Raw genomic sequence first — 57671 nt, 5'->3', positions numbered from 1 at the left:
TAAAGCGGAAGAAAAAGAGAGTGCGCTTCGTAAATATACCATTGATTTGATTGCATTAGCAGAGCAAAAGAACATTGATCCTTTGATTGGAAGAGCTGATGAGTTAAAACGAATGATGCAAATTTTATGCCGTAGAAAGAAAAACAATCCTCTGCTTGTGGGTGAGCCAGGTGTAGGCAAAACAGCTATCGTTGAGGGTTTAGCTTTGCATATTTATGAAAATAAAGTGCCTGAAATTCTCAAAAAAACGCCTGTGTATGCACTGGATATGGGTTCTTTAATGTCAGGGACAAAGTATCGGGGTGATTTTGAAAAACGCCTTAAAGAGATACTTTTAGAATTAGAAGCACAAAAAGGCTCTATTTTATTTATTGATGAGATTCATACCATTGTAGGAGCGGGTGCTACGGGCGGTGGTTCAATGGATTTATCGAACTTGCTTAAACCTGCCCTTGCTTCTGGAAAAATTCGCTGCATTGGTGCCACAACCTATGGAGAGTTTCGTAATTTTTTCGATAAAGACAAAGCTCTAAGCCGTCGTTTTGCTAAAATTGATGTTTTAGAGCCCAGTATGGAAGATGCCTTTTTGATTCTTAAGGGACTGAAGAGTCATTACGAAAAGCACCACGGTGTCAAATATCCCACAGAGGTGATTAAAGCTTCGGTTGAATTAGCAAAAAAATATATCAGCGATAAGTTTTTACCCGATTCTGCCATTGATTTGATTGATGAGGTGGGTGCGTCGTTTCATTTGGAGAAAAAACGTAAAAAAGTGGTTGACATTAGCGACATTGAAACAGTCCTTTCTAAAATTGCCAATATCCCAAATCGCAGTGTTACTCAAGATGAGGGTACACTTATGCAGCATCTTGAAGCACACTTGAAGTCGAAGATATTTGGGCAAGATGGTGCCATTGAAGCCTTGGTTAAGGCGATTAAACGAAGCCGTGCAGGCCTTGGAAATCCCACATCTCCCATTGGCGCTTTCTTATTTGCAGGGCCTACGGGTGTGGGCAAAACCGAAGTAGCAAAGCAATTAGCGTATGAGCTTGGTGTTCATTTTGAGCGATACGATATGAGCGAATATATGGAAAAACATACCGTAAGCCGTCTTATTGGTGCTCCTCCTGGCTATGTGGGCTATGATGAGGGTGGGCAACTCTCTGAAGCGATTAAAAAGCATCCTTATTGTGTGCTTTTGCTCGATGAAATTGAAAAAGCACATCCTGATATGCTCAATATTTTATTGCAGATTTTTGACAGTGCAACGCTGACGGATAACAATGGTACGAAAATTGATTTTCGCAACGTTATTATTATGACCTCCAATTTAGGAACAAAAGAAGCACCGACGATGGGCTTTACAAAAAGCGAAACCTCTCGAACCGATCATGCCATTAAAGAGTTTTTTTCTCCAGAATTTAGAAACCGTTTGGACGAAGTGATTCATTTCTCTGCATTAAGTGAATCTATTATGATTCATGTTGTAGAAAAACTTTTATTAGAGTTATCTGAACAACTTCAAGATAAAAAAGTTGAAATTACAGCCACCTTGGCTGCTAAAAAATACCTTGCACATGAGGGGTATAGCAAAGAGATGGGTGCACGAGTGATGCGTCGCGTGATACAAGAGCAAATTAAAACGCCACTTGCTGAGGAAGTGCTTTTTGGAAAGCTAAAACATGGTGGTGTATGCCACATCGATTTCAAGGCAAAAAAACTCGTTTTTAGTTACAGCGGTGGCAACTAAGATTCTTATTCCACAGCTTCATCCAAAGGATTATGAGTTTCCTAGTCCCTTGGATGCGAGTGATGAGGGGCTTTTGGCATGGGGCGGTGATTTAGCGCCTGAACGGTTATTGCGCGCTTATAGCGAAGGTATTTTCCCATGGTTTAATGAAGATGACCCTCTTCTTTGGTGGTCTCCTAACCCCCGTTTGATTCTCTTTCCCGATGCTATAAAACAAAGCAAAAGCCTTTTAAAAAGTATGAAACACTTTGACATACGCTACGACACATGCTTTGAGCGTGTGATGCGTTCGTGTTGGCAGACAAGGCTTGCAAAAGGGCAAAAGAGTTGGATTAATGAGGCATTGATTGAATCGTTTTGTGCTTTACATGTAAAAGGATTTGCTCATTCTGTGGAGACTTTTTTTGAAGGAAATTTAGTGGGTGGTTTGTATGGGCTTTATCTAGGAGGGATGTTTTGTGGTGAGTCGATGTTTTCCATAAAAACAGATGCCTCAAAAAGTGCTTTGGTTGGGCTGTGTCGCAAAGTAAAATCTCTGGGGGGTGATTTTATTGATTGCCAATTACCCACAGAGCACCTTAAATCCTTAGGGGCAATAGAAAGATCCCGTGAGGTCTTTTTGAAGATGACTCAAGAGACCTTAAACAAAAATGGCTTAAAGGAGGGCACATGGTAGAACAGATTACGCCCGTGTTTTTGTTCGTTTTTTTAGGGTATGCCTTTAAGCGTATTAAGCATGATATTTCAGAAGCCCTCACCGAGTTTGTGATTTATTTTTCACTTCCTGCATTGGCTTTGTCAAAAATTAGAAAGCTTGAATTTAATGATGAAATTTTTAATGTAATTTTAATTGCATACATAGCAATGGGCATTGCATCTGTTTTGGCATACGGTGCTGGGCGGGTTATGAAACTCAATAAAAGAGACCTCGCTACGGTTATGATCGTATCCATTTTTGGTAATACGGCATTTGTAGGCTTCTCGTATGTTGAGTCGTTGTACTCTTTGGACCATGTGGTGTATGCGTTGGTGTACGATCAAATGGCAAGTTTTATTGCACTCTTAACCTTTGGTGTTGTGATTATTGCGTGGGGTGGTGGACAGGAGCGAGGTGTCAAAGAGGTTGCAAAACAGATGTTTTTTTCACCGCCACTGTTAGCCATTGTTGCTGCTATTTATTTTCAAGGTACTGTTTTTCCCTCATTTATTGAGACGATGTTGGACAAATTTCAAGCGACATTAATTCCTCTGGTAACCACCATTGTGGGGATGAAACTTGATTTTAGGGCAATGCCTTTGTATTTTAAAGAAAATCTTGTGGCATTGAGTATAAAAATGCTTATTACGCCCTTGTTGATGCTCTTTTATTTTGTATATTTTGCAGATTTGAAAACAGATGCCATGCAAATTACCTTTTTAGAAGTGGCTATGCCTCCTATGACGATGGCGGTGGTGCTTGCAATTCGTGGTGGATTAAATAAGGATTTGGCGATTAACGCTTTGGCTTTGGGGATTTTATTTTCGTTTTTGAGTATAACGCTTTGGCATAAGCTCATTTTATGAAAGAAAAGACTACGATAACATTTCTCAAAATATGGTGAGTCTCCAAAGACTCTGGTTCAAACTTTTAACTTTTAATTTACGGTTTTTTCTTCAACCCTAAATGGAAAACAAAAGGATGGAAAACAAGTTTACAAACGTTATGCTTTCCTCGAAAGTATAAAAGCTTTTAAAAAACGAGAGTTTTTTAAAACGTGTTTGGAACAGGAAAACAAAGAAATGGAAAACAAAACATGGAAATACAATCACACTACCTTTTTACCTCAGAAGTTGTAAGTCCAGGGCATCCTGACAAATGTGCGGATATTATTGCTGATAGCATTGTCGATGCACTCTTGATTTCAGATAAAAATTCACGGGTTGCCAGTGAGGTTTTTGTTGCAGGTAAGCACATTATTATTGGTGGCGAAGTCAATACCAAGCAGATTCTCTCTTTTTCAGATTATGAAAAGATTGTCAAAGATGCATTAGCAAAAATTGGTTACGATGGCAAATCGGCGTTTACTAAAGAGCAATGTTTGCATCCTGATGAGGTAAAAGTACAGGTTTTACTCAATCAACAAAGCAGTGATATTAATCAAGGTGTGGATCAAGTAAGCGGTGAAATTGGTGCAGGCGATCAGGGCATTATGTTTGGATTTGCCTCCTGCGAAACCGCTGATTTTATGCCAGCTGCCATTACGTATGCAAGAATGCTTTGCGATAAAGTCTATAATTATGCACTAAAACATAACCACAAACTCGGTGTTGATATTAAAACTCAAGTGACCATTGATTATGGAACGAAGCAAAATTTTGAAGAGTGTAAACCTCAAAAGATTCACACTATTGTTGTCTCAGCTCCTTCAAATGAAGCCATGAGCATTGAAGAGGTACGAACACTCATTAAGGGTTTAATTGACGATACAGGGCTTCCAACGGAGTTGTATGATCCTAACAATACAATTATTCATATTAACCCAACAGGTCGTTATGTTAACCACAGCTCTTTGCATGATTCAGGATTAACAGGTCGTAAACTTATCGTGGATAGTTTTGGTGGCTATGCACCTATTGGTGGTGGAGCACAATCAAGTAAAGATTACACCAAAGTGGATAGAAGTGGGCTTTACGCAGGACGTTGGATTGCTAAAAACATTGTTGCTGCAGGTCTTGCTAAAAAATGCTCTGTTCAGCTCTCCTATGCCATTGGTGTGGCAAAACCTGTTTCTATTTCAGTCGATACTTTTGGGACGTATACCAGTGTGAGTGATGATGAACTCTCTGAATTTGTGATTCATACGTTTAGTTTAACACCTCGCTGGATTACAGAAAAATTTGGCTTGGATAAACCCAGTGAAGACACCTTTTTGTATGCCGATGTTGCTGCACGTGGACAAGTAGGACAGAGTGATTATCCGTGGGAAAAACTTGACGCAGTAGAGCTTTTTAAAACCCTCAAAAAATAGATATTTTTGTTTTACATGTAAAGATGAGTAGCGCTCATCTTTACGGTAAAATAATCCCGCTTTTGCCACTGTTGGCACTGTGATAAATCACCGTTTGATATTTTTTTGCATAGTAGCGAAGCAGTAAATGTTGTAAGGTTTGTTCAATAGATGGGCTAAACCATGCATTGTTACTGATGGCTATCATCTGCTTAGGATTTCCCTCAAAAAGTGTATCTGTGGTTGCTTCAAAACAAATGGCACTTCTAAAAGGCATCTCTTTAATCATAAAATCATGAGGTACTTTTGCTTTTTGATAATCTTGAGCCCCATCAAAAAAGAGTTGATTTACCAGTTTGACAATGAATGCAGGAAAAGGTACCTCTTCGCCAAAGGGAACAAGAACAATTTTATGGGCAATATGCATTTCCCCTTTATCAAAAAAATAGGATGAATTAAAAAAGCCTTGATTCTCTTCATAGGTTAAAGCGCCTGTGACAATAGCAATAGAGTGAGAATAAGATTTGAGTGCTTCAATCAGTTTTGGAGCACGATTGAGGTAGAGTGGAAAGGCAGTTTCAGGCAAAATAATTAGCTCTTTATTGTGTGCAATGGCTTCTTTAATCAAAGCAAAATTCACATCAATTGCCTCTTGTTGATAGGCACTGTCCCAACGCTGAGATTGAGGAATGTGGATGCTAGGGAGTGCAACATCAAGCAGTGGTGGTGTGATTGGAGCAGGGGTTTGCCACGCTATAGCAAGGCATAATGGAGCAAGTGCGATGGCTTTATAGGCTTTTGGAAATGCTTTGAAGAGACTAAGTGCGATTAAGAATGATGCAAACGCAAGAGGGGTGGTTGAAAAATAGGTATCAAGTAAAATAAGAGGCAGTTTAAGCCAATTAAAGCCAAAAGGGTCTATAAAACTTAGACCAAAAAGTAAGGGTGTTTGAATGTAAAGAGAAGCACTCATTTTTGCAATAAGCCAAAAAAGAACTCCGTAAACGAGGGCAATGCCTAAGATAATAAGGGGAATCAAAAAGGCTAAATCATAATAGACAAAACTAAAACTAATCCAGTAAAACCATAAAAGTCCTGTAAAAAAACCACACCAAAACCACACCACACGATTTTCCCCTAAAAGGAAATAAAAGCCAAGAAGTGCAAAGAGTGTATTTAGGGCTAAAGAGTGTATTTCAAAATAAGAGAGGTAGATAAAGGCACAAAGGAAGAGGGCGATAACAAAGGCTTTTATTATATAAATACGGGTAAAATAAATATCAAAAATTTTTTTTACAAAGGATTTCCATGCAAGGTTCTGCAAGTTTAATTTCGTCTTTACTTCCACTCGTTGTTCTTTTCGCAATTTTTTATTTTCTTGTGATTAGGCCGCAACAAAAACAGGTTAAAAAACACAAAGAGATGATTGATGCCCTTAAAAAAGGTGATAAAGTCATTACCAATGGTGGATTAATCTGCGAAGTTGTAAAACCTGAGGAGGATTCTATCAAAGTTAAGCTTAATGATGATGGGGTTATTGTTAAAGTTTCACGCGATTATATTTCAAAGAAAATTGATGAATAGTGGTCGATTTAATTACCGTTTAGTGATCTTTTTTATTGCGATTATTTTTGGAGTGGGTATGTCAATGCCTACTCTCTTGCAAACGCAAAAAGGCGCTAAAGTATCACTCGGTCTTGATCTTCAAGGCGGTCTTCATATGCTCTTAGGTGTTAAAACCGAAGAAGCCATTCAGTCGAAAATCAAATCTATTGCCTCTAGTATTAAATTTTTTGCCCAAAGAGGTGATATTATCATTGATGATCTTCGTATTGCAGAAGAGAAAATCACCCTCACCCTTTTGGACAAAGATGAAGAGAAAAAACTCGATGCCATGCTCAAAGAAATTAGCGGTTTACATGTAAACAAAGAAGCGCTTTTCTATACGCTTACGTTAGATGAAAATGAGAAAGTTTTAATTAAAGAGTACGCCATTTCACAAGCGGTAGAAACCATCCGTAATCGTTTGGATCAGTTTGGGTTAGCAGAACCCAATGTTGCTAAACAAGGTGAAGATAAAATCTTAGTAGAGCTTCCTGGTATTAAAACGGCTGAAGATGAGCAAAGAGCGCGCGAATTAATTGCAAAAGCAGCGCATTTACAACTCATGGCAGTGGATGAAAAAAAACAAGACCGTGCGAATACAATGAGCCCAAGTGAAGCAGCACAATACGGGGATGTGATTTTAAGCGATGCTAAAAGTGACACCATTCGCTATGTATTAAAAGAGATTCCTGTGCTTGATGGAAGTATGTTAAGCGATGCAAAAGTAGCTTTTAGTGAAACCCATCAGCCTGTCATTAACTTTACCCTTAATTCTGAGGGTGCAAAAATTTTTGGTGATTTTACAGCCAATAATATTGGCAATCGTCTTGCCATTGTTTTGGATAATAAAGTCTATTCAGCGCCTAATATTCGTGAGCGTATTGGAGGAGGAAGTGGGCAAATCAGTGGTGCTTTTAGCGTAAAAGAAGCGCACGATGTTGCAATTGCACTTCGAAGTGGCGCATTATTAGCCCCTGTTACCTTGCTTGAAAAACGAAGTATTGGACCCTCGTTAGGGGCAGATAGTATTCAAGCCAGTTTAATTGCTCTGATTTCTGGTTTTAGTCTGGTTGTTGGCTTTATGGTGTTTTACTACCGTATGGCAGGAATTATTGCGAATATTGCGCTTGTGGTTAATCTCTTTTTATTGATTGCCATCATGGCACTTTTTGGTGCGACACTCACCTTACCTGGTATGGCAGGTATTGTTTTGATTATTGGTATTGCTGTGGATGCCAATGTTATTATTTGTGAGCGTATTCGTGAATTGTTGCGTTCAGGTGTTGGGGTTAAACAAGCCATTGAAAAAGGCTATGATAACGCCATGAGTGCCATCGTGGATAGTAACTTAACCTCGCTGATTACGGCTATTATTTTGTATATGTATGGAACAGGTCCTGTGAAGGGATTTGCGGTGAGTTTAAGTATTGGTATTTTGGTTTCGATGCTGACTGCGATTTTAGGAACACATGGAATTTACCAATACATTATGCCTTACATTGAAAAAAGTAAAAATTTGATGTTTTGGTTTGGCATGAAAAGGAGTCATTAATGGAGTTTTTCTCAAAGAATAGAGTTTATAATTTAATGGCGAAGAGTAAGTTTTTTATCATTGTCTCATTGTGTTTTATTGTTGCCTCATATGGACTTTTGGCGACAAAAGGCTTAAGTTATGGTATTGACTTTGCAGGTGGAACTTTAGTGCAAGTCAAGTATGATCAAAAAGCACCTCTTGATAAAATCAGGGAGCAAATCTCAAGCGATAAAATGTTTGCGAATGCTTTGATTACGGAATTTGGCTCACCCGAGGAAATTGTTATTCGTTTTGCCAGTACTGCGGAGAGTGTGAGTCATGATGTGGGTGATAAAGTACGTGAATTGCTTCAAGGAACAGGGAACTTTGATATTCGAAAAGTGGACATGGTAGGGCCAAAAGTGGGAAGCGAGCTTCGTGAAAAAGGTCTCATGGCAACGCTTATGTGTATTTTAGCCATTTTGATTTACATCGCTTTTCGTTTTGAATGGCGTTTTGCCATTGCATCTATTCTTGCGTTAGTTCACGATGTCAGTATTACATTGGGAGCTATTATTCTTTTTAAAATTGAGATAAGCTTAGATGTTTTGGCTGCAATGCTTACGCTGATAGGGTATTCCATTAACGATACCATTATTGTTTTTGATCGTATTCGAGAAGACATTCGAAGTTCAAAACAATTGAACCTTTTTGAAACTATTAATCATGCAGTTTCTCAAACCCTTTCACGAACGACATTGACCTCATTGACGGTTTTATTTGTTGTTTTAACGCTCTTCTTGTTTGGTGGAGAGATTATTCATGGCTTTAGTTTTACCCTTTTGTTTGGTGTTTTTGTTGGAACGTACAGCTCTGTTTTTATAGCAGCACCCCTGTTAAGATGGTTAGGTTTTGATATTGCGGAGTATAAAAATAAAGAAGCTTTAAAAGAGAAAAACAGAATTGAAAAAGAGAAAATGCGTGCGATGTATGAAAAAGGCACGGTTTAATTAGATGGAGAGACGATGCAATACAATCCTTTAGAAATTGAAAGCAAATGGCAAAAACAGTGGGATGAAACGCAGGCATTTGAGCCCTCAAGTGATTTTATACAAGCTAAAAAATATATTTTAAGTATGTTCCCGTATCCTAGTGGGCGAATTCATATGGGGCACGTGCGTAACTACACCATTGGGGATGCCATTGCTAGACATCATCGCAAACATGGTTTTAATGTGCTTCATCCCATTGGGTGGGATAGTTTTGGTATGCCTGCTGAAAATGCAGCGATTAAGCATGGGGTACATCCTAAAAAATGGACGTATGAAAACATTGACTATATGCGCAAAGAACTTGCCTCTTTGGGGCTCTCTTTTTCTAAAAAAAGAGAGTTTGCTGCTAGCGATGTGCTCTATACCAAACATGAACAACGTATTTTTATTGAGATGTTTAACAAGGGATTAGTGTATCAAAAAAGTGCAACCCTTAACTGGTGTAATACGTGTCAAACCGTTCTTGCCAATGAACAAGTCGAAGAGGGGTGTTGTTGGAGGTGTGATAATCCTGTTGAACAACGCCTTTTACCTGGTTACTACCTCAAAATTACGCAGTATGCACAAGAATTACTGGATGATTGTGAAAAGCTCAAAGCGGGTTGGCCAAATCAAGTGCTTACCATGCAGGAGAATTGGATTGGACGCAGTGAAGGCTTAGAGTTTTCATTTAGCTTAAGTGCAGAATCCAAAGCAAAACTTGCTCATCAATTTGAGAGTTATAAGGTTTTTACCACACGTCCTGATACCATTTATGGCGTGAGTTATTCTGCTTTAGCGCCTGAACATGCGATTGTTAAGTATTTAATTGAGCATAAGCTTTTAAGTGAAGAAAAGATTGCGCAGATTAAAAAGATGCAAAGTGTGGGAGCAAGGGAGCGCGCACAAGCCCCTAAAGAGGGTGTGAGCTTGGAAATCAATGTGATTCACCCACTGACAGGTAAGAATGTGCCTGTGTGGGTGGCAAACTTTGTCTTAATCGAATACGGTGGGGGTGCTGTTATGGCGGTTCCTGCACACGATGAGAGAGATTTTGAATTTGCAAACAAATATAATTTACCCATTATTCAAAGCATTGAGAGTAGCACGCCTTTTGATGGTACGTGCGCAACGACTGAATACGGTAAACTTGTTAACTCTGCTTACTTTAGTGGTCTTGCATCTAAAGAGGCACAAAAAGCAATTATTGCTCATTTTGAAGCACAGAAAATGGGTACAAAAGTCATTAACTATAAATTACGAGATTGGGGAATTAGTCGTCAGCGTTATTGGGGTGCACCTATTCCTATGATACATTGTCCTAAATGTGGATTAGTACCTGAGAAGTTTGAAAATCTTCCTGTGGCATTGCCTGAAGATGTTGAAATTAAGGGGGAAGGAAATCCTTTAGATAAACATCTTACATGGAAATATACCACGTGTCCGTGTTGTGGAGACAATGCCATTCGTGAAACCGATACGATGGACACGTTCTTTCAATCCAGTTGGTATTTTTTACGGTATACCACAGATCCATCGTTATGGCATGACGTGCCGTTTGATAAAGCGAGTGCTAATTATTGGATGAACGTGGATCAATACATTGGTGGCATTGAACATGCGATTTTACACCTTTTGTACGCACGCTTTTTCACCAAAGTGCTTCGTGATTTAGGCTATGTTAATACCGATGAGCCGTTTGCCAATCTTTTAACACAAGGTATGGTCTTAAAAGATGGCTCTAAAATGAGTAAAAGTAAAGGCAACACCGTTGATCCTGATGCGATTATTAAAACCTATGGAGCGGATACGGCACGTCTGTTTATTTTATTTGCAGCACCTCCGCAAAAAGAGTTGGAGTGGAATGACAGTGCGGTTGAAGGAGCATTTCGTTTCTTAAAACGCTTTGCACAAAAAGCTGAAAATGCCTTTACATGTAAAGAAATTCCTAACATTAACCATGCAACACTTTCTAAAGAGTCAAAATATGCTCGTAAAAAAGTCTATGAAGCGTTGAAAAAATCGAATGAAATTTTTGAGGGTGGATATACTTTTAATACACTGATTGCGGCGTGTATGGAAGCCCTAAATGCTCTAAGCGATCAAAATGATGCGACTGTGTGGAGTGAAGGCTATTTTGTGCTTCTGAATATTTTAGAACCTATTGTTCCTCATGTATGTTGGGAAATGAGTGAAACACTGTTTGGGTGTGCGAATTTTTCACCCATTGCAATCAAAGAAGAAGTTTTTGTAGAAGAGAGTATGATACTCGCTGTAACGGTGAATGGTAAGAAACGCACAGAAATTGAGGTAGAAACGTCTATTTCAAAAGAAGAAGCACTGAGGCTGGGTAAAGAGAGTGTTGCAAAGTGGTTAGAGGGAAGTGAACTTATTAAAGAAATTTATGTCCCTAATAAATTGATTAATTTGGTGGTAAAGTAAAATGAAACAACTATTTCTTGGATTCTTGATAGCTCTTTTTATCAGTGGATGTGGGTATAAACCCTCATCGTATTACGCAAAAAGGGCATTAGGAGATAAAATTTACGCAGATGTGAGTATCTCTAGGAAAGATCCAAGAAACAGTGTGTTGATTAAAGATGCTGTTAATGAAGCCGTGGTGAGTCGTTTTAGTGCAAAATTGGTAAGTAAAGAAGAAGCGGATAGTATTTTACATGTAAAGATAGGTTCCATCTCCTTTTCACCGATTGTGTATGATATTTATGGGTATGTTATTGCTTATAAAACAACGGTTGTCTTAGCCATTGAGTATGAAGATGCGAATAAAAAAGTTGAAAAACTAAATGTTTCTGGGGAGTATGACTTCTCTATTGAATCCAACAGTGTTATTTCTGATTCGAACCGCTTTGAAGCGATTCGCTCAGCTGCTGCAGATTCTTTAGATGAATTCGTCTCTAAAATTGCTATTAAAGGACTCCGTAATGGCAACAACCATCAATGAAATTATTAAAGAGGCATTAGAACGGGTTAAAGCAGAACACCTTAATTTAACTCCGGATAATTATTCAGCTGTTTTTTGTAAAGTTGCAAAGCAAAAAGGGGTGATTGTTGAGGATTGTCAAAAGGTTGATAAATACACAAAAAAATTAGAGGCAAGTGTACTTGCGGATATGAAACGCTTTAGTATTGCTTCGTTAGATGATTTACTTTCCTTTTTGGTAGCACGGGTGAATCGTGTGAATGAGGGAGATGCCACGAAAATGATCAATGCCCTCAATCTTCTTGCAAAACGTCTTTTACAAGCCATCACTCTTTTACACGATGCTAAAGCTACCAGCTTGGCAAATGCTTCGCTAGAGCGTATTGATTTTCATCAAAACCTTCAGTCTATTGAGTTAGTGAAAGAGAAATGGTTCGATTTTATCTCCCATTATAATGATGCGTATCTTAAAAAGTTAGATATGTACGGGCATGTGAGTAAAGATGATCTTGAAAACATGGTTAAAGATATTTTAAAAATTTTAGATAAAGACACCAGTGGGGAGCTTTACAAAGGGTTGGTTCCCTTAATTATTGCTTCACTAGCACCCTCTATCGCATCTGGTATGAATGATGAGTTGGCAAGTATTAGCTCTGAACTTCGTCAATCTCCCGATGCACTAGGAACACCTGCGCTTCAAAAAGAGATTCGTGGATTGATTGGTAAACGCATTGAACTTGATAAAGCAGAGGTGCAACAAAAGGTCTCCGTTTTAGACAAAATATTGGATGAAATTAACAAAAAAATTGTTGAATTGATTGAAAGCAGTCAGGTAAGTCACGAGCAAGGCAAAGTGATTAAAGCGGATTTACAAAAAATTAATTTTTCGCATGATAGTTTTGAAACAGTGCATGCAAAACTCTTACATATTGCATTATCTTTGGAAAATGAGACAAAAAGCTTAAACGATAAGATGTTGAGTAATCAAGAGACCATTGTTAAGTTACAAAATCGTGTGAATAAACTCGAATCTGCGTTGGTGGCTGCAAAACAAGAAGTTCGAGTCGATTTTTTAACACATGTGGCAACAAAACGTGCTTTAAGTACGGAGCTTGGACGTGTGGATGATGCCTTTATGCGGTACAAAATTGATTATACCCTCTGTTTTATTGATATAGACCATTTTAAAATGGTCAATGACACGTATGGGCATGAAGCGGGTGATGTGATTCTCTCTACGGTTGGCAAAATTTTACGCAAGTATATTCGTCAGGTTGATTTTGTGGGACGTTTTGGAGGCGAAGAGTTTTTAGTGATTTTGCCAAGCACCGATTTAGGGCATGGTATTCATTTCGCCGATAAAATTCGTACCATTGTAGAACAGTTTAAGTTTCTTTATAAAAATGAGCGTATTAATGTTACGGTGAGTTGTGGGGTGTCTCAACGCTCTATGCATGCAACCAAAGAAGAGACCTTAAGTGCGGCTGATGCCTTTTTGTATAAAGCAAAAGAGGCGGGTAGAAATAGAGTGATGCCTATACTTTGATGTTAGTAGAAGCTTTTTTAGACACAAAACCTCTTTATTATGACGTGATTGATTATGAGCGCATGCCAAAAGCGTATGAGAGCATACGTTCTTTTTTAAATCTTCCTAAAATTATTCACATTGTTGGAACAAATGGTAAGGGAACAACAGGGCGTTTTTTAGCAACAATGTTGCACGAAAATGGATTACATGTAGGGCATTATACTTCTCCTCATATTTTGAAATTTAATGAACGTATTTGGCTTGATGGGCATGATGTTAAAGATCATGTTCTTGAGGCAGCACACCAAACCCTTTTATCATACCTCGCCCCTGATGTGGCGGCAGCACTTTCTTATTTTGAGTACACCACCTTTTTAGCAATGGTCATTTTTTCAAAGCAGTGTGACTATGTTGTTCTAGAAGCAGGGCTTGGAGGAGAATACGATGCTACAAATGTTTTTCCAAAAGTGCTCTCTATTGTAACGCCTATTGGGCTAGACCATCAAGCTTTTTTGGGAGAGGATATTGAAGCGATTGCACAAACAAAAATTAACAGTGTGTGCAATGAAATGGTTTTGGCCAAACAATATGCACCAGAAGTTGCTTTGATTGCGCATAAAAGAAGCAAACTGTGTGGGTATTCAGTGTATGAGGTTGAAAAATTTTTTGATGAAAAGAGTCTCTTAGATAGAGAAAATGATGTGACTTTTGGTGCTTTGCCAGTGTTTTTAAAAGAAAATTTTAAAACTGCTTATTGTGCATTAAGAGTACTAGGCTATGATAGTATCTCAACTCTAAAGGTTGAAACGGTTTTAAAAGGGCGATGCCAAAAAATTCTTCCCAATGTGACCATTGATGTGGGGCATAATAGTATGGCAGCAGAAGCTTTAGTACAACGCTTTGCAGGGAAAAAGATTTGTTTGGTCTATAACAGTTATAAAGATAAGGATTTTGTGGCTATTTTAACACTGCTAAAACCCATTATAGACGTACTATTTCTTATTGATATTCAAAGCCCTAGAGCGGCATTGAAACAAGATATTGAAGTAGTTGCACATACGTTAGGGATTGATTGTGCTCCTTTTTATGGGATAGAAGAAGGAAAAGAGTATTTGGTTTTTGGCTCTTTTTCGGTTGTTGAAGCCTTTTTGAGAGGAATGAAGTGAAAGATAAATTTACCATTACTATTTCAGATGTACACGGTTCTCGCCATTTTTTATTGCACCAGTTGATTAAAAAGTTTTTACTCTATTTTACGCTTTTTGTGGCACTTGTTATTTTGGTGGGCAGTTTTGTGATTCTTTTTTTAACCAAAGAGCTGTCAAATTTGGAAGAAAAAAGAGAAAGTGCGGTCAAAGAGCGCAATGTTTTGGTGGCACAAAATGAGGAGCTTCAAGCAAAAATTTCTGAAAAAGCACAAGAATATGAAGAGATACGTGATAAAATTGGAACAATGGAAGAACTCATTGGTTTACGTACCAATGACGAGGAGAGCGTGGATATACGCTTAGAAGAGTTAGACCTTAATATTTTGCAACAAAAGACGTTTTTTGATAATATCCCTAGTGGTGAAGTGCTGGCACATAATGGAGTCTCTTCTAAGTTTGGATGGAGAGAAAATCCAATTCTAAAGCGTAAAGAGTTTCACACAGGGCTTGATTTTAGAGCTCCCAATGGTACCCCGATATTAGCACCTGCGGATGGTGTTGTTAAATTTATAAAATACCAACAAAACAGTGGGTATGGAAATGTCGTTTCATTGAGTCACAATTATGGTTTTGAAAGCTATTATGCGCATTTGCAAAATAAAGCCATTGTCAAAGAGGGGCAATTTGTTCGAAAAGGGGATGTGATTGCCTATTCTGGAAATACTGGAATGTCTACAGGTCCTCATTTACATTATGAAATAAGGTTTATTGGTAGAACGTTAGACCCTGAGCCATTTGTTAAGTGGAATGGCGCTAATTTTATGGAAATCTTTACAAAGGAGAAAAGAGTCACATGGGAATCTTTAATAAAGCTGATCAATGCACAATCCCCGCTTCTGAAACCACTATCATAGCCAGTGGTGCTAAGGTTGAGGGTGTTTTTAAGTGCCAGACACGTTTACATGTAGACGGTGAGATTATTGGAAAAGTACTCTCTGATAGTATTGTAACGATTGGAAAGCAAGGATGTATCTCAGGGGAGATTCATGCCAGTCGTTTGATTGTGAATGGTCTATTTGAAGGCAATGCCGATTGTGAAAATGTGGAAGTGCTTGAGGGGGGTAAGTTTTTGGGTAAAGTGTTCTCAAAAGAGCTGGTGATTGAAGCCAAAGCAATTTTTGAGGGTGAGAGTAAAATTAAAACTGAGAGCATGCAAACATTAACCTATGAAGAGCAAAGGGATTAATTGTTACAAGCTGCCTTTTATGAATTTTTACAAACAAAAAATGATTTTCAGCTTTTAGGTGTCAAAGGGGATAAGGAGGCATTTCTCGCCTCCGAGGTTGCCCTTTATTGTGGAAAAAAAAGTTATGTTTTACCTGATTTAAGAGCCAATGAAGGCGATGATTTACTCTCTTTTCATGAAGAAATGGTGGAGCTTTTACGTGTACTTCATGCTTTTTATCAGGATGCTTCTTCTAAAAAAATTCTTATCGCACCTCTTCGAACCTTGTTAACACCTTTACCCAAAGCTGAATTGTTTCATACGTTTACACTCGAATTTGGTATGCGTTTACATGTAGAGCGTTTTCGTGAAGAGATGTTTTATTGGGGTTATTTAGCCGTAGATGTGGTACAAGGAAAAGGTGAAATTTCTATTCGTGGGGATATTATCGATATTTTTCCACCTGATAGTGATAAAGCTTTAAGAATAAGTCTTTTTGATGATGAAGTAGAGAGTATCCGTTTTTTTGACTGTGAAAGTCAAAAAAGTGCGAAAGATGAAGTGGAGTCTTTTGCACTCTTCCCTGCACTGTTTGCTCTTGATGAAGAGCGTCATACCCAGATGCAAAGACGAATTGATACCTTAAAAAGTGATAGCTTTACCAAAGATATTCACTCTCTTGGTTTATGGGTCTTGGGGGAAAGTGGGGCGGTTTATACAGAGGTATTTAAAACATATTTGAGTATGGATGCTGTGGCAGAATGTGAGGAGATAGCGCTTTTTGATGAGGAAAGCGCACAAAAGCTTCGAACTCTTGTTCAGATTCCTGAGTCAAAACAGTACCGTGAAATTGCTCCAAGTAATATTAAAACCTTTATAGAACTGCATCAAAAAAAGAAGATAACGCTTTTAGCGAAGAATGAAGTTTTACTGCGTATGGTGGATGTGGATGCTTTACATGTAAAATGGATTCAGAGTGAACGCATTGTGAATATCATGAGTGCGGATGAGGTGATTCTCTCTTTAAACAAACCGACAACTAAAATCAAACGAAAAAGTGCACGCATTGTCTTAGATGAGTTAAAAAATGGCGATTATGTGGTGCATGAAAATTATGGCATTGGTATATTTAAAGGCTTAACGCAAGCCACTGTTTTAGGCGCAACAAAAGATTTTGTTCTTATTGAGTATTTAGGTGATGATAAACTCCTTTTGCCTGTTGAGAATTTACATGTAATAGACCGCTACATTGGTGAGAGTGGCGCTTTGGTAAGTGTGGATCGTTTGGGCAAAGGAAGTTTTCAAAAACTGAAAGCCAAAACCAAAGAGCGACTTTTAGAAATTGCCAGTGAAATTGTCGCAATTGCTGCGAAACGTGAAATGATTGATGGGTTGTGCCTAAATGTGGATGAAACGGAAATGGCACATTTTGAAGCCGATGCTGGTTTTGTTTACACAGACGATCAAAAGCGAGTGATTGGTGAAATTTTAAGTGATTTTAAGAGCGGCAAAATGATGGACAGGCTCTTAAGTGGAGATGTGGGATTTGGCAAGACTGAAGTAGCCATGAATGCTATTTTTGCAACCGTACGCAGTGGGTTTCAAGCATTACTGATTGCCCCTACAACGCTTTTATGTTCTCAACATTTTAAAAGCCTTTCTCAGCGTTTTTCTAAATATAATATTAAGGTAACGCAATTAGACCGTTTTACGACAGCAGCACAAAAACAGGTGATTTTAAAAGAGCTTAAAAGCGGTGCTTTACAGGTGTGTGTGGGAACGCACTCCCTTTTTGATGTGGAACTGTTCAATCCTGCTCTTGTGGTGGTGGATGAAGAGCATAAATTTGGTGTGAAGCAAAAAGAGAAGCTGAAAAATTTTAGAGAAAATGTGCATATTCTCTCCATGAGTGCAACGCCCATTCCACGAAGTCTTAATATGGCGCTTAGTTCCATTAAACAGTATTCGCAGCTTCTTACCCCTCCTAGTGAACGAGAAGATGTACGCACTTTTGTTAAAGAGTATGATGAGAAGGTCATCAAAGAGGCAATCATGCGTGAAATGAGACGAGGAGGACAAATCTTTTTTGTACACAATCGTATTGCTACCATTGAAGCTAAACGTAAAGAGCTTCTCTCTATGATGCCTAGTTTGCGCATCTTAACGCTTCACTCTGAAATTAGTGCCAGTGTGACCGAAAAAGAGATGTTGCATTTTGAAGAGAAGGCGTACGATGTGCTTCTAAGCACCTCTATCATCGAATCAGGCATTCATATCCCTAACGTGAATACGATCATTATCGACTCAGCCGATCACTTTGGTATGGCGGATCTTCATCAACTTCGAGGGCGTGTAGGTCGAAGTAAACGTCAAGGTTTTTGCTACTTCTTAGTTAAAGAGAAAGAAGAGCTCTCAGAATCAGCTAAAAAACGCCTCATTGCCCTTGAATCTAATTCGTATCTGGGCAGTGGCTCCATCCTTGCGTACCATGATCTTGAGATCAGAGGTGGCGGTAATTTAGTGGGTGAAGCGCAAAGTGGGCATCTTAAAAATATTGGTTATTCCTTGTATCTTAAAATGCTCGAAGATGCGATTAATGCTTTAATGGGTAAAACGCCTATTGCGTCTCGTGAAGTGGATATTAAACTCTCTATTAGTGCTTTTATCAGTGATATGTACATTGCTGAAGACAGAGTGAGGTTAGAGCTTTACAGACGTTTGAGTCGTTGTGGAAGCATTCATGATGTGTTGGAAATTGAAGAAGAGATGGTGGATCGTTTTGGGAAATTAGATGTTCCGACCAAACAGTTTTTACAATTGATTGAAATTAAAATTTTAGCCACACAACATGCAATTGTTTTGATTTCTAACTATGGGCAAACTATTAGTATTAAGTATGAAGATGAGAAAAAAGTGACGTTGCAATCACGTAGCAGAGATGATGATGATATTATTGCGACGGTTCTTACCTACTTAAGGAGTCATGCATGAGGGTAGGTTTTATTGGTGATATTGTGGGAAAACCAGGGCGTTCCATGCTTGAATTACACCTTAGAAAATTGCGCCAAGAGTTTGCATTAGATTTTGTGATCGCAAATGGTGAAAATGCGAGTCATGGATTTGGCTTAGGTTCACAGCATGCCAAAGAACTTTTTTCTTATGGGGTGGATATTCTTACTGGGGGAAATCATTCGTGGGATAAAAAAGAGATTATTCCTCTTTTAGAGGTGCTGCCTATTTTAAGGCCACTTAACTACCCTTTGGGGGTTCCTGGACGGGGTGTGAGTGTTTTACATGTAAAGAATGAAACGATTGCTGTACTTAATATTATGGGGCATTATGGAATGCCGATGGTTGAAAATCCGTTTTTGAGTGCGCAAAAAGCAGTAGAAGCGCTTGAAAATGAAGGTGTGAAGACAATTATCATGGATTTTCATGCAGAAGTGACTTCTGAAAAATATGCGATGATGCATCTACTTAAAGGTAAAGTGAGTGCTATTTTAGGAACACACACGCATGTAGGAACCGATGATTTACACGTGGTTGATGGCACATGTTTTGTGAGTGATGTTGGGCTTTCTGGTGCTCGTGATGGCATTATTGGCATGGATAAAGATGCCCCACTCAAACGCTTTCTTACGGGATTACCTGCTTCTTTGGATATACCTAAAAAATGTAAAAAGATTTTACAAGTAGTCATCATGGAAATAGAAGAGGGAAGATGTGTGGATGCCTTTAAAGTACGTATCTTTGATGATAAAGAACGCTTAATAGCAAAGGCACTGCATGAATAGCTTTGAGCTTTTAGTGGCGTTGAAACATCAAGGGTATATTAAAACGACACGAGATGCGCTTTGGTGGCCACGTTCGAGAACATTTTGGGTGGTAGTGGGTGCTATTTTAACCCAGCAATCAAAATGGGAAAACGTAGAGAAAAGTATTGAAAATTTAGAATCTTTAGGTGTTGATAGTTTGGAAAAATTAGCAACCTTAAGAATGGAAACATTGGTTATAGCCATTCAACCCTCAGGTTTTTATCATACAAAGGCTAAAAATCTTCATCAATTGGCTACACAAATATTAGATAAATTTGGCTCTTTTGACTTTTTTTGTGAGCATGTCAGTCGTGAATGGTTGTTGGATCAAAAAGGAATTGGCGAAGAGAGTGCAGATGCTATTTTGTGTTATGCGTGTCAGCGTGAAGTTTTAGTGGTTGATGCCTATACTGCACGCCTTGTCAAAGGATTTGGGTATGAATTTGAAAGCTATCAAGAGTTGCAAGCGTGGATGCAAGAGGGTGTTTTACATCATTTTGAAAAAATACAAAAACTCTATTCACGTGAAATGAGTGTGGCTGAAGTGTATGCACGTTTTCATGGAAAAATCGTAGAATTTTGTAAGCAAAACAGCAAAGGAAAGGTTGTGGATATAGGGAGTTTGAGCCTTTAAGCTCAAACGTCATTTTTAGAGGTTATTCTCTTTTTTGTATGCAACAATCATTGCGTACGCTTCGTCTTTAAGTTTAAGTTTTTCTTTTTTTAACGCATCAAGATCTAAATCACTCATATGTTCTCTACCTTCGTCAACATCTGTAATTTTTTGGTCAAGTTCATTGTGTTTTTCGAAGATTTTTGCAAAGTGAGCGTTTTCAACTTTAAGTTTTGAGATAATGTCTCTGTATTCGTGTAACATGATAACTCCTTATAGATTTGGTTTTTATTGTATCAAAATGTGCTTAATTTTAACACTACGTACGATAATCCGCATTGATTTCAACGTATCTGTGCCCTAAATCACAGCCATAAGCGGTGAACGCGTGTTCACCTACACCCAATGCACAATGAATGCGAAACGACTCTTTTTTCATGACTGCGGCTGCTTTTTTTTCAGTTTCAGCGTCGAGTGAGCGCTGTTCGCACGAGTAAATGAGAACATCATCGTAATGAATGACCAGACTCTCTTCATTACATGTAATGCCACTTGCACCGATGGTTGAAGCGATACGTCCCCAGTTTGGATCTTCTCCAAAAAGGGCTGTTTTAACCAAAAGAGAATTGCTCAGTGCTTTCGCTGCACGTTCAGCCTCTTCAACGCTTTTAGCCCCACTGACTTCAAAGGCGACCACTTTGGTTGCGCCCTCACCATCACGCACAAGCATAAGGCTTAACTCTTTGGTGAGAAGACGAAGCGCCTCATTAAAGGCTTCTTTGTCATAAACACCACTCTCTTTTGAGCTTAAAAGAAGCACGGTATCATTGGTTGAGGTATCTCCATCGACGCTTACTGCATTAAAAGAGGCTTGAATGGCAGGAAGTAAAAGTGCGTCCATATCAGCTTTGGAAATGGCGGCATCGGTAAGAATAAAACAGAGCATGGTTGCCATCGCAGGATTAATCATTCCTGCACCTTTACAGATGGCTGCGATATGAAAAAAGCTTCCATCTTCAAGAATTACTTTAAAACAAAGCTCTTTTTTGAAACTATCCGTTGTCATAATCGCTGAGGCTGTGGCATGTGAATCTTTAGCGTTAAAATCAAAAAGATCAAATGCAGATGAGAGTTTTTCAACATTGAGACGGTAACCAATGACACCTGTTGAGCTCATAATAGGATTGTGAAGTGTTGGAAATTTTTCTTTGAGTTTGCCAAAAAGGGTATCAATATCTTCAATCCCTTTTTCACCTGTCATCGCATTGGCATTTTTGGCGTTCATTAAAATAAAATTGGTTTGAAAGCCTTTTGGATAACGTAAAAAGTGTTTAATGGGCGCTGCCTGAAAGACATTGCTTGTAAAAACGGCGGAGACATCACAGGGTTCATTAGAGCGGATAAAGGCAACATCATTATTTCCATTGGGTTTAAAGCCAGCACAGACACCTTGGCAGAAAAAACCTGCAACATTATCAAGACCATTCTTAAGTGGAAGAAGTGTAAACATGGTAAATCCTTTAGGATTTTAGTGTGAAAGTTAAGCGGTGAAACAAGGGTAAATAGGCGTAAAATTTCTCCAAAAGGAGAAATTTTAGCCGTTTTTCTTCATGGTACGAAGTGTCGAAGCAGCAATTCTAATTTTCTTAGTCGTTCCATCTTCAAGTGTCACACGGACAGTTCTTAAATTTGGAAGGAATCTTCTTTTAGTTTTGTTGTTCGCATGGCTTACGTTGTTGCCAACCATAGGGCCTTTTCCAGTAAGAGCACATTTTCTTGCCATATCGATATCCTTAAAATTTTTCGTGAATTGTACATGAAAGAAGCAAAAGAAACGCTTAATTCAATGGAGCCTGTGATTATAGCGAAAAGAATATAAATTTTGCTACAATTTGCTTAAAAATTTTAAAAAGGCTCGTAATGTTAGTGGCTCCGAGTATTCTTTCTGCTGATTTTGGAAAGTTAAGAGAAGAGATAGAAGCAATTTGTACAGCAGGATGTGATTTGGTTCATGTCGATGTCATGGATGGGCATTTTGTTCCCAATTTGACCATCGGACCTGTGGTGGTGAGTGCGGTTGCAAAGGCAGCGACAAAGCCTTTAGATATTCATTTGATGGTACAAAACAATACCTTTTTCGTTGAACTTTTTGCACCTTTTAAACCCCAATACCTCTCCTTTCATATTGAAGAGGAGAAGCATCCTCATCGTTTGATTCAAAAAATTCGTGATTTGGGTATTTCTCCAGCCATTGTACTCAACCCTCACACGCCACCCTCAAGCATTGAATACCTTCTTGAAGAGCTAGATATGGTACTTTTAATGAGCGTCAATCCAGGTTTTGGAGGGCAAAAATTTATTCCAAATGTCTTAGAAAAAGCGCCACGTCTTAAAGAAATGATTGAAAAACGCAATGCTAAAACGCTGATTGAAGTCGATGGTGGTGTGAATAATCAAAATATTCATGCTCTTGCTAATGCAGGCGTTGACATCGTAGTGGCAGGCAATTATGTTTTTGGGGCATCGGATTATAAAAGTGCCATTGATTCGTTAAGAGTTTAAGCATGTGGGTTAAAATTTGCGGAATTACCAACCTTGAGGATGCTTTGTGTGCTATTGAAGCAGGAGCCGATGCTTTAGGCTTTGTATTTTATCCTAAATCGCCTCGTTACATTAGCCCAGAAAATGCACGCAAAATTGCAGAAAAACTCCCTTTACATGTAAAGAAAATGGGACTTTTTGTAGACGCCACAGCAGAAGAAATTACCTTTACATGTAAAGAAGCCAAAATGGATATGGCACAGATTCATTTTGAAGTCGATGATGCCTTTTGGAGTGCATTGAAAGTACCTTATTTACGTGTGGTAAGAGCACAAAAATCTGAAGATATTGAGAGCTTTAAAGGACTGATTCGATTGGTCGATGCATATGTTCCAAGTTTTGGTGGAGCAGGGCAGCGTTTGGATCTTTCATGGTTTGAGCATCAAGATTGTGAAAATATTATTCTTGCAGGAGGACTCACGCCAGAGAATCTTGAACAGATTAAGCCCTTTGGTTTTTATGGGGTTGATGTGAGCAGTGGTGTGGAGAGAGAAAAAGGCATTAAAGAGCATGAAAAAGTGCGAGAATTTATTCAACGAGCTAAAGCGTGAGACCTCTGGATAATTTTATTACTAAACTAACGCAAAAACCCATTTTTTATAAAGAGTTTTTTGCAAAAATGCATACTTTTAAAGAGTTGGAGCCTGTGGATGTTGAAGATTTGGAGATGCTTAAGCTTTTAGGGCTTCCCATTTGTAAGTACAACAATTATGCACTGACCTTAGAAACGCTTACAACACCTATTTGCGAGGGAAAGTTTTGCATTGTTGATATTGAAGCCAATGGTTCAAAACCAACCGTGGATGCGATTATTGAGATTGGTGCGGTTATGGTTGAAAAAGGGAAAATTATTGGGGAGTTTTCTTCCTTAGCTAAAACGGATAGTTTACCTGAAAGTATTACTCAACTGACAGGCATTACACTCGACGAACTTGCCTTCGCACCTTCGCTAAACTCAGTGCTAGAAGGGTTTAGGCTTTTTATTAGAGATGCGGTTTTTGTGGCACATAACGTGAATTTTGACTATTATTTCATCTCTTATGCGCTTGAACAAGCAGGCTTTGGTCCTTTATTGAACCGAAGGCTTGATACGATTGATTTGGCACGAAAATGCATAGAAGCTCCAAAATACGGGCTAAGTGCGTTGGCAGAGCATTTGGGAATTAGCTTTGAAAATCATCACCGTGCCTTGTTTGACGCTAAAGCCACCACGGAAGTTTTTTTACACACACTCCATCATTTACCAGAAGAGGTGCTCACGGTGGAGCAACTCATTGCTTTTAGTAGACCCCAACAACAACGAAAAAAGAAAAAAGAAAAACAAACTAAGCCTGATACATCGCTTTAAATCGTACATAATTCTTAGCAGAGTGGTAAAGCGATGTTACTTCTTCTTCGCTCAGTTCTCTTATAACTTTTGCTGGATTGCCCATAATAAGAGAACGGGGTGGAAAAATTTTGTTTTTCGTGACTAAGGAATGAGCACCCACGATGGATTCTTTCCCAATGATGGCACCATCAAGAATGGTTGCACTCATCCCAATCAAGCAAGCATCTTCAATGATACATCCATGCAACATCACTCGATGAGCAATGGTGCAATCATCACCGATAGTGGTTGCAAATCCATCGCTCTTGTCTTCTTTGGTGTAGTGAGTCACATGAATCATACTTAAATCTTGAATAGAGGTGCGCTTACCAATACAAATAGTATTAACGTCCCCTCGAATGACCACACCAAACCAGATAGAACTCTCTTCACCAATGTGGACATCCCCGATAATATCTGCACTAGGAGCTACAAAAACAGTTGTTGCAATGTCTGGTTTAAGTCCTTGAAGCTCCATAATCATTTTAGCTCTCTTTAAATAAACGACGTGCGAGTTTTTCAGCCTTGTGCGAGGTGTTATCTTTCTTTTGGGCTTTATAAATTTTATTCATATAATCTTCTAAAATTGTATGGTTATTAATGGCTTTTTCATCGGTATTTGGAAAAGAAGGAGTGTACTCACCATCGCTTCCTAGTGTCCATGCAAGCACATTGTCATTGAGCTGAAGTTGCAAAATCTCAAAGAGCTTTTGCTGTAAAGCCTTATCAAAGATGGGAGTCATCAATTCCAAACGTCGCTCTAAATTTCGAGGCATCCAGTCTGCACTGGAGATAAACGTAGTGGTAGGCTCCGCATTTTTAAAGTAGAAAATACGGGCATGTTCTAGGTACTTTCCTACAATAGAGCGGACACGAATGGTCTCGCTAATGCCCTCAACCCCTGGGCGTAAACAACAAATACCTCTGGCAATAATATCAATTTGAACCCCTTTTTTCGAAGCATTGTAGAGGGCTTGAATGACATCAGGGTCAACCAATGAGTTCATCTTCACAATAATGCGTCCCTCTCCACCGTATTGGGCTTCATTGTTAATGAGGCTAATCACTTTTGGCTTAATTTGCGTAGGAGACATCAAGAGGGTATCGAGTTTTTTATGCTTTGAAAAGCCCGATAAAATGTGGAAAAACATGGTGCTGTCTTTGGCAAATTCTTCTTTACATGTAAAGAAGCTGGTGTCGGTGTAAACCTTTGCGGTGGCACCGTTGTAATTGCCCGTGCTAAAGTGCATGTAAAATTTTAGCTTTCCATCCTCTTCTTGACGAATCACTTGCGCAATTTTCGCATGAACTTTAAAGCCTGTAATGCCATAAACCACGTGAGCACCTGCTTGCTCTAACGCTTTTGCCCAATGCAAGTTATTCTCTTCATCAAAACGTGCTTTTAGCTCCACAACCGCTGTGACTTGTTTGCCTTCATTGGCTGCGTCTATGAGTGCTTGAACGATTTGTGAGTTTTTTTCCACACGGTACAAGGTCATGCGAATCGAGATGACTTTTGGGTCTTTTGATGCCTCACGAATCAGTCTTAGCACAGGGTCAAAACTCTCATAGGGATGAAAGAGTAAAACATCGCTTTTATTAATTATTTTAAAGACCGATTCTGCGGTATCAAAGGGTGGCAAAATTTTTGAATTATACGGAGGTAAGGCAAGGTGTGAAAAATCTTTATTGCCTACAATTTGCCATAAAGCACCCAAATTAAGAGGGATTTTGTAGGTATAAATATCTTTAAAAAAGATTTGCATGTGTGAATTTAAAAAATTCAAAATGTCAGGGTCGACTCCATCTTCGATGTTAAGGCGAACAAATGCACCTTTTCGGCGGAGCTTCAAGCCTTGTTCCATCATCATCATAAAATCATCCGCTTCTTCTTCTTCAATCACCATATCCGCATTTCTGGTCACTCTAAACGCAGCGGATGCGACGAGTTTATAGCCTAAGAAAATCTCTTCGACATGTTGTCTTACAATGGTTTCAATGGGTACATACGTATTGTCTCCTGCTTGAAAAAAGCGTGGTAAAACACGAGGAATGCGAATCATACCGTATTTATAGTTTTCCTCTTCTTCTGCACTCTCTTTGTCTTGTAATTTTACCGCCAAAGAAAAACTTAGGTTGTTGAGGTGCGGAAAAGGATGGGTGGCATTGACGGCAATAGGGACAATGACGGGTAAAATATTTGAGAAAAAGTATTCATCAGAGAGTTTTGCGAGGGCAGGACTTAAATCATCATATGCCGTAATAAAAAGATTCTCTTTTTCCAAATCTTTAACAATTTCTTCGTAACTGCTCTGAATCACCTCTTTTTCGCTGGCAAGGTAACTTCGAATTTCTCGTAGCTGATCGAGTGGCGTTTTTTGATCCGCTCCTGTTTCAATCACACCCGCACTAAACAGTTGTTTGAGGCCTGCTACACGAATCATGTAAAATTCATCAAGGTTGGTGGCATAAATCGCTAAAAATTTGAGTCTCTCAAAAAGAGGCAGTTCTTTTTTGAGTGACTGTGCGAGGACTCTGGTGTTAAATTTCAGCCATGAAAGTTCTCGGTTTAGGTAAAGTGTAGAATCAGTTAAATCAGGCACATTTTATCCTTTACAAAAAGTGACAAATATTCTATCAGAAAAAAGTTATAAAAAGATAACATTGTTTACATGTAAGCCTTTTACATGTAACGTGTTATGCCTTTTTGAGTTTTTCAATTTGATCCCGCAGTTTGGCTGCTTTTTCAAACTCCAAAATCTTTGCGGCTTCATGCATCGCTTTGGTAAGTTCAGCGATAATTTTCTTCTTTTCACTAGGCGGGATTTTATCTTTCTTATCAAAGGTATTGTAAATATCAGCATGCTCTTCAAGTTTGAGATTTTCATCCATCTTACGTGTGGTGCTAGTGGGGGTGATACCATGTTTTTGATTGTGTTCTTCTTGAATAGCACGTCTTCTTAGCGTTGTCTCAATCGCCTTTTGCATGGAATCGGTAATCTTTTCTGCAAACATAATAACCCTGCCGTTTAAATTACGTGCGGCTCGCCCCATGGTTTGAATGAGGCTTGTCTCTGAGCGTAAAAATCCCTCTTTATCCGCATCTAAAATAGCCACTAAAGAAACCTCAGGCAAATCAAGCCCTTCACGAAGGAGGTTAATACCCACCAACACGTCAAATTCTCCCACACGCAAAGAGCGAATAATCTGATTGCGCTCAATGGCGTCAATATCCGAGTGCATGTATTTTATTTTAATGCCTAAATCGGCGTAATAGCGTGTGAGCTCTTCTGCCATTTTTTTGGTAAGCACGGTGACAAGCACTTTTTCATCTTTACATGTAACCTCTTTGATGCGATCAAACAGCGTTTCGACTTGATTTTTACTGCTCAAAATTTCTACTTCAGGGTCAAGCAATCCTGTAGGACGAATAATCTGCTCTGCGACATTTTCACCACTAAGCGTTAGTTCCAACTCTTTAGGTGTTGCACTGACAAATAAATAACGAGGCGCTTTGTTAATAAACTCATCAAACATCAAAGGACGGTTATCTAAGGCACTAGGAAGCCTAAAGCCATACTCTACCAGTACTTCTTTGCGACTTCTATCTCCTGCGAACATGCCACGAAATTGAGGAAGGCTGACGTGTGATTCATCGACGATAACGAGGTACTCTTTATTCATCGCTTCAAAGTAATCAAACAGTGAATAAGGCGTGCCCCCTGGTTCAATCCCTGTAAGGTAGCGAGCGTAGTTTTCGATGCCTTTGCACATTCCCGTTGCCCCCATCATCTCTAAATCAAACTCAACCCTTTGTTTGAGGCGTTGGTGTTCGACCAGTTTGTCCTCTTTTTTAAGATAGGCTAAGCGCTCATCCAACTCCTGCTCAATCAATTTCATAGCCTTTTGAAGCCGCTCATGCCCTACAATAAACTGATTGGCGGCATAAATAACTACTTTAGGTAGGCTTTGGAGTTTTTTGTTGAGAAAAACGTCAAAATAGTGAATACTCTCCACTTCATCGCCAAAAAACTCAACCCGAATCGCTTCTTCTTCGTTGTACGCAGGGAAAATATCCACCACGTCCCCATTCACACGAAAGCATCCTCTATCAAAAAAGGTGTCATTGCGTTTGTAGCCCATATCCACCAAACGTAAAAGAAGCTTTTTCTGGTTAATGCTCTCACCTTTTTCGATGATTTGCACCATTTGTTTGTATTCGTGGGGATTTCCCAAGCCATAGTTTGCCGAAACCGACGCTACGCAAATAACATCATCGTAACTTAAGAGTGAAGCGGTGGCACTCAAACGCAAACGCTCCAGCTCTTCGTTAATAGAACTGTCTTTTTCGATAAACAAATCACTCCTAGGAATGTACGCTTCAGGCTGATAATAATCATAATAGCTGATAAAATACTCCACATGATTTTTAGGGAAAAAGCCCTTAAATTCGCTGTAAAGCTGTGCGGCAAGGGTTTTGTTGTGCGTCATAATTAATGTGGGCATTTTTAGTTTTTGAATAATTTGCGCCATGGTGTAGGTCTTACCACTGCCAGTCACTCCTATGAGGGTTTGGTAGCGGTTTCCTTTTTTGATGGAAGCACTTAGTGTTTCAATGGCACGAGGCTGGTCGCCTGAGGGTTGATAGGGACTTTCTAGGAAAAATTCGCTCATATTGATACTTTTTTGATTATTTTGTTACAATTATAGCAAACAGACCACAATGGAGTTTCTAAATGTTTGAAGAAGTGAAAAATGTAAGCCTTTTAAGCCAAAAGATTGATGAGCTTTTAGAAAAATACAAGGCCCTTGAGGCTCAAAATGAGACTCTGCGTCATGAACTTGTCACCGCAAAAGCCGTCGCTGAGGCAAAAAGCGTGCAAATTGCAAAGTTAGAGCAAGACCTCATTCACAAAGATGTCAATGCCGATGATTTGCTCAGTAAAATTGAAGCTGTGCTTGGTCGATGAATAAAATAACCATAAGTCTTGGTGGAAAAGACTTTGACATTAAGTTAGAGGGTGATTTTGCATTGAAATTTGAGGCTGATTTTAAAGCGCAGTTTCACGAAAAAAGCACCATTGACCCCAAAGAGCTTTTGTATGCGTATGTAGGCAAATGCTACGATACTTTTATGCTAGAACAAGAGATTACAAAGCTATTACAAAAAGTTGAAGGCATTTAAGTCGTGATTTAAAGAGTTTTCACTACAATCCTCATAATAGTCTATAAGTGTATAGGCTAAAACATTCATTTAAGGAGTCACCATGAGAAAAGGTTTTACGATGATTGAGCTTATCTTCGTCATTGTTATTTTAGGTATTCTAGCAGCCGTGGCTATACCTAGACTAGCAGCAACGAGAGATGATGCAGCCGTTACAGCCGCCGCATCCGATATTGCAACGCTTTATAAAGATTTGGGTACGTATTATACAGCACAGGGAAGTTTTGATGGCAATCTTAGTGCTGCATTGACGCAAACAAATCTTAAAAATATGACAAATGTTCAAGGCATTTATCCTACCTCAACTGCTGCTGAAATTGACTTTAGAACAGATGCAAATAAGACTTCTTGTTTTATTATGACTTTAACAACCGATGGAAATGTTACAGTTGCATCCTCAAGTAGGAATAATCCAGCTGGCACAGTATGTAAAGAAGTTATAGGTCTTAGTAATATCAAAGCTTTATTAGATAATAATCAAAGTTTTGGTGGACGTAAAGTTGCTCGATAATTTAAGGGAGGATTTTTCCTCCTTTATAAAGGTGATAGTGTGAAACAACATTCTTCGGCATTTACTATGATAGAGCTTGTCTTTGTGATTGTTATTTTGGGTATATTAGCAGCGGTTGCTATTCCTAGAATGGGTGCAACACGTGATGATGCGATGTTGGTGAAAGGCAAATCACAAATAGCTTCCATTCGCAGTGGGATTTCTCTTTTAAAATCAAAAATGCTTTTAGAAGGCAATACAACAGCGATAACAAAGCTTGATGATGCTACTGCTAACGCTGAAGGACAATCCCTTTTTAAAGATGTCTTAGAGTATCCTATTGTCTCAAAAAATGGCGATGGCAATTGGATGAAAACAGGCACGACAAGCTATACGTTTAAGCTTTTAGGCAAAACCAATACCTTTGAGTACAATACAACCGCATGGCAGTTTAACTGTACTGGTGATGATTGTACCGCATTAACCCAATAATCAATGTGCATTACTACCTCGTTTCTCTTTTAAAATCTCCTTTAAGTCCTTTAACCTACTGCTCTGATGCTATTTTAGAAGCAGGTTTTGTGGTCGAAATTCCCCTTTCAAAACGAATTGTTCAGGGTGTGGTGCTTGAGAGGGTTGAAAAACCTTCTTTTGCCTGCGAAGAGGTTTTGCTGACATATAAAACATTTTATACTCCAAAAACAGTGGAATTGGCTCGTTTTATTGCGGAGTATTATGTCTGTTCTTTGGGTGAAGCTTTGGCTCTTTTTACTCCTTTTTCACAGAAAACTTTACATGTAAACCAAAAGGTGAACACGCACATTGCGCTCTCAGCAGAGCAAGAGAATGCCTTTAGCTTTATTGAATCCCATCCCAATGCGCTTTTATTTGGCGATACAGGAAGCGGTAAGACTGAGATTTACATGAAACTGTTTGAAGCAACGCTCAATGCGGGAAAACAGGTTGTCTTTTTGCTCCCCGAAATTGGGCTAACCCCTCAGATGAAAAACAGGCTTAAACACCATTTTGGAACACACGTTGCCATTTGGCACTCTAAAATTAGCGCAAAGAAAAAAGAGGCGATTTTACAAGAGATACACGAAGGAAAGATTTGCATTGTAGCGGGCACACGCTCGGCACTCTTTTTACCGCTTGAGAACATTGGACTCATCGTCGTCGATGAAGAGCACGATGAGAGTTACAAATCGGGCAATAGACCCCGTTACAATGCCAAAGATTTGGCCCTTCTTTTTGGGCAAAAGTTAAAGGCAAAAGTGCTTTTAGGCTCTGCCACACCGACCTTAAGTAGTTTTCATAAACTGCCTACGTTTAGGCTAAAGGGAACATTTTTTGAAGCATCAACGCATATCATGTACGACGATGGTGAGCATGGTCTTTCGCATAAAGTGGTACAAGCCATTGAAAAAGCGTTAAAAGCAAAAAAACAAGTGATTGTCTTTTTACCCACACGTGCCAATTTTAAATACATTACATGTAAAGCGTGTGGAGCGCATATTGAGTGTCCGTTTTGCAGTGTTGGGATGAGCTTGCATCAGCATATGCATGCGCTTAAATGTCACTATTGTAATTACACCGAGGCGATTCCTCATGTGTGTCCCAAATGCGGACACGATGAAATTGTCGCAACACGCATGGGAACAGCAGAAGTCTCTTTAAAACTCTCTGAGCACTTTTGTGAGCACGTTGTGCAACAGTTTGACAGGGACGAAGTCAAAACCGAAAAAAAGCTTTCTGATATTTTGGCTCAGTTTAATGAGCATAAAATTGATATTATGGTGGGGACACAGATGCTCTCAAAAGGGCATGATTATCATGGGGTAGGACTTGCTGTTATTTTGGGGATTGATGCGCTTTTGGGGATGAGTGACTTTAGAGCACGAGAGAAAACCTTAGCATTGGTGCAACAAATTGCGGGCAGAGTGGGGCGAAAAGGGTACGGTGAAGTGTTGATTCAAAGCAAGAATGGTGATTTTTTTAAGCACTATTTGAGTGATTTCGAGCAATTTTTAAACGATGAGTTAGGTTTTCGAAAAGGGCTTTATCCGCCGTTTAAAAAGATGCTTAGGGTCATGAGCGCACACGTTAAAGAGGAAAAGGCTAAAGAGAGCATTGAAAAAGTGGCTTCTTTAGGAAAGCATTTTTCACAAATTGAAATTGTAGGATACGGCAAGGCAAACATTGCTAAAATCGCCAACAAATACCGTTATGAACTCTTAGTGCGTAGTGATTCGAGTAAGGCGCTTTTGGAGTTTGCGCACACTTTAAAACCCTTACATGTAGAAATTGATATGGATCCACTCTCTTTTTCTTAAAACCAAAAAAGGTATAATCAACTCCTTATAGAGCAAATCAATTTAATTTTGGATACACCATGATAAAACGCTACCCAACCAAACAAATTTTTGTAGGCAATGTCCCTGTGGGAGGCGATGCCAAAATCCCCGTCCAATCTATGACGTTTTCAAAAACGCACGATGTGCAAGCCACCTTAGAGCAGATCAGGCGGTTGCATTTTGCAGGGTGCGATATTGTCCGCTTGGCAGTACCTGATTATGAAGATGCGCAAGCGCTCAAAGCCATTAAAGCGGAGTCTTCTTTGCCTATTGTGGCGGATATTCACTTTAACTACCGTTTTGCTTTGATGGCTGCTGAGGTGGTGGATTGTATTCGCATTAATCCTGGCAATATTGGCAATAAAGAGCGTGTTAAAGAGGTGGTAAAAGCGTGCAATGAGAGGGGCATTCCTATTCGCATTGGCGTGAACAGTGGCAGTTTGGAAAAACAGTTTGATGAGAAGTATGGAGCCACCACCAAAGCGATGGTCGAATCAGCCCTTTATAACATCAAATACCTAGAAGATTTGGGTTTTACCAATATGAAAATCTCCCTCAAAGCCAGCGATGTAGAACGCACCGTTGAAGCGTATCGCACACTACGCCCTTTGGTGGAGTATCCCTTTCATTTAGGCGTCACGGAAGCTGGAACCTTGTTTCACTCAACCATCAAATCTTCTATTGCCTTAGGTTCTCTTTTATTAGATGGCATTGGCGATACGCTTCGGGTTTCCATCACAGGTGAGCTTGAAGAGGAAATCAGGGTGGGGCGAGCCATTTTAAAAGACAGTGGGGTGGAGGCTGAGGGCTTAAACATCATCTCGTGCCCCACATGCGGAAGGCTTGAAGCCAACCTTGTCAAAGCCGTAGCCGAAGTAGAAAAGCGCACCAAACACATTAAAGCACCTCTAAATATCTCAGTGATGGGATGTGTGGTCAATGCCATTGGTGAAGCCAAACATGCCGATGTTGCTATTGCTTTTGGGAAAGGGCAAGGGCTTGTGATGGTCAAAGGTGAAGTGATTGCAAAATTGAAAGAAGAAGATTTGGTTGATAAATTTTTAGAAGCGGTGGAGCTTGCCGCAAAGGAATACAAAGCATGAGCAATTTGCATAACATTAACATAGAACGCTCCGTTTTAAGCTCCATTTTGTTTAATCCAATGAGTTTTGAGGATGTCGCCGCCTTGATTGGCGCAAAAGATTTTTACTTGCCCAGTCATCGTTACATTTTTGAAGCGATGGAAGCGTGTGAGAGAGAAGATTTGCCCATTGATGAGGAGTTTATTAAGAAAAAGCTGAATCAACAAGGGCGCTTTGATGAAGATGCGATGCTTGAGATTCTCTCCACCAATCCACTACCAGCGACCAAAGCGTATGCGGAGGAGATTCGTGAAAAGGCGATTAAGCGGGAGTTGGTTCAGCTGACCTCCGATATTAAAGAGATTGCCGTCGATAAAGATTTGCCCTCAGCCGAAGTGGTGGATTTGGTGCAACAAAAGCTCTATCAGATTACGCAAGAAAGTGGCAGTAAAGAGTTTCGTGAATCGCCTGAAATGACCCATGCAACCATCGAGCACATTCATGAGATGAAAAAACGTGGCAATGCAGGGGTTGTGGGTGTTGATACGGGATTTACAGAGATAAACAGACTCACCTCAGGATTTGGTGAGGGCGATTTGATTATTGTAGCGGCACGTCCAGCGATGGGTAAAACGGCTTTTTGTCTTAATTTAGCGCAAAATGCACTTGATAGAGGGCGTGGGGTAGCGATTTTCTCTTTAGAGATGCCAGCGGAGCAGTTAATGTTAAGGATGCTCAGTGCTAAAACGTCCATTCCATTGCAAAAGCTCAAAGTGGGAGATATGGGAGATGAGCAGTGGGCACGGCTTAGCAGTGCGGCGGATGAAATGAGTAAGCGTAAGTTTTTTGTGGACGATAATGGCTCTGTGGATATTCACAAAGTACGTGCAAAGCTTCGTAAACTCAAATCCCAGCATCCTGAAATCTCTTTAGCCATCATTGATTATTTGCAGTTGATGAACTCTGCTAGCAATAAAGACAGGCATTTGGAAGTCAGTGAAATTAGCCGTGGTTTAAAACTCTTAGCCAGAGAGCTCAATGTTCCTATCATTGCGCTCTCACAGCTGAATCGTGGGTTGGAGAGTCGTAGCGATAAACGCCCGATGCTAAGCGACCTTAGAGAATCAGGCGCTATTGAGCAAGATGCGGACATGATTTTATTTGTCTACCGTGATGATGTTTATAAAGTGCGTGAAGAGAAAGAAAAAGAGCAAAAAGCACGCTCAGAGGGCAAAGAGTACAAGAGTGATTTCTTTGAAAAACCAGAAGAACTTGCTGAGGTGATTGTGGGAAAAAACAGAAATGGTCCTGTGGGTGTTGCCAATCTCATTTTTCAAAAAGCATGCACACGCTTTGTGGATGGTGCAAAAAATGCGATTCCTATTGAAGTGGTGCAGTATAACGCTTCCATAGCGCCTGAAGCAAAAATAAGTTTGCCTCCATTGTAACATGCTTTCCTCTCCACCACTTTTAGCAAACAAAAAAGAGCTTTTTGTTTTGCTTTTAGCGGTGGGATGCGTGGCACTTTTCTCCCTTAGTTTTCAGTATTACCATTTTTTAGAATTTCGAAAAAGCCCTTTACATGTAAGCATGGCAACAGTACTTAATCATTACACCAAAACCAATGCAAAAGGGCGCACGTACGATGTTTTTAAGCTTAGGCTTGATGGCAGTGGAGCAGAGGTGTATACAACATCGTTTCGTATCTCATCTATTCCTCTTAAAAGCCGTGTTAAGGTAAAACTAAAGGTCGATAAGGTGAGCTTTTATGACTACCTTAAAGGTTTTTTTGCTCCCTCTTTAGCACTGTATGAAATCTATGAAGACGACCCACCTTGGGATGTACGCCCCTTATATCAGTGGGTGGATGAGCAACATGAAAATGAAAAAATGGCAGAAGTGTATAAAACCCTTTTTTTTGCCACGCCCATTTCAAAAGAGCTTCGTGATGAGGTGCAAAAGTGGGGTATTTCGCATTTGGTTGCGATTAGTGGATACAATGTAGGGGTTATCTCATTTTTACTCTTCTTTTTTCTTAAACCTCTGTACCGTTTTTTTCAAAATCGCTATTTTCCTTATCGCAATATAGATGCAGATTTGAGTTGTGTGGTGTTTGTCGTTTTGTTTGTTTATATGGTCATCATAGATTTTATTGCACCATTCTTGAGGGCATTTGTGATGAGTTTAGTAGGGTTTTTCTTTTATTCCAGAGGGATAAAAGTGCTCAGTTTTGAGATGCTTGGTCTTATTACAATAACGCTTTTAGCGCTTTTCCCTTCACTTCTTTTTTCCCTCTCTTTTTGGCTCTCTATTGCAGGGGTTTTTTATCTTTTTTTATTTTTACACCATTTTGAGGGGATGAATCGTTGGGTTTTGTTGGGGATCATTGATTTGGGTGTATTTTTGCTGATGGTGCCTATCGTGCATACGTTTTTTCCTGTTTTTACCTTTTTACAACTCACTTCTCCTCTTTCTAGTTTGGTGTTTGTTGGCTTTTATCCTTTGGGACTTTTGTTACACGCCTTGCAGATCGGTGATAGTTTAGATACGTGGGTACTTGCCTTTTTACATGTAAAGACACACAGTTATATGCTTCATATTCCGTGGTGGATACTCATAGGTTATGTGGGTGTTTCTCTCTTAGCGATACGTTATAAATTAGCCCTCTATGGGTGTTTGGCTTTTTCGTTTTTCGCTCTCTTTTTCATTGAATAAGAAGCAGAGTTTTAAGCCGTACAAATAGATAAACCATGAAAAATAAATCCATATAAAAAAGAAGAGTAAAATGCTAAAAGAGCCATAAATACTAAGATAGGTTTGATTGTAGCTGACATAAAAGACAAATAAGGTTTTAGAAATGTACCAACACAACGAAGCAATAAACGAAGAAAGAAGGACACTGTTGAGATGAATTTTTATTTTTACGGAGACACTGTACATCACAAAATAAAGAAGCCAAATAATAAAATAGGGTGAAAATCTCACAAGATTTATGGAGTTTGTAACTTCATTTTGGGTGAGAAAAGTTTGTACAACAGTGGATGCGTAAAAAAAGATAATAAGCCCTAAAGGCATAAGTGTAACCAATGTCCAATAGGTTGTGAGTGCTTCCCAAAAACTGCGTGCTTTGGTTTCAAAAATTTTACTCACAATTTTTTCATAATCTAAAAAGAACATTACAGAAATGTAAAGCACAAAAATAAGTCCAACCACACCCATATTTCCCGTATTGTCTATAAAATTGTGCAGATAGTGAATCATCACGTCTTGTTGGGTAGGAATAAGTGAGCTAAAAATAAAGCCTTGCAACTTTTCATAATAGACTTCAAAAATAGGCAATTTGGTAAAAAGGCTAAAGGTAATCAATAAAATAGGAATGAGCGCTAAGATGGTGTGAAAACTCAAAGAAGAGGCGTAATGCGCAAGCTCTACGTCTCGTAATTTTTTTAAAAATTCCACACACTCTTTAGCGCTTAACACCTAAAGCCCCATTTTTGAGGGATTTAAAATATTGTTGGGGTCAAAGGCTTTTTTAATAGAGCGAAAGAGCTCCATTTCAGCATCGCTAAAGGCTAAATGCATAAAAGGGGCTTTACTTAGTCCTATACCGTGTTCACCGCTTAGGGTTCCGCCTAGTTCTACGGTTGCTTTAAAAATCTCTTCAATGGCATGGTGTCCAATTTCAAGTTGTTTAGCATCGCTTCCGTCCACCATAACATTGGTGTGTACATTGCCATCACCCGTGTGACCAAAACAAGGAACCGTTACATTGTATTTTTGAGAAATTTCGCCAATGGCTTTTAAAAGAGCAGGGAGTTTACTACGAGGTACGGTAATATCTTCGTTCAGTTTTTTACTGCCATAGATATTAATGCATTGGCTTGCATTACGTCTTGCAAACCAAAGATTTTTAGACTCTTCAGCGTTTTGCGCTCGTTTAAAGCCCGTCCCTCCATTTTGCTCAAAAGCTTTTTCAATAACATCCAATTGTGTGCTTAACTCTTCTTGGGAGTTACCATCCACATCGGTAATCAAAATAGCCCCTGCATCTTTAGGTAAACCCTTGTTGTACTTTTGCTCAACGGCCTTAATGGAGAGGTTGTCTAAAAACTCCATGGCTACAGGCGTTACACCTGCTGCCATCGTTTTATACACCGCATTCATCGCATCTTCAACACTGGGAAAAATGCCCATGGCTGTTTGTGACATCTTAGGCTTTGCAATGAGTTTGAGGGTGATTTCCGTAATAACCGCTAAGGTTCCCTCACTGGCAATCAGAATTCCTGCAATGTTATAACCTGCAACATCTTTAATGGTGCGTTTTCCCGCTCGAATAATCTCACCATTTGGCAGTACCGCACGAAGTGCCATAACATAATCTTTCGTAATGCCGTATTTTGCTGCACGCATACCGCCTGCGTTTTCACTGACATTGCCTCCAATGGTTGAGTACTCTTCACTGGCAGGATCGGGCGGATAAAAAAGTCCTTGTGCTTCAACGGCTTTTTGCAATGCCATATTAATGACACCTGGTTGAACCACAGCGACCATATTTTCCATATCAATTTCAAGGATTTTGTTCATATGTTTTTCAAACGCTAAAATAATGCCACCATTAGCAGGCAGTGAGCCTCCTGTAAAACCACTTCCAGCCCCTCGTGGTGTGATAATAATGCGATGTTCATTGCAGTATTTTAAAATGGCACTGACATCGTTTTCATCACGAGGAAAAAGCACGGCATCTGGCTCATAGCGTGTACGGGTTGCATCGTAACAGTAGGCAATGAGATGGGCTTTATCGTCGTAAACATTTTCTGCGCCTAAAATGCGTTTAAAATAATCAATATGCTTTGCTTCCATCAACTATTTTCCAATAAGTGAGCTGTAATAACTGGTGTAATCTTTAATTTCAGAACTTCCCCAACTAAACCATGAGCTTTCAACCTTGCCAATACGAGAGTAAAAAGGGAGCATCGTGTTTGCGTTTTCTTGAATGTCGGTGGTGTAAATGGTGTTGAAATTATGGCAATCTACAAAGTAACCTTTTGATTGAATCGCAAAAAAGATCAGTGAAGCGGTATTTTGATAGCACATCTCTTGAAACAGTTTTTTATCGGGATTTGGGCGGTACAATTTTGCTAAATGGGTTGCGATTAAATCAGGATGCACCCATGTAATCATGGAGTAGCGCTTTGTAACATCTCTGTAGGTTTCTTGATTTGGAGTAACGATTAAGGCTCTATCGTAAAGATAGTTTAGGGTGACTTCATCGCCTTTCATGGGTTTTATGCCTGCTTCTGGAAATGCCATTTGTGAAAGCATTTCAAACTTTTCTACACGCAAGGTTGCGTTGACACCATCTTTAGCAATAACATCCACACGTGCAATGATGCTAGAGGTTTTCTCATCAAAAGCGTGTCTGACAATACCACTGGCTCCTAAAACAAACAGAGGTGAATCCGCAATGACAAGGTGTTTATCATTGGACTCTAAAACAGGTGTTTTGTATGCCACAAAGGGTGTTTGCGCTTGAGCAAAAGCGCTAAATACACACAGACAAAAAAGTAAGCATAATTTCTTCAACGAAGACTCCTTGAGGGGGTTGAAACCCTTTATGATTTTATAATACAAGGATTATATCTATAACTGTTTTAAAAAAACTTATTTTTAGCACAACTCTTCTTTTTAGGCATTTTGTAAGATTTTTTGAGATAGAATCAGGCACTAATGAGGGGGTGTAGGGATGATTAAATGGGTCTATTTATGGTTGGTTTTTCTTTCGTTTTCGTGCGCATCTTACCTTGAAGAGTTAAAATGGCCAAAAGGTGAAACATTTTTAACCTTTTTAGAGAAAAATCAATTACCACTTAAGATTTACTATACCTTAGATAAGGAAGAGCAAGAACTTGCCGCAGAAATTATTGCAGGGGTTAAATATCAGGTTTTAAAGAGTGAAGATCATCAGTTAGAACAGGTGCTTATTCCTATTGGTGAAGAGTTGCAAATGCATCTTAAAAAAGTGAATAATGAATTTGTGATGGAAATAACGCCTATTGTTGTTCAAGAAGAGAAGCGCTCTCTTGCTATTGAAATTCAAAATTCCCCTTACCTTGACATTATAAGTGCTACCAATAATTATGGTTTAGCCAATGAGTTTGCCCAATCGTTTAAAGGGGGTGTTAACCTTCGTAATTTACAAAAAGGGGATAAGCTGGTTCTTTTATTTCAGCAAAAGCGTCGTTTGGGAAAACCTTTTGGTTCCACGAAGATTGATGTTTCTATGCTCGAAACCGCTAAAAAGCAGCACTATATTTTTTATTACAAAGAGAATTATTACAACCAAAAAGGTGAAGAGCTGGATAGCTTTTTACTCACCAAACCCGTAAACTATACCCGCATCTCTTCGGTCTTTACCCAAAAGCGCTGGCATCCTGTTTTGAAAAAATACCGTGCGCATTTAGGGATTGATTATGCGGCACCTACAGGCACACCTGTGCGTTCGGCAGGCAATGGAAAAGTTATTTTTGTAGGTACTAAAGGTGGTTATGGAAAAACCATCGAAGTTGCTCACGATAGCAGTTACAAAACGCTCTATGCCCATCTAAATGGTTTTGCTAAAGGTGTGCGAGGGGGACAGGGTATTAAGCAAGGGCAAGTGATTGGTTATGTGGGAAATACAGGAATGAGTACTGGACCGCATTTGCATTTTGGTTTATACCGAAGCAATGTTGCCATTAACCCTGCAAGTGTTGTAAAAATGGCTAAAAGTGCCCTAGGTGGCAAAGAATTGAAAGAGTTTATGCGTTATAGCGAAGATTTGAAACAGCAAGTTCAAGTAGCGTTGCAAAACAATGAACTTCCTTTGAAAGAGGAAAATTTTGATGCCTTTTATCCGTTAGAAAAAATCCAAAGTTAAATATATGTTATGTTAAAAACTAACACAAAGAGTCTTTCATGATACGATGTTTTTTTAGAAACAGCAATAAACTAGAGGTTATTACCGATTTTAATGATTTTTATGAGGATGAAGATAAAAAAGATAAAGTGGTTTGGTTGGATATGCTTTTGCCAACCCATGCAGAGATTAGTTTTGTGGAAGAGACCTTTGGCATAGATTTTCCTACCAAACAAGAGAGTGAAGAGATTGAGACGAGTTCGAGGTATTGGGAAGAAGACAAAAAAATCGAAATCAACAGTTTCTTTTTGATCAGCAATGAAGAGGGTGCGCACAACGAAACGGTTTCGTTTATCTTGCAGGGCAATTTGCTCATCTCCATTCGTTATAAAGAGCTTCGTGCCTTTGAAGAGTTTAGCAAACGTTTTTTTTACGCTCCACGAGAGTTTAAAAATGGCTACTATATCTTTTCACAACTCTTAGACATTCGTATTGATGCGGATGCGGACATCATCGAAAAGCTCTCTAAAGACATCACACGCTTGCGAAAACACGTTTTTACAGACTACGCCAACGACGATGAAGAAATCTTGGAAAAAATCTCCGCTTTGGAAGATTTGAACATGAATATCAGAGAAAACTTGACCGATAAACAGCGCATTCTAACCTCGTTTTTAAAATCAACCAAATACGATGACAGCTCTTTAAGGGGCGATATTGTCATCATGCTTAAGGATATTAAGTCTTTGATTGATTACACGGAGTTTAACTTTGAGCGGCTTGATTATTTGCAAAATATCTTTATCGGTGTTTTGAGCATTGAACAAAATAAAGTCATCAAAATCTTTACCATCGTGAATGTTATCTTCCTTCCTCCAACCCTCATCGCGAGTATTTACGGGATGAACTTCAAAATTATGCCTGAGCTCGATTGGAGTTATGGCTATGCCTTTTCACTCGCACTCATGGTCATCTCAGCGATAACCCCGATAGCGATTTTCAAGAAAAAAGGGTGGATTTGAGGCATGAAACATACCATTGAGGTACTTAAAGTAGAAGAGTGCATCAGTTCTGAATATATCAAACCTAAAAGTATGTATTATTTGCACAACAGTATTGAAAAGCGCTGGGACATCGTCGATACGCACAACAGCGTTGCCATTTTACTCTACCATAAAACGCTCGATAGCTTTGTGTTTGTGAAACAGTTTCGCCCCTCAATTTATATTAAAAATCAAGATGGTTTCACTTACGAGTTGTGCGCTGGCATCGTCGATAAAGACAAAAGTCTCATCGAAATCGCCAAAGAAGAGGTTTTAGAAGAGACGGGCTACGATGTTCCGCTTGAAAAGTTAGAGAAAATCTCTTCCTTTTACACCGCTGTTGGCTTCGCTGGTGGCAGACAAACGCTTTACTACGCCGTACTCGATGATAGCATGAAAGTAAGTGATGGTGGTGGCATAGAAGATGAAAACATCGAAGTTATTTACCTCAAACGTGAAGAAACGCTAGAATTTATGTTTGATGAGCGCATCGCCACAACTTCAGGCTTGATGTTTGCGCTTATGTGGTACTTTAGGACGTATGAGAAATAGCTTTACATGTAAAGGGTTTAGATAATCTCCAACTGCTCTAAAATATCTTTGGTGAGTTTAGAAAGTGGACGTTTGCTCAAATCTTCATCGCTGATGTAGCCACCAAAAATCAAACGCAGTAAATCTTCTTTGTTTTTAAAGAGCGTTCCCTCGTAGTTTTTCATCAACTCTTCGATGTAACTTTCGTTGTACATCACGGATTTTTGGATAAGTTCTATGACGATGTCTTTGTGGTTTTCATATAAAGACTTAATCTGTAAAATATTATTATAATTATTGAGTTTTTTTCTCATTTTTCTATTATTTTGTTTTTTTACAAGTAACAATTCCAAATTTTCTTCATTATAGGGTAGTTTTAAAAGTTTATGAGAAAATTGAAAATACTCATTGATGGATTCTTTGTATGGGTATATTTTGAGTTTTTTCTTGCGTTTCATATGATTACATGTATGGCATGAGGGTATTAAATTATATAAGCTAATTGCCAAATAGGGATAATCGTCTTTTGGAAAAAAATGGTCTAACTCTACAGTTGTCCCATTTTGAGAAAAATTGACTATGAAATTTCTATTGCAATAAGGGCAGACTTTTACATTAGAAAGTGCAACCAATTTTTTAGCCCAAACTTTTCTAAAATCATCATAGATTTTATAGTCATCTTCATTTGTTTGTTTTACGCCATATTGTCTAATGAGTAAGTCAATATTCTCATTTGTAAGCAGTTCTTTAATTTGGTGGTTTGTTAATTGCAAATTAGTTTTCAAAAAACTGAAAAACCTTTTTGCATTAGCTGAAAAAATTTTCTTCTTCGGTGTTAATAAAGTTTCTTTGAGTGCCTTAATATATTCATTTTTTATTGTATAGGTAATGTCGATTTTTGTCATTTTTTCACTTTTTTTAATTCTTCTTCAAGTACCTTGATTTGCTTTTGTATAGAATCAATTTTGTCGATTTTTGCCAAGCGTTTACTGTCTAGTATCTTTTGAAGTTGTCGTTTTAAGATTGGTTCACCGATAATCGAGATGATGTTTTCACAGTAATCTATCTCTTCTTTTGTAAGTTCTTTTTGATTGAGATATTTGATGGCTTTATTGATTTTCTCTTTCGCAAACTCGCCCATAAGCCCATCTTTCATAAAAAAGCCATGCGAGAGTAGTGTATGGATATTGGCTCCAAAGGTTTCGATGTTTGTTTCTTCAGTTACATTTTTACAATTTCCATTATTATCTTTTTGTAAAAAAACAACATTTCCTTTTGGTAAATCTGAAAGGATAAATGGAGAATGAGAAGTTATAACTAAATGTTTATTTACACTACTTACAGGTAAAGATTTCAATAAATCATTAATAAAAATTTTATTCCATTGAGGATGAAGAAAAGTATCTGGTTCGTCTAATAACAAAATTTTACTTTCACTAAAAAAATATGAATCAATAATTTCGATGTACAAAGCTAATCTTTTTTGTTCACCACTAGACAAACCAAAAAAATGGGAGCGTTAGAAATTCTGTGTCAATCAGGTAGTATTTCAAATACACAAGGATTGAACGATGGAATTTCAGATAGACACAGAGGCAATATTACAGCACATACGTGAGGGCAAAGCCCTTGGAGGGAAAGATGGAGCACTGGCTCCTCTTATTAAACAACTAACAGAAGCAGCACTTCAAGCAGAGATAGAATCGCACCTTACCCAAGATTTGCAAAAGAATCGTAAAAATGGATTTAGCTCTAAAACAATGAAGAGTGAAGTAGGTAACTTCGAACTCGATGTTCCAAGAGATCGAACTGGTAGATTCGAGCCTCAAATCGTGAAGAAAAATCAAACCCATATGTCGGATCAAATAGAGCAAAAGATACTCTCACTCTATGCCCTTGGCAACAGTTATAGCCAAATAGTTGACCTTATTGAAGAAATATACGGTGTAGGCTTCTCTAAAGCCACCATAAGCGCCGTAACCGATAAAATCCTACCCATGTTACAAGAGTGGCGCGTTCGCCCCTTGGAAGAGCTGTATCCCTTTATATTCTTAGATGCCATTCACTATAAAGTGAAAGATGAAGGCAAATATATTTCCAAAGCATTTTATACCGTGCTTGGTGTTAAAACCGATGGTAAAAAAGAGATATTAGGTCTTTATTTAGGTGAAAGTGAAGGAGCAAAGTTCTGGTTACAAGTGCTCACAGATCTGCAAAACCGTGGAGTGAAAGATATATTGATTGCCTCAGTCGATGGACTTAAAGGATTTCCTGAAGCGATTAACTCAGTATTTCCCAATACAGAAGTTCAGCTGTGTATCGTCCATCAAATACGCAATTCCCTCAGGTTTATAGGCTCAATCAATCAAAAGCAATTTGCTAGTGAACTTAAAGCAGTCTATCAAGCATTTTCCAAAGAAGAAGCTGAAAATGAACTGGATAAACTGGAAGAAAAATGGGGTAAAAAATACCCTATTGTTTTTCAATCATGGCGCAACAAATGGGATAACCTCTCACTGTATTTTCAGTACCCTGAAGATATTAGACGTGTTATTTATACCACCAATATTATTGAATCCGTTCATCGCCAGTTTAGAACATTGACAAAGACTAAAGGGGCTTTTCCAAATGATGATAGCTTACTCAAACTTCTTTTTATGGGTATTAAAAATGCAGAAAAAAAATGGACAATGCCTATACGAAATTGGAGTCTAACCCTCTCACAACTCTCAATTTATTTCGAGGGTAGACTCAACAAGGCTTTAAATTTATGATACAATTTTAGGAACTACTTGGTGCTGACACAGATTTTTGAACACTCCCAAAAAAATCTATTTGATTTTCATAACTTAATAATTCAATCTCTAATAGAGTAAAAGTGTTAAATTCACTATTAATAGTAAATAAATTTTTAAAATCAAAAGCTTTTTTGACTAAAACAGCATCTAAGTTTAATGTTAAACAAAAGTTGTTATTTTGTTTAGTAAATAAATTCTTGTTTTCTTCACAAAATTGAATCCACTCTTCAACTAGCTTTATACCATTTTGAGCATCTTCTAAATGTATCTTATGTGCATTGATTTTTTCTTCAAATGCTTTTATTTTTTCAAACATATTTTCAAATGACAAGTCATCAAAAATATTCTTTATTAAATTAAATTTAGCATAATTTATATTTTCTATATTTGAAAATAAAGATGATAAATTATTCATATACTCAATCAAAAAACTAATTTTTATATCTTTGATTAAATCACCACTAGAATTTTTCATCTGTGCTAATTCTAGTTTTCCGATTAATCCATTTTCTTTTGAGGTTTTTATATTATCTTGAATTAATTTTACAATATTTGAATATATACTTTTTAGAAATTTTTCATATTCTTCATGAGGTAAATTACTATTTAACGACCCTAAACCTCTTTGAATATTCAATTCATTCTTAGAAACTAAATTATTTCTATATATTATTATTTTTAATTTATCAAAAACAAATTTATCATCTACTTTTTTTAAAACTTGATTGTCTTTCTTAAATACATCGATAAACTTGTATAAAAATTCCATTTTATAGTTTTCTGTATAACTAACTCTATCTTCTTTTTTCTTTCTACTTAGTATTGTACTTTGTAAATGGGGAATAAAAGAAAGTCCTAAATAAGAGGTTTTTATATCATTTTTTATTAATGTAGTATTTTTTGATTTTATGGAAAAATCAAAATTAGTATTGTAATAAAAAGATTTACTATCTAGAGGATATACATAAAATATTTTATTACTCGTATTAGGCATTAAATACAAAGCTTCTAAAACACTACTCTTTCCACTCCCATTTTCCCCAACAATCGCAGTAACATTGATATTGTCAGGAAAGATGGAAACGTAGTCTTTTTTTTCTTCAATCGTGAGTTCATTTTTATCTTTATCATATTTACATGTAAACCTAGGAGAAAAATTAAACCCTTGATTTTCAATATTTTTATACTTCTCAACCCACAAATAAACCAGTTCCATGTTCACTCCAAAGGTTTTACATGTAAAGCTTTGAGCCTTTACATGTAAAAAGATTTCAGTCGATAAATCGTTTCGTCAAATCCCCATACGTTTCGATGCGTCTATCACGTAAAAATGGCCAGATGCGCCTTACGTGTTCGCCTCTTTGTAGGTCTACGTCGACGATGATGACTTCTTCTTGGTCGTGGCTGGCTCTAACGATGATCTCGCCTTGTGGTCCTGCTACAAAGGAGTTGCCCCAAAAGCGGATGCCATCTAGTACGTTGTGATTGTCTTCTTCTTTGCCGATGCGGTTGACGCTAATGACAGGCAAGCCATTTGCGATGGCGTGACCTCTTTGGATCGTCTCCCATGCGTCACATTGTCTGCGTTGTTCATCTTCGGTGTCTTCGTCGAACCAACCGATGGCGGTGGGGTAGATGAGCATTTCAGCCCCTTTTAACGCCATTAAACGTGCGGCTTCTGGGTACCACTGATCCCAACAGACTAAAACGCCTAATTTTCCGACACTGGTTTGGATGGGATTGTAGCCCATGTCGCCTGGGGTGAAGTAGAATTTCTCGTAAAATCCTGGGTCATCGGGGATGTGCATTTTGCGGTATTTGCCAGCGACTGAGCCATCTTTTTCAAAGACAACGGCGGTGTTGTGGTACAGACCTGCGGAGCGTTTTTCAAAGAGGGAGGTGACTAAGACGACGGTGTTTTCTTTGGCGATGCCTGACCAAAAAGCGATGTCCCTCTCCCAGTTGTTTGCGAGGTCAAAACACGCCACATCTTCGTTGATGCAAAAGTAGCGGTCTTGGTGGAGTTCTTGCAGTACCACAAGTTGCGCACCTTTGGTGGCGGCTTCTTTGATGAGTGAAACGGTTTTGGCGATGGTTTCTTTGGCAGAGCCTTGAATAGCGTGTTGAATAAGGGCTGTTTTCATTGGGATTGACCTTGTGTAAAAAGTGGTTTTATTCTACATTAATATGCTTTTAACACAAATTAATCTATTATCTTGATGATAATTATCAATTAAGGTGTCTTTATGATAACGCTTTCACAGATGAATACAGGTGAACAAGGCATTGTAAGTAAAATAGACGCACAAGGCGAACTCAAACAACGTCTTTTTTCTTTGGGGCTTCGCAAAGGGAGTGCTGTTAAAATGAAAGCCAGCAGTATGGGAAAAAGTACGCTTGAAATTGAAGTAGGCAGTACCCTTTTAGCCCTGCGTGAGGAAGAGGCAAATATGATTCATGTGGTGTGTTCATGAAAGAATTTGTGATTGCTTTAGTGGGGCAACCCAATGTGGGTAAGAGTATGCTCATTAACGCCATTGCCGATGCAAGGCTTAAGGTTGGTAATTTTTCAGGGGTGACGGTTGAAAAGGCTGAGGTCTCATTTGTGGCACATGGGTACAGCATTAAAATCGTGGATTTGCCTGGGACGTATTCGCTCAATGACTACACGCAAGATGAGCGTGTTAGCAAAGAATTTTTGGAAAATGAGCACTATGATGTCATTATCAATGTGGTAGATGCGACCAATTTGGAGCGCAATTTGTTTTTAACCACACAACTTTTAGAGCTTGATAAAAAGATGATTGTAGCACTTAATATGATGGATGAAGCGCAAAAAGAGGGTATGTGCATTGATCATGAGCAATTGAGTGCCATTTTGGGAGTTCCGTGTGTTAAGGTTTCTGCACTCAGCAAACAGGGCATTGGTAAGCTTTTAAATCGTGCCATAGATGTTTTTAATTTCCCTCATGAAAAATCAAAACTGATTTACAGCGATGCGGTCGAAGAAGAGCTTGAGCACATTGTCTCTTTTTTGGAGCAGAAGCATTATAAAAGTGTTTTACCGTACCGTGATGTTGCTTTAAAACTTTTAGAACAAGAACCCAAAATCTATCAGCAACTGCGTGATGCGCCTGTGTGGGTGGAATTGAGTCCTTTGGTGAAAGAGGCGTGGGAGCATTTGTATTTGCACCATGAGAGCACAGACGTAAGTGACATCTTTGCACAAGAGCGTGCGGCATTTGCGAAAGGTGCGGTGCTTGAGACGCTTACATGTAAGCGCTGTCTCAAAGCCAGTGCAACGGAAAAAATTGATGCATTGTTAATTCATAAAATTTTTGGCATTCCTATTTTTATTGGTTTAATGTGGGGGCTTTTTCAGCTTACCTTTGAGTTGGGTTCTGTTCCTATGGCGTGGATTGATACTTTTTTTGTGGCATTGGGTGCGTATGTGAAAACCATTTTTGGGGAGGGTACCTTAGGCTCATTGTTGGCAGATGGCGCACTTTCTGGTGTGGGAGCGGTGGTGATGTTTTTGCCGAACATTGTCATTTTATTTTTAGGTATTGCGCTTTTGGAAACCACAGGCTATATGGCACGGGTTGCATTTTTGCTCGATGGCTTTTTTCACCGTTTTGGCTTGCATGGTAAGAGTTTTATTCCGCTTGTAACAGGCTTTGGCTGTTCGGTTCCTGCGTATATGAGTGCCCGAACACTTAAAAACGATAAAGACAGACTTATTACACTTTTTATCATCGGATTTATGAGTTGTGGGGCGAAGCTTCCTGTGTATGTTTTATTTGTGGGGGCATTTTTTCCAAAAGAGCAAGCGGGCAATGTGCTTTTTCTCATTTACATTGCAGGGGCGCTGATTGGGCTTATTGCGGCTAAGTTTTTGAAACGGTTTGTTTTTAAAGGGGCGGATGAGCCTTTTGTGATGGAAATGCCAAAATACCGCTTGCCTTCTTTAAAACTCATTTGGCATACGGTGGCAATTAAGGCAATTTTGTATCTTAAAAAGGCGGGAACATTTATTTTAGCTGCTTCCATGCTTATTTGGTTTGCGAGTAATTATCCTAAGTACCCTGAGATTGAAGCTTCGTATGCGCAAAAAATTGAGTTAGCGCAAGGGAGTGATGAAACGCAACGCTTAGAAAATGAAAAAGCGCAAGTGCTTTTGGAGAAGAGTTATTTAGCGCTTATTGGAAAGTCAACCGATTGGTTGTTTGAGCCGATTGGTTTTGATTGGAGAATGACCGTAGCGTTGGAGTCTGGTTTGGCGGCAAAAGAGGTGGTGGTTTCGACACTGGGTGTTTTGTATGCGCTAGGCTCTGATGTGGATGAGGGCAATGAGGGATTACTTGAGGTGATTCAGCGTGAAATACCTTTTGCTTCGGCGGTTTCATTTATTCTTTTTGTGATGTTTTATCTGCCCTGTTTGGCAGCCAGTATTGTCTTTGCAAAAGAGAGTGGAAGCTATAAATATCTAGGATATTTGTTCGTTTTTACCACATTGGTTGCATGGATTGTTTCGTTTATTGGGTATCGTATAGCGCTTTACATGTAAAAAGAATTTACTCTTTTTTTACATGTAAAAGGGAGTTCATCTCCGAATCATCGTATGGGTCGAGGTGTGCGTTGATAACCCACTCTGCTTCAGGAACCAGTGCTTTGATGTTTTCTTCGATTTTATCCCCAGCGTAGTGGGCACGAAGCAGAGAAATACCAGGACTAAAGACTAAATGCACATCCACAAAATGGGTATTAGCGGATGTGCGTGTTTTTAAGTCATGAAAATCGCTAATCTCTTTTTCATCTAAAATAATGGTTTGAATCTTCTGCACAAGCTCTTTTTCCAATGAGGCATCAAGCAAAATATAGACCCCATCTTTCATCAGTTCGTAAGCTGAATGCATAATATAAAGCGAAATAATTATTCCCATAATGGCATCAATCATCTCAAATCCCGTGGCATGAATTGCCAGTAATGAGAGTAAAATAGCCCCATTGCTGAGCACATCGGTTTTGTAATGAAGCGCATCGGATTTGACGACCATGCTGCGTGTTTTGTGCGCCACGTAATTTAAAAACGCCACCAGCGCGAGGGTGAGCACAAAGGAGATGAGCATCACAATAATAGAACTGCTTACATGTAAAAGTGGTTCAGGGTAGAGTAGCTTTTTCGTAGCGGTATACAAGATAAACAGACCCGACATACAAATAATCGTTCCCTCAATCACCGCAGCTAAGGCTTCGATTTTGCCTTTACCGTAATTAAAAGTTTGATTGGCAGGTTGTTCCGCTTTTGCAATCGCAAAATAGTTAAACGCAGAGACAATTAAATCTAAAACAGAGTCAATGGCGGAGGCTAAAACCGCCACAGAACCGCTTAAAAGTCCTACAAAAAGCTTAATAATAATCAGAAGGGTTGCTGTTGCACTGGAAATCAGGGTCGCTTTTTTTTGTAAGGTCATTTAGGCATCATCTCGGGGTGTGTAGATGTTCATAGACGCACAATGCAAACTGCCGTGTTCTCGAATAAACACAGAAGATTCAATACCAACAATTTCACGCTCAGGAAAAGAGGCTCTAAAGATTTCAAGCACCTCTTCATCGTACGGATCAGAATAGATGGGTACAAGAACGGCATTGTTGATGAGCACAAAGTTCATGTAGGTTGCAGGAATGCGATGGTTGTTAAAATATTTGGCGGAGGGCAGGGGAAGTGGCAGCAAATCGTAGCCTGTTTTTTGAAGCTCTTTTTCCATTTTTTTTAGCTCTTCGTAGTGTTCGTCCTCTTTGTCGTAGCACTTCACGTAGGCAATGGTCTTTTTGTTGATAAAACGTGCTAGCGTGTCGATGTGCGAGTCCGTATCATCGCCCATCAGTGCGCCATGTTTTAAAACAATAAGCTTTTTTAAGCCAAAGAGTCGCATGAGGGTTTTTTTGATTTTCTTTTTTGAAAGCTCAGGGTTACGGTTTTCTTCAAAAAGACAATACGCCGTTGAGAGCATCACGCCATGACCGTTGCTATCAATGCTGCCTCCCTCTAAGACAAAGTCTAAGCTTTTGAGTTTGCCTTTTAAGTGTCCCTCTTTAAAGAGTTGTTGGGTAATTGAATTGTCTAGGTTGGCTTCAAATTTATTGCCCCATGCGTTAAAGATAAAATCGTAGGTTTTGCGTTTGTGGTTTTTGTAGATATTAATGCCCCCAAAATCACGAATCCATGTATCGTTGGTTTGCATCTGAATGAGCTCAATGTTTTGCAGATTTGGAAGGAGATTTGCCAAAGCGGTTTTATCCTCACAAATCACAAGGCATTTTTGGAAGCGTGCAATTTTGCTAATAAATTCTCTATAAGAGTGGTGAATCTCTTCAAGGGAGTGTGACCAATCGCTCTGTTTTGGAGGAAACACAACAATAAGCGCCTCTTGTTCTTCCCATTCAGCAGGTATTCTTCGTTTCATTGGACTTCCTTTGTGTGAGATAAGGTTTCAATTATACCAAAATGTGGCATCGTTTTTTGAGTGAAAAAAGGTAAAATAGTTTTCATAAAGGCGTTACATGTAAAGGATGCGAGTGTTACTACGAGATAAAAACAATAAAAGCATTAAACAGATAAATCTCATGGCGCTGGTGTTTGCACTGCTCTTTGCTTTCGTGGCAACAGGCGTGATTATCTTAAATGAGTATCTTTCTTTTAAAGCGGAAAATGAAACCCTAAGGGAGCGCTATAAAGAGGAACAAAAAAAGAGTGCTTTAAAGAATTTACACTTTCTAAGTGACATCGTACGCTACCGTTTTGAGCAGAGTAAAGAGGAAGACGAGAGCGTTATTGAGCAAAAAATAGGCGAAGACATACGTGCACTGATGCGTCAAGAAAGTGCGCATCACTATGTGTTTATCCAAAAAACGAATCAAGCCTTTGTGTATGTCACGCCTGCGTATGCCAATGCAACATTTTTGGATGATAGTGTCGAAAGTATGGTGTTTGAACCCTTGCAATGGCGTTTGGGTAGCGGTGTAAAGATGCAAGGTGTGGAGGAAGTTTTAGCACACAATCAAAAAGCCTACGAGGATAAAGTCATTGATTTTGTCCTTAAAATTTATATGCTCACACTCTTTTTGTATTTGGTTAGCACCATTGAATACCGCTATGTGAGTGAATTGATGGGACGAGAAATTCGCTTTATCATTGCTTCGTTTAAAAAAGCTTCGCAAAATTATGAGTTTATTGATACAGAGAAAATTAAATTTCAAGAGTTTCAAGAAATTGTGAGTCAGGCCAATGCCATGATTGAGCAGATTAAGAGTAAAAACAGTGCTTTGCTTGGGCTTAATAGTTCGCTTGAAGAGATTGTGGTGCAAAAAACACACGAACTCAAACAATCGGTTGAGTACACCAAAGAACTCTTAGAAAAACAAGACCGTTTTATTAAAAATGCCATTCATGAAATTAACACACCTTTATCGATTATTTTGATGAATATTGATTTGTACAATCTCAAATATGAAAAAAATCGCTATTTGCTTAAAATTGAAGCTGCCGTGAAAGTGTTGGATAATATTTATGGCGATTTGGAGTATATTGTTAAAAAAGACAGGGTGATTTATGAGAAAAAAATGGTCGATTTTTCAACATTTTTGCTGCAAAGGGTTGCCTATTTTGAAGATGTGGCAGAGGGCAATAAATTGGAAATGAAGACCCATATAGCGCCTGATGTGTTTCTTGTTTTTAATGAGATTGAGTTGCAACGCATTTGCGACAACAATATCTCCAATGCGATTAAGTACAGTTATGAAAATCATGCGTTACATGTAAGGCTTTATGAAGAGAAGCAAGCCATTGTTTTTACAGTTGAAAACTCTGGTGAAACCATTCGTGCACCTGAGAAACTTTTCAATCGCTACTACAGAGAAGATGTAGCACGAGGCGGTTTTGGGCTAGGGTTGAATATCGTAAAAGAGATATGCGATGCAAACGGTGTGGATATTGATGTGGTGTCGCATGAAGAAAAAACATGTTTTACCTACCGTTTTAAAAAGGAGAGGGATGAAGATTTTACTGCTTGAAGATGAGTCAATGCTTCGAAGCTCCATTGAAGAGTATTTAGAAGCATTGGGGCACAAGGTGATTGCTTTTGGAAATGGGGAAGAGGCGTATAGTGCTATTTGTAAGGATGTTTTTGATTTGTTGGTGTTAGATATTAATATTCCTAAAATGAGTGGATTAGCGCTGTTAAAAGAGCTTAATAGCATTGAACAAGCGTATCCTACAATTTTTATTAGCGCCAATGTGGATATTGATGATATAAGCCATGCCTTTGAATTGGGGGCTTCTGATTATCTTAAAAAACCTTTTCATCTCAAAGAGTTGGGACTTCGCATTGATAGGATTAAAAAAGCGTATGAAATAAAGCATTTACACCATGTCATTTTAAGCCCAAAATATGTTTTTTCCAAAGAAGAGCAGATGCTTTTTTACAATAATAACGTGCAGGTTCTGACAAAAAAACAGCTACAAATCGTAACATTGTTGTGTGAGAATATTGGTATCGTAGTAGACTTTGAAAAGTTTAGAAGTTACGTTTGGAACGAAGAACCTGTGGATAACGCCACCATTAGGGCAGAAATTAGCCGTTTTCGTAAATTTTTAAAAGAAGATTTTATTATTAACCTCAAAGGCGTTGGTTATAAAATTGACCGCTATTATCCAGAGAAAAAAGGATAATTGTTACAAATATACTCATTGTAGAGATAATTTTTTACAAAATTACACACTTCTTTTAAATGCTACGATAATGCTACGTTGCTCTTTTAGAATGCCCTTGTGACATTAAAGATCGACCTTACATTTTGTGAGGTCGGTTCAAATTTATGAAGGAGCATTTATGAGTCAAAATATCTACGACAAAGTCAAGACTAACCCAAAATATGCAGAACTGGTGCAAAAGCGAAGTCGTTTTGCTTGGAAACTTGCCATTGTGATGCTAGTGGTTTACTATGCATTCATTCTTGTAATTGCTTTTTCTCCCAATCTCTTTGCGATACGTATTGGAGAAGGTGTTACAACCCTTGGTATTCCTGTGGGTATTGGGGTGATTCTAATTGCGTTTATTTTAACGGGTATTTATACGCAAAGAGCCAATGGCGAATTTGATGATTTGACGGCTCAAATCAAGGAAGATTTAAGGAGTGCACAATGAAATGGGGTTTCGTTTTTTTGGCACTTTCAAGTGCTCTTTTTGCAGCAGACGCTCAATTTAGCGGTAGACGTGATTTGAATATTGCAGCCATTGCCATGTTTTTAATTTTTGTTCTTGCCACACTGGGCATTACCTACTGGGCAGCACGAAGAACCAAAACGGCTAAAGATTTTTATACTGCAGGTGGTGGCATTACAGGCTTTCAAAACGGCTTAGCCATTGCGGGTGATTATATGTCAGCGGCATCATTTTTGGGAATTTCAGGGCTTGTTTATATGAAAGGTTTTGATGGCTTGATTTATTCGATTGGCTTTTTGGTCGGTTGGCCTATCATCCTTTTCCTAGTCGCTGAACAGCTTAGAAACTTAGGAAAATATACTTTTTCAGACGTTGCATCGTATCGATTAAAGCAAACGCCGATTCGTACGCTTGCGGCATCGGGGTCATTGGCTACGGTTGCACTGTACTTGATTGCACAGATGGTGGGTGCTGGACAGTTAATTCAAATCTTGTTTGGTATGGATTATGAGTATGCGGTTATTATGGTGGGCATTTTGATGATACTTTATGTAACATTTGGTGGCATGCTTGCAACCACATGGGTACAAATTATTAAGGCTGTATTATTGCTCTCAGGGGCTACGTTTATGGCAATCATGATTATGTACAAAGTGGGTTTTAGCTTTGAGAGTTTGTTTGCTAAAGCGGTTGAGCTTAAAAAAACAAATGCTATCATGGCGCCAGGGGGCTTGGTAAGTGATCCTATCTCTGCCATTAGTTTGGGTATTGCGTTGATGTTTGGAACCGCAGGGCTTCCGCATATCTTGATGCGTTTCTTTACGGTCAGTGATGCCAAAGAAGCACGGAAATCTGTCTTCTTTGCGACAGGGTTTATTGGGTATTTTTATATCTTGACCTTTATCATTGGTTTTGGTGCGGTTATCCTTTTAACGGGCAATCCAGAGTACCTTGATACGATAAAAGGCGGCATCATCGGTGGTGGTAACATGGCGGCGATTCATACAGCCCATGCTATTGGCGGTAACATTTTCTTAGGATTTATCTCAGCCGTGGCTTTTGCAACGATATTAGCGGTTGTCTCTGGACTTACATTGGCAGGGGCAAGTGCGGTTAGCCATGATTTGTACGCCAATGTTTTTGCAAGAGGGCGTGCGGATGAGATGACAGAGATGAAAGTCTCTAAATACTCGACCATTGCCTTAGGGATTTTGGCGATTATTTTAGGCATTGCGTTTGAAAAGCAGAACATTGCGTTCATGGTTGGTTTGGCGTTTGCCATTGCAGCAAGTGCAAACTTTCCTATTCTTTTTCTCTCAATGTTCTGGGGTAAATTGACAACCAAAGGTGCTGTATGGGGTGGAGGTTTAGGACTTTTGACCGCCGTGGTTTTGGTTATTTTAAGTAAAGCGGTTTGGGTGGATATTTTAGGCTATAAAACAGCTATCTATCCTTACGGAAACCCAGCGATTTTCTCTGTCACAATAGCGTTTTTAGGTATCTGGTTGTTTTCTTTAATGGATAAGAGTGAGGATGCTAAAAGAGAACATGCAGCGTATGAGCATCAGTTTATTCGCTCACAAACAGGTATTGGTGCAGAGGGAGCCTCTGGCCACTAAGTTTTAAGGAATGTTCACAGGCTTTTTTAGCCTGTGAAACTTTTGTCCCAACACAATTGATAGTAGTCGTGTTGGGTTAAAAGTCTAATTTTATTAAAAGGATAGAAAAAATGTCACAACTTTTCGAACCAAACAGAGCCCTCAGTAGGGAAGCTAGAATTAAAAATATGTGTGAATATAAAGAGCTTTGTATTCAAGCAGATGAAGATTTTGAGGGCTACTGGGACAAACTTGCACGTGAAAAACTAGAGTGGTTTAAACCGTATGATAGGGTTTTAAATGATGACAATGCTCCGTTTTACAAGTGGTTCGAGGGTGGAAAAATCAATGTGACCCATCAATGTTTGGGGCGACATCTCAATTCACGTAAAAACAAAGCTGCCATTATTTGGGAGGGTGAAGATGGGCAACGCCGTATTATTACCTACTTGCAACTTTTTTACCGTGTCAATCGTTTGGCAAACTTGATGCGCAATAAATTTGGTATTCAAAAAGGGGATCGTGTTGTGCTTTATATGCCAATGATTCCTGAAGCGGCGTTTGCGATGTTGGCGTGTGCCAAAATTGGTGCGATTCACTCAGTGGTTTTTGGTGGATTTTCTGCAGAGGCATTGCGTGATCGTGTTCAAGATGCACAAGCAAAATTGGTTATTACTGCCGATGGAGCCTTTCGTCGTGGCAAACCTTATATGTTAAAACCAATGGTCGATGAGGCTTTAAAAGAGGGGTGTGAGTGTTGTGAAAAAGTGTTAATTGTTCAGCGTAACTTTGAAGACATTGAGTACGTTCGTGGTCGAGACTATGTTTACAACGAAATTATTATGCAAGAGTCTCAGTACTGTGAACCTGAGTGGATGGACGCTGAAGACCCACTTTTTTTACTTTACACCTCAGGAAGTACGGGCAAGCCAAAAGGGGTTCAACACTCCAGTGCGGGCTACATTCTTTGGGCGCAATACACAATGGAACACGTTTTTGATGTAAAAGAAAACGATACGTTCTGGTGTACGGCAGATGTGGGTTGGATCACAGGGCATACGTACATTGTTTATGGACCTTTGGCGATGGGTGCAACGACCATTATGTATGAGGGCGTTCCAACCTTTCCTGATGTAGGCAGATGGTGGAGTATGATCGAAGAGCACCGTGTCAATCAGTTTTACACCGCACCAACAGCGATTCGCTTGCTGCATAAAGAAGGAGCGGATGCGCCAAGCAAGTATGATTTAAGCTCACTGAAAGTGTTAGGAACGGTGGGAGAGCCAATTAATCCTGATGCGTGGATGTGGTACTATGAGCAAATTGGTGGAGGAAAATGCCCGATTGTGGATACATGGTGGCAAACGGAGACGGGTGGGCATATGATTACGCCACTTCCAGGGGCTACTCCGATTAAACCTGGTTCTGCGACATTTCCACTTCCTGGAATTAAAGCAGAAATTATTGATGAATATGGTAACCCAACGCCTAGGGGTGAAAAAGGATTTTTGTGTATCACAAAGCCTTGGCCTTCTATGATTCGTACGATTTGGGGCGATCCTGAGCGTTTTGTGAAGTCCTATTTTGGAGATTGCAAGAAAGATGGCAAACCTGTCTATTTCTCAGGCGATGGTGCGATGTATGATGATGATGGCTACATTGTCATTACAGGTCGAACCGATGATGTTATCAACGTCTCAGGGCATAGAATTGGCACAGCTGAGATTGAAGCGGTACTGGGTCACCATGAAAACGTCGCTGAGGTTGCCGTTGTTGGACGTCCTGATCCGATTAAAGGTGAGGGTATTTTTGCGTACATTGTCATTAAGGGTACCGATAGCATTAGCGAAGAGGTCTATATGATTCAAGAGCTTAACAAGCTCATCGTAAAAGAAATTGGAAATATCGCAAAACTGGATGCGATTCGTTTCGTTCCAGGACTTCCAAAAACCAGAAGTGGAAAAATCATGCGTCGTATTTTGCGCTCTATCGCCAAAAAAGAGCCTATTACGCAGGATATTTCAACCTTAGAAGATCCAAGTATTGTGGAGAAAATCCAAAACCTCGTTCAATTTTAATGCCTCAAAGCGGTTACATGTAAAATGTGACTGCTCCTTTTTTTTTCTCTTTTTCCAGTCAAAACGTCTCCCAAAAATGGTATGATAATCACACAGACTTCAATTATTTAGAGGAACATAACCCATGGCATTGCATATTATCAACCAACCGCACGATCAAAAAAAAGCCGTCAATGACGCAATGCGTTACCCCAATTTAGAGACAATGATTAGCGTGCCCTTGGGCAT

General features: G+C 39.0%; 55 protein-coding genes (2 of these 55 only partly in view). 39 read left to right on the top strand and 16 right to left on the bottom strand.

The annotated features are described in order from the left end of the window. From clpA to metK, 4 genes are all read left to right on the top strand, one after another. Positions 1–1750, top strand: partial view of an ATP-dependent Clp protease ATP-binding subunit ClpA gene (gene clpA / locus SULBA_RS08375; protein ID WP_014769858.1) — the 3' portion only. Its footprint begins 446 nt before the window's first position; 1750 of the gene's 2196 nt are visible here — the last part of the coding sequence; the start codon falls outside the window, past its left edge; the stop codon is at positions 1748–1750. Beyond that, positions 1740–2426, top strand: a complete 687-nt coding sequence (aat, locus tag SULBA_RS08370; RefSeq protein ID WP_156790569.1) for a leucyl/phenylalanyl-tRNA--protein transferase — start codon at positions 1740–1742, stop codon at positions 2424–2426. Before clpA ends, aat begins: the two co-directional genes overlap by 11 nt. Beyond that, the gene (locus SULBA_RS08365) at positions 2420–3313 is read left to right on the top strand and encodes an AEC family transporter (RefSeq protein ID WP_014769856.1); all 894 of its coding nucleotides are present in this window, start codon (positions 2420–2422) and stop codon (positions 3311–3313) included. The genes aat and SULBA_RS08365 overlap by 7 nt, the downstream gene beginning before the upstream one ends. 230 nt (positions 3314–3543) lie before the next feature. Then, positions 3544–4758: a methionine adenosyltransferase gene (gene metK / locus SULBA_RS08360; protein WP_014769855.1), complete on the top strand. Its 1215-nt coding sequence runs from the start codon at positions 3544–3546 to the stop codon at positions 4756–4758. A gap of 40 nt (positions 4759–4798) precedes the next feature. Here the strand turns inward: metK and SULBA_RS08355 are convergent, their stop codons facing one another. Continuing rightward, a complete protein-coding gene (locus SULBA_RS08355; protein WP_172634075.1) occupies positions 4799–6061 on the bottom strand; it encodes an apolipoprotein N-acyltransferase in 1263 nt (420 codons plus the stop codon). Here SULBA_RS08355 and yajC point away from each other — a divergent pair. Genes yajC through SULBA_RS08295 form a run of 12 tightly spaced genes read left to right on the top strand, consistent with a single transcriptional unit; the run spans position 6046 to position 20177 of the window. After that, on the top strand, positions 6046–6321 hold the full coding sequence (gene yajC, locus SULBA_RS08350) for a preprotein translocase subunit YajC (RefSeq protein ID WP_014769853.1): 276 nt from the start codon (positions 6046–6048) through the stop codon (positions 6319–6321). The two genes, SULBA_RS08355 and yajC, sit on opposite strands and share 16 nt — an antisense overlap. After that, the gene (gene secD, locus SULBA_RS08345; protein ID WP_014769852.1) at positions 6314–7894 is read left to right on the top strand and encodes a protein translocase subunit SecD; all 1581 of its coding nucleotides are present in this window, start codon (positions 6314–6316) and stop codon (positions 7892–7894) included. The genes yajC and secD overlap by 8 nt, the downstream gene beginning before the upstream one ends. Beyond that, positions 7894–8865 (top strand): protein translocase subunit SecF, encoded by a 972-nt coding sequence (secF, locus tag SULBA_RS08340; protein ID WP_014769851.1) that lies wholly within the window; start codon positions 7894–7896, stop codon positions 8863–8865. The genes secD and secF overlap by 1 nt, the downstream gene beginning before the upstream one ends. A gap of 15 nt (positions 8866–8880) precedes the next feature. Beyond that, the gene (gene leuS / locus SULBA_RS08335) at positions 8881–11328 is read left to right on the top strand and encodes a leucine--tRNA ligase (protein WP_014769850.1); all 2448 of its coding nucleotides are present in this window, start codon (positions 8881–8883) and stop codon (positions 11326–11328) included. A 1-nt stretch (position 11329) separates the two neighbouring features. Beyond that, positions 11330–11848, top strand: a complete 519-nt coding sequence (gene lptE, locus SULBA_RS08330) for an LPS assembly lipoprotein LptE (protein ID WP_014769849.1) — start codon at positions 11330–11332, stop codon at positions 11846–11848. Further along, positions 11829–13373, top strand: coding sequence for a GGDEF domain-containing protein (locus tag SULBA_RS08325; RefSeq protein ID WP_014769848.1), 1545 nt, complete (start codon positions 11829–11831; stop codon positions 13371–13373). Before lptE ends, SULBA_RS08325 begins: the two co-directional genes overlap by 20 nt. Next, entirely contained in the window at positions 13373–14521 is a 1149-nt protein-coding gene (locus tag SULBA_RS08320) for a bifunctional folylpolyglutamate synthase/dihydrofolate synthase (RefSeq protein WP_014769847.1), read from the top strand. Before SULBA_RS08325 ends, SULBA_RS08320 begins: the two co-directional genes overlap by 1 nt. Next, positions 14518–15417 carry a peptidoglycan DD-metalloendopeptidase family protein gene (locus tag SULBA_RS08315; protein WP_014769846.1) on the top strand — a complete coding sequence of 300 codons (900 nt, stop codon included), beginning with the start codon at positions 14518–14520 and terminating at the stop codon, positions 15415–15417. Before SULBA_RS08320 ends, SULBA_RS08315 begins: the two co-directional genes overlap by 4 nt. Beyond that, positions 15357–15749, top strand: a complete 393-nt coding sequence (locus SULBA_RS08310) for a bactofilin family protein (protein WP_014769845.1) — start codon at positions 15357–15359, stop codon at positions 15747–15749. The genes SULBA_RS08315 and SULBA_RS08310 overlap by 61 nt, the downstream gene beginning before the upstream one ends. Next, the gene (mfd, locus tag SULBA_RS08305; RefSeq protein WP_014769844.1) at positions 15750–18719 is read left to right on the top strand and encodes a transcription-repair coupling factor; all 2970 of its coding nucleotides are present in this window, start codon (positions 15750–15752) and stop codon (positions 18717–18719) included. Beyond that, positions 18716–19522, top strand: a complete 807-nt coding sequence (locus SULBA_RS08300) for a TIGR00282 family metallophosphoesterase (protein WP_014769843.1) — start codon at positions 18716–18718, stop codon at positions 19520–19522. The genes mfd and SULBA_RS08300 overlap by 4 nt, the downstream gene beginning before the upstream one ends. Further along, positions 19515–20177 carry a 3-methyladenine DNA glycosylase gene (locus tag SULBA_RS08295; RefSeq protein ID WP_014769842.1) on the top strand — a complete coding sequence of 221 codons (663 nt, stop codon included), beginning with the start codon at positions 19515–19517 and terminating at the stop codon, positions 20175–20177. Before SULBA_RS08300 ends, SULBA_RS08295 begins: the two co-directional genes overlap by 8 nt. A 15-nt stretch (positions 20178–20192) precedes the next feature. Here SULBA_RS08295 and SULBA_RS08290 read toward each other — a convergent pair whose 3' ends face one another. The 3 genes from SULBA_RS08290 to rpmB all read right to left on the bottom strand — a co-directional run bounded on the left by SULBA_RS08290 (position 20193) and on the right by rpmB (position 21939). Further along, positions 20193–20420: an HP1242/YdcH family protein gene (locus SULBA_RS08290; RefSeq protein ID WP_014769841.1), complete on the bottom strand. Its 228-nt coding sequence runs from the start codon at positions 20418–20420 to the stop codon at positions 20193–20195. 55 nt (positions 20421–20475) lie between these two features. Beyond that, entirely contained in the window at positions 20476–21666 is a 1191-nt protein-coding gene (gene argJ / locus SULBA_RS08285; protein ID WP_014769840.1) for a bifunctional glutamate N-acetyltransferase/amino-acid acetyltransferase ArgJ, read from the bottom strand. A gap of 84 nt (positions 21667–21750) precedes the next feature. Then, a complete protein-coding gene (gene rpmB / locus SULBA_RS08280; RefSeq protein WP_012857374.1) occupies positions 21751–21939 on the bottom strand; it encodes a 50S ribosomal protein L28 in 189 nt (62 codons plus the stop codon). 137 nt (positions 21940–22076) lie between these two features. Here rpmB and rpe point away from each other — a divergent pair, with 137 nt between their 5' ends. From rpe to SULBA_RS08265, 3 genes are read left to right on the top strand one after another with little or no spacing between them, the layout of a single operon-like run. Then, positions 22077–22718: a ribulose-phosphate 3-epimerase gene (gene rpe / locus SULBA_RS08275; RefSeq protein ID WP_014769839.1), complete on the top strand. Its 642-nt coding sequence runs from the start codon at positions 22077–22079 to the stop codon at positions 22716–22718. A gap of 2 nt (positions 22719–22720) precedes the next feature. After that, positions 22721–23308, top strand: coding sequence for a phosphoribosylanthranilate isomerase (locus SULBA_RS08270; RefSeq protein ID WP_014769838.1), 588 nt, complete (start codon positions 22721–22723; stop codon positions 23306–23308). Beyond that, a complete protein-coding gene (locus SULBA_RS08265) occupies positions 23305–24105 on the top strand; it encodes a 3'-5' exonuclease (protein WP_014769837.1) in 801 nt (266 codons plus the stop codon). The genes SULBA_RS08270 and SULBA_RS08265 overlap by 4 nt, the downstream gene beginning before the upstream one ends. On the opposite strand, the gene SULBA_RS08260 is transcribed toward SULBA_RS08265, so the two are convergent. From SULBA_RS08260 to uvrB, 3 genes are all read right to left on the bottom strand, one after another. After that, positions 24083–24610 (bottom strand): gamma carbonic anhydrase family protein, encoded by a 528-nt coding sequence (locus SULBA_RS08260; protein ID WP_014769836.1) that lies wholly within the window; start codon positions 24608–24610, stop codon positions 24083–24085. The genes SULBA_RS08265 and SULBA_RS08260 overlap by 23 nt on opposite strands. A gap of 1 nt (position 24611) precedes the next feature. Further along, positions 24612–26729, bottom strand: a complete 2118-nt coding sequence (locus SULBA_RS08255; protein ID WP_014769835.1) for an RNA degradosome polyphosphate kinase — start codon at positions 26727–26729, stop codon at positions 24612–24614. 94 nt (positions 26730–26823) lie between these two features. Continuing rightward, positions 26824–28800, bottom strand: a complete 1977-nt coding sequence (uvrB, locus tag SULBA_RS08250) for an excinuclease ABC subunit UvrB (protein WP_014769834.1) — start codon at positions 28798–28800, stop codon at positions 26824–26826. Positions 28801–28862: 62 nt separating this feature from the next. Between uvrB and SULBA_RS08245 the strand changes: the two genes are divergently transcribed. The 8 genes from SULBA_RS08245 (at position 28863) to SULBA_RS08210 (ending at position 35991) form a co-directional block, all read left to right on the top strand. Beyond that, on the top strand, positions 28863–29096 hold the full coding sequence (locus SULBA_RS08245; protein WP_014769833.1) for a hypothetical protein: 234 nt from the start codon (positions 28863–28865) through the stop codon (positions 29094–29096). Next, positions 29093–29311: a hypothetical protein gene (locus SULBA_RS08240; RefSeq protein ID WP_014769832.1), complete on the top strand. Its 219-nt coding sequence runs from the start codon at positions 29093–29095 to the stop codon at positions 29309–29311. Before SULBA_RS08245 ends, SULBA_RS08240 begins: the two co-directional genes overlap by 4 nt. Positions 29312–29393: 82 nt before the next feature. Continuing rightward, a complete protein-coding gene (locus SULBA_RS08235; protein ID WP_014769831.1) occupies positions 29394–29861 on the top strand; it encodes a prepilin-type N-terminal cleavage/methylation domain-containing protein in 468 nt (155 codons plus the stop codon). A 39-nt stretch (positions 29862–29900) separates the two neighbouring features. Continuing rightward, positions 29901–30332: a type II secretion system protein gene (locus SULBA_RS08230; protein ID WP_014769830.1), complete on the top strand. Its 432-nt coding sequence runs from the start codon at positions 29901–29903 to the stop codon at positions 30330–30332. Positions 30333–30337: 5 nt separating this feature from the next. Then, the gene (locus tag SULBA_RS08225) at positions 30338–32173 is read left to right on the top strand and encodes a primosomal protein N' (protein WP_014769829.1); all 1836 of its coding nucleotides are present in this window, start codon (positions 30338–30340) and stop codon (positions 32171–32173) included. A gap of 59 nt (positions 32174–32232) precedes the next feature. Beyond that, the gene (gene ispG / locus SULBA_RS08220) at positions 32233–33297 is read left to right on the top strand and encodes a flavodoxin-dependent (E)-4-hydroxy-3-methylbut-2-enyl-diphosphate synthase (protein WP_014769828.1); all 1065 of its coding nucleotides are present in this window, start codon (positions 32233–32235) and stop codon (positions 33295–33297) included. Beyond that, the gene (locus tag SULBA_RS08215; protein WP_014769827.1) at positions 33294–34724 is read left to right on the top strand and encodes a replicative DNA helicase; all 1431 of its coding nucleotides are present in this window, start codon (positions 33294–33296) and stop codon (positions 34722–34724) included. The genes ispG and SULBA_RS08215 overlap by 4 nt, the downstream gene beginning before the upstream one ends. A 1-nt stretch (position 34725) precedes the next feature. Then, positions 34726–35991, top strand: a complete 1266-nt coding sequence (locus tag SULBA_RS08210) for a ComEC/Rec2 family competence protein (RefSeq protein WP_014769826.1) — start codon at positions 34726–34728, stop codon at positions 35989–35991. Here the strand turns inward: SULBA_RS08210 and SULBA_RS08205 are convergent. Genes SULBA_RS08205 through SULBA_RS08195 form a run of 3 tightly spaced genes read right to left on the bottom strand, consistent with a single transcriptional unit; the run spans position 35935 to position 38859 of the window. After that, positions 35935–36756 carry a YihY family inner membrane protein gene (locus SULBA_RS08205; RefSeq protein ID WP_014769825.1) on the bottom strand — a complete coding sequence of 274 codons (822 nt, stop codon included), beginning with the start codon at positions 36754–36756 and terminating at the stop codon, positions 35935–35937. The genes SULBA_RS08210 and SULBA_RS08205 overlap by 57 nt on opposite strands. Next, on the bottom strand, positions 36757–38136 hold the full coding sequence (locus SULBA_RS08200; protein WP_014769824.1) for an FAD-linked oxidase C-terminal domain-containing protein: 1380 nt from the start codon (positions 38134–38136) through the stop codon (positions 36757–36759). Positions 38137–38139: 3 nt separating this feature from the next. Further along, on the bottom strand, positions 38140–38859 hold the full coding sequence (locus SULBA_RS08195; protein WP_014769823.1) for a plasminogen-binding N-terminal domain-containing protein: 720 nt from the start codon (positions 38857–38859) through the stop codon (positions 38140–38142). 160 nt (positions 38860–39019) lie between these two features. Here SULBA_RS08195 and SULBA_RS08190 point away from each other — a divergent pair, with 160 nt between their 5' ends. The 3 genes from SULBA_RS08190 to SULBA_RS08180 are packed head-to-tail and all read left to right on the top strand — an operon-like array spanning position 39020 to position 41766. Further along, positions 39020–40192 (top strand): peptidoglycan DD-metalloendopeptidase family protein, encoded by a 1173-nt coding sequence (locus SULBA_RS08190; RefSeq protein WP_014769822.1) that lies wholly within the window; start codon positions 39020–39022, stop codon positions 40190–40192. A 38-nt stretch (positions 40193–40230) separates the two neighbouring features. After that, positions 40231–41193: a magnesium/cobalt transporter CorA gene (gene corA / locus SULBA_RS08185; RefSeq protein WP_014769821.1), complete on the top strand. Its 963-nt coding sequence runs from the start codon at positions 40231–40233 to the stop codon at positions 41191–41193. A 3-nt stretch (positions 41194–41196) separates the two neighbouring features. Further along, positions 41197–41766, top strand: coding sequence for an NUDIX hydrolase (locus SULBA_RS08180; RefSeq protein WP_014769820.1), 570 nt, complete (start codon positions 41197–41199; stop codon positions 41764–41766). Positions 41767–41783: 17 nt separating this feature from the next. Here the strand turns inward: SULBA_RS08180 and SULBA_RS08175 are convergent, their stop codons facing one another. Then, positions 41784–42530 carry an HNH endonuclease gene (locus SULBA_RS08175; RefSeq protein ID WP_172634074.1) on the bottom strand — a complete coding sequence of 249 codons (747 nt, stop codon included), beginning with the start codon at positions 42528–42530 and terminating at the stop codon, positions 41784–41786. Between the two features lie 116 nt (positions 42531–42646). Further along, on the bottom strand, positions 42647–43246 hold the full coding sequence (locus tag SULBA_RS08170) for an AAA family ATPase (RefSeq protein ID WP_014769818.1): 600 nt from the start codon (positions 43244–43246) through the stop codon (positions 42647–42649). A gap of 70 nt (positions 43247–43316) precedes the next feature. Between SULBA_RS08170 and SULBA_RS08165 the strand changes: the two genes are divergently transcribed. Beyond that, complete coding sequence (locus tag SULBA_RS08165; RefSeq protein WP_014768976.1) at positions 43317–44519, top strand: IS256 family transposase; 1203 nt, start codon at positions 43317–43319, stop codon at positions 44517–44519. A 7-nt stretch (positions 44520–44526) separates the two neighbouring features. On the opposite strand, the gene SULBA_RS08160 is transcribed toward SULBA_RS08165, so the two are convergent. Both SULBA_RS08160 and SULBA_RS08155 read right to left on the bottom strand, forming a co-directional pair. Then, on the bottom strand, positions 44527–45759 hold the full coding sequence (locus SULBA_RS08160) for an ATP-binding protein (RefSeq protein WP_014769817.1): 1233 nt from the start codon (positions 45757–45759) through the stop codon (positions 44527–44529). A 55-nt stretch (positions 45760–45814) separates the two neighbouring features. Beyond that, on the bottom strand, positions 45815–46687 hold the full coding sequence (locus SULBA_RS08155; protein ID WP_014769816.1) for a carbon-nitrogen hydrolase: 873 nt from the start codon (positions 46685–46687) through the stop codon (positions 45815–45817). Positions 46688–46789: 102 nt separating this feature from the next. Here SULBA_RS08155 and SULBA_RS08150 point away from each other — a divergent pair, with 102 nt between their 5' ends. Then, positions 46790–47017 (top strand): FeoA family protein, encoded by a 228-nt coding sequence (locus SULBA_RS08150; RefSeq protein ID WP_014769815.1) that lies wholly within the window; start codon positions 46790–46792, stop codon positions 47015–47017. Further along, the gene (feoB, locus tag SULBA_RS08145) at positions 47014–49110 is read left to right on the top strand and encodes a ferrous iron transport protein B (RefSeq protein ID WP_014769814.1); all 2097 of its coding nucleotides are present in this window, start codon (positions 47014–47016) and stop codon (positions 49108–49110) included. The genes SULBA_RS08150 and feoB overlap by 4 nt, the downstream gene beginning before the upstream one ends. A 7-nt stretch (positions 49111–49117) precedes the next feature. Here feoB and SULBA_RS08140 read toward each other — a convergent pair whose 3' ends face one another. Continuing rightward, positions 49118–50017, bottom strand: a complete 900-nt coding sequence (locus SULBA_RS08140; RefSeq protein ID WP_014769813.1) for a cation diffusion facilitator family transporter — start codon at positions 50015–50017, stop codon at positions 49118–49120. Continuing rightward, positions 50018–51010: an agmatine deiminase family protein gene (locus SULBA_RS08135; protein ID WP_014769812.1), complete on the bottom strand. Its 993-nt coding sequence runs from the start codon at positions 51008–51010 to the stop codon at positions 50018–50020. A 112-nt stretch (positions 51011–51122) separates the two neighbouring features. On the opposite strand from SULBA_RS08135, the gene SULBA_RS08130 reads away from it, so the two are divergent. From SULBA_RS08130 to SULBA_RS08105, 6 genes are all read left to right on the top strand, one after another. After that, the gene (locus SULBA_RS08130) at positions 51123–52616 is read left to right on the top strand and encodes a sensor histidine kinase (protein ID WP_014769811.1); all 1494 of its coding nucleotides are present in this window, start codon (positions 51123–51125) and stop codon (positions 52614–52616) included. Continuing rightward, on the top strand, positions 52597–53274 hold the full coding sequence (locus tag SULBA_RS08125; protein ID WP_014769810.1) for a response regulator transcription factor: 678 nt from the start codon (positions 52597–52599) through the stop codon (positions 53272–53274). Before SULBA_RS08130 ends, SULBA_RS08125 begins: the two co-directional genes overlap by 20 nt. Positions 53275–53434: 160 nt before the next feature. Further along, on the top strand, positions 53435–53749 hold the full coding sequence (locus SULBA_RS08120) for a DUF485 domain-containing protein (RefSeq protein WP_014769809.1): 315 nt from the start codon (positions 53435–53437) through the stop codon (positions 53747–53749). After that, positions 53746–55386, top strand: coding sequence for a cation acetate symporter (locus SULBA_RS08115; RefSeq protein WP_014769808.1), 1641 nt, complete (start codon positions 53746–53748; stop codon positions 55384–55386). Before SULBA_RS08120 ends, SULBA_RS08115 begins: the two co-directional genes overlap by 4 nt. A gap of 110 nt (positions 55387–55496) precedes the next feature. Further along, positions 55497–57443, top strand: a complete 1947-nt coding sequence (gene acs, locus SULBA_RS08110) for an acetate--CoA ligase (protein ID WP_014769807.1) — start codon at positions 55497–55499, stop codon at positions 57441–57443. A 124-nt stretch (positions 57444–57567) separates the two neighbouring features. Beyond that, positions 57568–57671: the start of a SapC family protein gene (locus SULBA_RS08105; protein WP_014769806.1), read on the top strand. Its footprint extends 586 nt past the window's final position; the window shows 104 of its 690 coding nt (coding positions 1–104); the start codon lies at positions 57568–57570; its stop codon lies beyond the right edge, outside the window.

This window comes from Sulfurospirillum barnesii SES-3, assembly GCF_000265295.1.
GTDB lineage: Bacteria > Campylobacterota > Campylobacteria > Campylobacterales > Sulfurospirillaceae > Sulfurospirillum > Sulfurospirillum barnesii.
This window is presented reverse-complemented; position numbering and strand designations above follow the sequence as displayed.

Excerpts from the sequence above, each read along its gene's own strand:
- SULBA_RS08365 (WP_014769856.1), top strand. The coding sequence starts at position 2,420 with ATGGTAGAACAGATTACGCCCGTGTTTTTGTTCGTTTTTTTAGGGTAT.
- metK (WP_014769855.1), top strand. The coding sequence starts at position 3,544 with ATGGAAATACAATCACACTACCTTTTTACCTCAGAAGTTGTAAGTCCA.
- yajC (WP_014769853.1), top strand. The coding sequence starts at position 6,046 with ATGCAAGGTTCTGCAAGTTTAATTTCGTCTTTACTTCCACTCGTTGTT.
- secD (WP_014769852.1), top strand. The coding sequence starts at position 6,314 with ATGAATAGTGGTCGATTTAATTACCGTTTAGTGATCTTTTTTATTGCG.
- secF (WP_014769851.1), top strand. The coding sequence starts at position 7,894 with ATGGAGTTTTTCTCAAAGAATAGAGTTTATAATTTAATGGCGAAGAGT.
- leuS (WP_014769850.1), top strand. The coding sequence starts at position 8,881 with ATGCAATACAATCCTTTAGAAATTGAAAGCAAATGGCAAAAACAGTGG.
- lptE (WP_014769849.1), top strand. The coding sequence starts at position 11,330 with ATGAAACAACTATTTCTTGGATTCTTGATAGCTCTTTTTATCAGTGGA.
- SULBA_RS08325 (WP_014769848.1), top strand. The coding sequence starts at position 11,829 with ATGGCAACAACCATCAATGAAATTATTAAAGAGGCATTAGAACGGGTT.
- SULBA_RS08320 (WP_014769847.1), top strand. The coding sequence starts at position 13,373 with ATGTTAGTAGAAGCTTTTTTAGACACAAAACCTCTTTATTATGACGTG.
- SULBA_RS08310 (WP_014769845.1), top strand. The coding sequence starts at position 15,357 with ATGGGAATCTTTAATAAAGCTGATCAATGCACAATCCCCGCTTCTGAA.
- SULBA_RS08300 (WP_014769843.1), top strand. The coding sequence starts at position 18,716 with ATGAGGGTAGGTTTTATTGGTGATATTGTGGGAAAACCAGGGCGTTCC.
- SULBA_RS08295 (WP_014769842.1), top strand. The coding sequence starts at position 19,515 with ATGAATAGCTTTGAGCTTTTAGTGGCGTTGAAACATCAAGGGTATATT.
- SULBA_RS08290 (WP_014769841.1), bottom strand. The coding sequence starts at position 20,420 with ATGTTACACGAATACAGAGACATTATCTCAAAACTTAAAGTTGAAAAC.
- argJ (WP_014769840.1), bottom strand. The coding sequence starts at position 21,666 with ATGTTTACACTTCTTCCACTTAAGAATGGTCTTGATAATGTTGCAGGT.
- rpmB (WP_012857374.1), bottom strand. The coding sequence starts at position 21,939 with ATGGCAAGAAAATGTGCTCTTACTGGAAAAGGCCCTATGGTTGGCAAC.
- rpe (WP_014769839.1), top strand. The coding sequence starts at position 22,077 with ATGTTAGTGGCTCCGAGTATTCTTTCTGCTGATTTTGGAAAGTTAAGA.
- SULBA_RS08270 (WP_014769838.1), top strand. The coding sequence starts at position 22,721 with ATGTGGGTTAAAATTTGCGGAATTACCAACCTTGAGGATGCTTTGTGT.
- SULBA_RS08260 (WP_014769836.1), bottom strand. The coding sequence starts at position 24,610 with ATGATTATGGAGCTTCAAGGACTTAAACCAGACATTGCAACAACTGTT.
- uvrB (WP_014769834.1), bottom strand. The coding sequence starts at position 28,800 with ATGAGCGAATTTTTCCTAGAAAGTCCCTATCAACCCTCAGGCGACCAG.
- SULBA_RS08245 (WP_014769833.1), top strand. The coding sequence starts at position 28,863 with ATGTTTGAAGAAGTGAAAAATGTAAGCCTTTTAAGCCAAAAGATTGAT.
- SULBA_RS08240 (WP_014769832.1), top strand. The coding sequence starts at position 29,093 with ATGAATAAAATAACCATAAGTCTTGGTGGAAAAGACTTTGACATTAAG.
- SULBA_RS08235 (WP_014769831.1), top strand. The coding sequence starts at position 29,394 with ATGAGAAAAGGTTTTACGATGATTGAGCTTATCTTCGTCATTGTTATT.
- ispG (WP_014769828.1), top strand. The coding sequence starts at position 32,233 with ATGATAAAACGCTACCCAACCAAACAAATTTTTGTAGGCAATGTCCCT.
- SULBA_RS08215 (WP_014769827.1), top strand. The coding sequence starts at position 33,294 with ATGAGCAATTTGCATAACATTAACATAGAACGCTCCGTTTTAAGCTCC.
- SULBA_RS08210 (WP_014769826.1), top strand. The coding sequence starts at position 34,726 with ATGCTTTCCTCTCCACCACTTTTAGCAAACAAAAAAGAGCTTTTTGTT.
- SULBA_RS08200 (WP_014769824.1), bottom strand. The coding sequence starts at position 38,136 with ATGGAAGCAAAGCATATTGATTATTTTAAACGCATTTTAGGCGCAGAA.
- SULBA_RS08190 (WP_014769822.1), top strand. The coding sequence starts at position 39,020 with ATGATTAAATGGGTCTATTTATGGTTGGTTTTTCTTTCGTTTTCGTGC.
- corA (WP_014769821.1), top strand. The coding sequence starts at position 40,231 with ATGATACGATGTTTTTTTAGAAACAGCAATAAACTAGAGGTTATTACC.
- SULBA_RS08180 (WP_014769820.1), top strand. The coding sequence starts at position 41,197 with ATGAAACATACCATTGAGGTACTTAAAGTAGAAGAGTGCATCAGTTCT.
- SULBA_RS08165 (WP_014768976.1), top strand. The coding sequence starts at position 43,317 with ATGGAATTTCAGATAGACACAGAGGCAATATTACAGCACATACGTGAG.
- SULBA_RS08160 (WP_014769817.1), bottom strand. The coding sequence starts at position 45,759 with ATGGAACTGGTTTATTTGTGGGTTGAGAAGTATAAAAATATTGAAAAT.
- SULBA_RS08155 (WP_014769816.1), bottom strand. The coding sequence starts at position 46,687 with ATGAAAACAGCCCTTATTCAACACGCTATTCAAGGCTCTGCCAAAGAA.
- SULBA_RS08150 (WP_014769815.1), top strand. The coding sequence starts at position 46,790 with ATGATAACGCTTTCACAGATGAATACAGGTGAACAAGGCATTGTAAGT.
- feoB (WP_014769814.1), top strand. The coding sequence starts at position 47,014 with ATGAAAGAATTTGTGATTGCTTTAGTGGGGCAACCCAATGTGGGTAAG.
- SULBA_RS08140 (WP_014769813.1), bottom strand. The coding sequence starts at position 50,017 with ATGACCTTACAAAAAAAAGCGACCCTGATTTCCAGTGCAACAGCAACC.
- SULBA_RS08135 (WP_014769812.1), bottom strand. The coding sequence starts at position 51,010 with ATGAAACGAAGAATACCTGCTGAATGGGAAGAACAAGAGGCGCTTATT.
- SULBA_RS08125 (WP_014769810.1), top strand. The coding sequence starts at position 52,597 with ATGAAGATTTTACTGCTTGAAGATGAGTCAATGCTTCGAAGCTCCATT.
- SULBA_RS08120 (WP_014769809.1), top strand. The coding sequence starts at position 53,435 with ATGAGTCAAAATATCTACGACAAAGTCAAGACTAACCCAAAATATGCA.
- SULBA_RS08115 (WP_014769808.1), top strand. The coding sequence starts at position 53,746 with ATGAAATGGGGTTTCGTTTTTTTGGCACTTTCAAGTGCTCTTTTTGCA.
- acs (WP_014769807.1), top strand. The coding sequence starts at position 55,497 with ATGTCACAACTTTTCGAACCAAACAGAGCCCTCAGTAGGGAAGCTAGA.